The organism is Arcicella rosea, from assembly GCF_040543805.1.
GTDB lineage: Bacteria > Bacteroidota > Bacteroidia > Cytophagales > Spirosomataceae > Arcicella > Arcicella rosea.
In genome coordinates this window covers 173015-217338 of the sequence record NZ_JBEUMS010000013.1, presented here as the reverse complement: position 1 = coordinate 217338, position 44324 = coordinate 173015, and the positions used below count along the sequence as shown (strand labels likewise).

The window sequence follows — 44324 nt, the reverse complement described above, 5'->3', positions numbered from 1 at the left end:
AGGAGGGAGAAGAGTTTTAATGAAGTAAGAATAGCGTAAATACTGAGAGAATATAGTTGGTGGTATGTGTAAACCTTGTAGCTACTAAGCTAGAATAAATGGCTTGCATAATTGTTTTATTAACAGCTAATTTACCTGCTTTATCCCCCCAAATAGAGATGATTATATGATATTTATACGAATTCGGGCAAAAAGATTCATAATGTAAAATTTATGTCAAAATAGTGTAAGATTAGTATAAGACTATTATCAAATTAGTGTAAACAAGGGAGTTAATGTAAAATTTATGAACAATTAGTATAAAATTAGTGTAAGATTAAGGAATTGAGATATGAGTATTGATTTAGTAAAGGGTTAAATATTTTTTCACTACTTGAGTAGTGAAGCAAGATGGAGATTATGTATACATAAACTGACGTGCAAGCACTTTTGCAGAAAAAATAATTTTACACATCAAGCTAAAATCTCAAAACCTATGGAAATAAAGAAGCCAAAATAATCAAGATGATTTAGATTAGAAGACGCCTTATCCCAGCAAGGTTAACCAGATATAATTTGAAGAGATTAAACAAAAGGAGAAGGCTTAAAAATATCAAGAGCAGCCTACATTCGTTCGATGATACTCTAGTGGAAGGTTCAAAGAGTATTTGCCGAAGAAGAGCCAAACGCTAAAAAACAATAGATTGGTATTATCAATAACCTTAATCAACGCTTAAAAACACTCATATTCATGGATAGAAAAAATGATGAGACAAGTAAATCTACAGTTAGGATGTATTGATTAAATCTTAGATAAGTACAATTATTGGGTTCGATTAAAAATTGCCCTGTGCTTCTAAAATTGAAGCACAGGGTATCATATTTATCTTACATTCTGAGTAATCCCACCCAGATTAATCACATTATCAGGGATAGGCCAAGTGTACAGTTTTTCATCATCAGGTGCTAATTCATATTTTTTAGCTCCCAGCGAACGAACAAGGGTATAACCCATTTCTTTTCGCAGTCTTCTCAAATCACTCCATCTTAGCCCTCTGAATACTAAGCTTTTTCTTCTTTGATTCAGGATTTCAGTCAGGATATTCTTGGTATTACCCACCGTCATGGCTTGATAAGTACCTGTTTTGTATCTCTTGATTAAAAGAGAATTGAGGGCATGCAAGGCATCCTCATGATTCCCCAGCCTCTCACTACATTCCGCACGGATAAGCATAAGCTCATCAAGTGCAGGGAAAGGATTAAAGGTATCATAACCATTATAAGAACCTTTAAAAGTATAGTCATTGTTAGCTTTTAAAAAATAGACCGGAAATCTTAAGTCATTAGCCTCGTAAGAAGCCAGCAAGGTTGGGTTCACTTTCAGGTAAGAAAAGAACACCTGAATTTCCAGCATCACATTAAACATAGGCTGTTCCACATTCCCAAAGGAATAAAGAGGGAATGGAAAACTTAACCTGCTGTCCACTTTATTATAATCCATTAATTCGTCAGCAATCGCTAGACACTCATCAGCATACTGCTTAGCAAGAGCATTCTCCTTCATTTGTAAATAGATACGAGCTAAAAGCGCCAGCGTAGCCTGCTTAGAAGGACGAGTCTTTTCTTTGGGCAATACAGGAAGCAAAGTCAACGCCTCATCAAGGTCATGGAGTATTTGTTGGTAAGTAGCTTCTATACTAGCTCTAGCATTAGATTGATTAATATCAGAAGACAGCCTAATGGGAATCCCCATTTTTTGATTAGCAGTTTCTTTTTCATAGTCATCACAGAAAATCTGCGCCAGTTGAAAGAACTGCCATGCCCTCCAGAACAAAGCAGTCCCCCTAATCCTGTTGTACTGTTCTATATTCTTTTCGTTTTGATTTATCTTGCCAAGCCCCTCCAATACTATATTGCTGTACAACACCTTCGTATAAGCATTATTCCAACCCGGACACTGCTGACCTTCATAGATGTCTTTAGCCCATACATAGCCATTTTTTTGATAGGGGTTAGTCAGAGAATTCCATTCTGTCTCATTCAGGTAGTAATCATCCGTGCCAATTTCCCCCATGATGAGCACAGCAGTAGTATTCATGACAGTCATGTTATCCATTAAGGCATCCATATCCTTTAAGGAAGCAGGAACCGCCAGTCTGCTATCGGGTTTAAGCTCCAAAAAATCAGTATGGCAGGAAACCAATACCAAGCATAGCAAGCCAGCGATGATTGTATAAAGTCTTTTCATGTTCGTATGCGTTTTAGTATAGTTAAAGGTCAATTTTAAAGCCCAAAGAATAAGTTCTGATAGGAGGATAATCTGAGGTTGGGAAATCTGGATCTAAGCCTTGTTTATTGGCACGCCATAATATTCCTACATTATTGACATACATGAAAACCGATACATTGCTGAGTCCTAGTTGAGGCGCAGAAAACTTATAACTAAGATTGATGTCTTTCAACCTAAGATGCGCTCCGTTTTCAATAAGTGTTTCATTATTAAGATAGATATTCTCTCTGGTGGTATTAGCTCGCATAGTGAGTGCTGGGACAATTGTATGTAACTCGTCTCCAGGAACCTTCCACCTTAACAGATAATCCTTGTGCCCATTCCCATAGTTAATCAGGTTCGTATAATTGATACTGCTTCTTCTAAAATTGTATCCAGCCTTATAAACAACATTGAAGCTAAGGCTTAGCCCCTTCCACGTCAGCGTATTTCTAAAACTCCCAAAATGCTGAGGTACAGTTACCCCCATGTCTTGAAGACTAGCCGTTTGCAATGACGACCAGTAGGCAGCATAGTTCTCATTCAATTCGTTATTGGAATACACTAGCATTGCCCCAGTAGCAGGATTTAAGCCATACCAAGGCAAGGCATAGATTACATCCGCAGACTTTCCTTCTCTGGCTGGAGCCCTTGCAGCGTTAGACACCGGAAAAAAAGACTGGATAGCAGGGGATTCTGTACCACTATACTTGGTAATCCTGTTTTTAACCCAGCTCGCCAGTAGTACAGCAGACCATTTGAATTTACCAAAACTAATGAGCCCACTGATTTCCAAATCCATTCCCTTGGTAAGCATGTTTGCAGCATTAATCCGACTATCAATATTGGTGATTCCACCCAATCCTATTGAAAAGATTCCAGTAGTCGGATCTACATAATCATAGCCAATCAGGTCACTACCCGCTTTTTGATAGTACTCCAAACTACCCCGAATGCTGCCATTCAGGAAAGAAAAGTCAAAGGCAGTATTCCAGACGCTTACCTTCTCCCACCTCAAAGAAGGATTACCTATGCTTAAGAGCTGGGCAGCGGGTAAGTTGGTCACCGTACCAATACTGTTAGTAATACTTGGCATGGTACTTACCTGCTTATTAACATTACCATTAACCCCGTAAGTCGCTCTAAGCTTTAGCACATCAATCGTATTACTTGAGGCTGAGGACAAATACTCCTGCTTGAGGTTCCATAATCCACCCACAGACCAGAGTGGAACACCTTTTTGATTCGTAGCTACTCCAAATATATTGGAAGCATCCCACCTGCTACTGAGTGTCAGGGTATATTTTTGATCAAAAGTGTAGGCAGCATTGGCAAAATAAGAGATAAATCGGTCAGTGAAATGCTGGACATCAGCAATGGTATTGGGGATTCTGCTGGCAGACCTCGGTCGTAAGGGATAGCTAGTTTCATAATTGAGATAGGGTGAACTAGTTAATGTCTGATTGTCATAGCCATATAATAAATAGCCAGGCCCCGCTGTTGATTGATCCTCCCTGATTTCCGCCCCAGCCAGTGCATCGAGTTGGTGTTGTTGCTGGAGTGATTTATGATAGTTAAGTTGCAGACGACCATAATGACTCTTGCCAGAAGATCTTGAACCCGATAAGATTCCCCCCAGCGGAATGACACTCGTGCCATTAGGCTGAGTGAAGCGGTTAATGAGGTCTCTGACATAGTACGTTTCAGGCGCATAATAATTACGGACTTCCCCAGTAGCACTTCTGAATTGGTATTTAAGGTCAAGGGCTAAATCAGACAACAAGGAATATCGCAAGCCAGTGTTCATTCTTATCTCGTTATTGTTGGAGGTATTATCAGAAAAATTAAGTTCCTCCAAGGGTTTAAAAGCCCAGTTTAACAAGCCAGAAGCTGTTGCCGCATCAATGTAGGTTTGACGGTATTTGTAGGGGATGGCTGCTGACAATCCATTTTCATCTATCAAAGAAGTATAAGATTGCAATGCTCCGCCTTCTCTAGGAATAAGGGCTGATGGCTGGAGTCCATTGTTTTTGTAAGCCTGAAGGACATAGTACAAGCTACTAAATACCTCCAGTTTTCTACCCAGTCTATAGCTTAGTTGATTATTGAGTGTTAGCCTTGAGGAATTAAACCCGACGTTTGCGGAAAGGTTTTTATCAAATCCAACCGATGTGACATATTTCAGGTCATTATTTCCCCCTGAAATATTCAGCACATACTGTTGATTCAGAGAAGGCTGATACAAGTATTTCAGCATGTCTTTTCTGATATCTTTGGTGGCCAAAAGTTTCAGTTGTCGTTCCATCTCCACATTACTAATCTTTCCTTGCTGAGCAGCAATGTGGAGTTCAACAGCAGGAGGGAGCAGAGTCCAGTTATTTTGTTGGAAGCCACCATTCTGAAAACGTAAGCGTTGAAAGTCAATGAGGTCTTGGGCATTCAAAAAGGCAGGATTGTAGAATAGGTCAGGTTTATCAGCCGAGGTAAAGTTAGATTGGAAACTAACCGCTGTTTTTTTATTGTACTTGCCTTGCTTGGTGGTAATGACGATTACTCCATTGCCAGCCCGAACACCCCAGATAGAAGTAGCGGCTGCATCTTTGAGGATGGTGATGTCTTCTACATCATTGGGATTGATGGAATTAATATCACCCTCATAAGGAAAGTTATCGATTACGATTAAAGGAGCACTTGAGGCATGAATGGTGCTAAGCCCCCTGACTCTTAAGTCTGAGGTATTCCCGTGAGGAGATATACTGGTTCTGTAAAATTGCAGACCAGCACTTACTCCCTCTAAACGGCTCAAAATATCGGTACTGACACTTCGGTTGATAAGTTCATTATTAAGATGGGTAAAAGACCCTGTGGCTCTTTCACTGCTGATTTTAGTGTATCCCGTAGAAACGATTACCTCTTGAAGTTCACTGTTTTGTATCTCCATGCTGAGCGTGGCAGGCAATGCTTTTAGGGAAACAGCAACCGGTATTTTGAGGGACTTAAAACCAATACTGCTAATTACAAGCGTATCACTGGGAAGAGTAGCATTGATTTCAAAGAAACCATTCCTATCTGTAAGCGTCCCAGTCCCTTGTTTAATGAGTCTTACGGATGCACCGGGCATCTCGATTCCATCTGTGGCAGTAATCACCCTGCTTTTTAACAGCTGGGCATACAAGGGTGAGCAGTATGCCATTAACATACTTATAAAATAGACTTTTCTCATGTTGTTTAGGGGTTTAGTTTAGGGGTTTGAAGTATTAGCATATTTTACAACGATTACATCCATTTCCTGTGCTGTCAGCGTCAAATCAAAACCGATTTTGTTGAGGGCTCTTTTAATCGTCGGAATAGTAAGATACTTTTTGTCCAGCTGAATGGAGACCTTAGTATCCTCAAGAATCATGTCCAAGACAGGGTAAGGCTGGCTTGATAATACAGCACTAACGTAGCTGGTTAAACGTCTGATGGATTGATTTTTCAATGTGAAGAAATCAGCATTACTAGATTCAGCAGATTCAACGTTAGCCTCATCAACATTCAGGGAAGGCAGGGTAGAGGTAGAGGCATGTTCCAGCCGAACAATACCATAACCGGGAATCTTTCTTTTCTCAACGACTGCTTTCACGCCTTTTTCCAGTGTTAGATAGCGGTTAATATCATCGCTCATAAACTCCCGAAGGGCTTTGCGGGAAATATTCAGCGAGGTATCCAAACTTAACTCATAGCAATACATGTATTGGTTCTGCCATCGTTGGTAGTCCTTGTCTTGCTCGTAAATACCCGTTTCCTTTCTGTAGGTACCCAGCAACTCATGTTTAAGCGAGTCACTTACTTCCCAGACAATGCGGTTGGTTCTCCCGACAAAGGGGATGTAAGCACTGTACATCTCATAGATGAGGGTGATAAAATAAGCATTGTATAGCATGATGCTGTTTTTGCCTAGGCGGATTCCTCCCACATCAACATTAATGCGTTTAGAGAAGACAGACCTCATGCGGGGATGCTCCAAAGTACCTCCGTTACCGTTATAGAACAGCGGAAGATTAAAATCAAAGCTAACGGGAGGAGTGGTATGAGAAAGGACGAAATCATCTCCTTTTAAAGCACGGTTGATATTAGTAACATTGGCATACGCAGAGGAAGCAGACTCCCCAAAAAACAGCCCATTCCTAATCCATACTTGGTGGGGGAGACCGTAGTAAGGAAAGTATTGCCTTACCATGGTATCTTCCAGCACACTGGGTAGCCGCCAGCCTCGCTTGTTGAATAAAGGTAGCACTTTACCAGCATTTTCATTCGTGATAGGGATAACGACTATTTCCGAGCCAAACTTCTGCTGTAGGGTATCCAGCTTACTGAGTGATTTAATACAGGGAGCACACCAAGTAGCCCAGAAGTCTAGGATGATTAGTTTATCCTTATAATCCCTTAGGGTCAGGCTTTGTTTGCCTTGTGGGTGGTTAGCCACTTTTAGGGACAAGTTCCAAAGCTCAGGTGGGATAGAGTCTCCCACCTTAAGCGATTGGGCGGTTAGATAATGTACAGATATGAAAAAGTAAAGACATAGCAATGCCCTTACGCAGGTTTTTGCGTTCATGGGTTTAGTTTTTTAGATGAAGTGAGGTTACTTAGTTAGAAAAATAGAAATAGTATCTGCATGACATTGAGAATATCATGACAGTATCAATATTATATCGGAGGCTTCTTTATATTTTTGTATAATTGGTTTTTTCCTAATTCTGTAGATATACCATATTTCGAAATAGTGCTTTCCTCTTGGCTTCTTGAGCAAAAGTGATAGGAAGTACTGTATGAAATATGTTCTGACATAACCAATTATGTAATTGACTCATTACAAAATTAAATTTAAGTCTCTTTAAAGAGAAAAAATATTGGTTGACCATTACGTTGATTTGATTGACTTTTACTATATTTGGGAAAAATAAACAATTATGGAATCAAAATTTCATCTTAAGCCAAAGAAGGTACATTTGGGAAGGAACATCGCTAGAATTAGGGCATATAGAGGTGTAAAACAAACAACTTTAGCCACTGAGCTAAGTTGGACTCAACAGCAATTGTCAAGCCTTGAAAAGCAAGAGGATATTGCTGATGATATTCTTGAGCAAGTTGCAGATGTATTAGGCGTTACGATTGAAATTATTAAAGAGTTTGATGAAAGAGCTGTTATATATAATATCAATAATTATAATGACATTCACGATAATGTTTATAACGCAGGGGCATCTACGATTACTTACAGTGAGCCAAGCGATAAAATTATCGACCTTTATGAAAGGTTACTTAATTTGTTAGAAATAGAAAAATCAAAAACTAACCAAAAATAGTCTATATTATGGGCACTTTTGAACATCAAAAAAATCATTTGGGAAGGAAGATTGAGCGCATACGTAGTTTACGTGGAATGACACAATCTCAACTTGGAGAAAAATTGGGAGGAATTAGTAAGCAGGCTGTAAGTAAAATAGAACAAAGTGAAAATTTAGACGATGAACGACTTACAGAAATAGCTAACGCTTTAGGTGTTGTTCCCGATGGATTGAAAAAGTATAATGAAGAATCAATTCTTTATTGTACTGCTAACTTTTATGAAGGTAGCCATTCGGTAAACACTAATATAAATACGATTATTAACGAACCTGTGGACAAAATTATCGAGCTTTACGAAAGAAAGTTCCAAACGCTTAAGGATGAAATTATTAAGGCTTTAAAAGAAGGTAAGTGATTTATTCATAGGATACAGAAAATGAATAATTAGAGAGTCATGGTGTGGTATTTAAGCGTTAAAAGAAAGTTCAATACAAAAAGTACGACAAATCTTTCGTAAATACACTTCGCCTAACATGTATTGGCAAAATAAACAGCCATACTAGCTACTTCGCCAATACTAACATTGTATGTAATACTATGACAGACCTCAAATATTTACTGTACATTGACATTTTAGGGTTCGCTGACCTTGTTAAAAGCGACTATGATAAAATCAGAAAGCTATTCAAAAAAATTGACGAATTAAATGTTCATAGACATAACGCTTTCCAAACAATTGTTTTCTCTGACACAATTCTAATAATTAACAAGCAAGCACCAAGAAATACAGACGAACACAAATATCTTGTAATGTATGCTTGTGAGTTTGCACAGGACTTAATGTTTCGCTGTATAGACTTAGAAATTCAGTTTAGAGCAATTTTGACATACGGTGAATTTTATTATGAAAAACTTGAAAATATTGAGGCGTACCACGGTAAGGCACTTGTAAAAGCCTACTATAAGGAGAAAGACATAAATTGTTTGGGCTTGTTTATTGACGAATCCATTTTGCAATACAATATTATTTTTAAAACAACCCAGTTTGACAAGGATTTGCATTTCGTTTTTCTGACACAGAACCTTGAACGTCTTTGTAATTTTTATGACACTTCACATTTGCCTCTTGACCCATTTTTAATTGACCAAGCTGACGAGTTTCCATATTTAAAGGACGAGGTAAAAATTCTTGAAACATTAAAGAAAAACATTAACACTCAAATTGACTCAAAGGTTAGAGGAAAATATTTACAAGCCTATCATTTTTATAATCAGCGTTACAAAACTTTTATCGACCAGCTAGAAAAAAACAACTTTGATTATAAAATTGTTTCACCAACAGCACAGTGGACGACTTAGAAGCACTACATACAATAATTAAGCCTTCGTGGTGGCTGCAAGCCAAACCATGAAGACAAAATGTTGAACTCAAGCTCTGTTAGCGGTTGGCTTCGGTGGTTTATTTTATGGAGTTGTCGTTTTATTTGAAGATTTTGGAAGAGCAGGTTTTTGCCTGCTCTTTTTGTTTTTGGAGGTTTCAGATGTTTCTATTTTGTCATCTAATAGTTTTTTATGCAAAAATAGAACCTTGAGAAATAAAAGCTACCATAGGTTTATATTGTTGCAATGAGGATTGACGGAAGAACCTATCAAATGAGGCAGACCTAAGAAATATGAATAAGAAAAAACATCAATATTCGGGATCGAAAATTAAAATAAATTAGTAAATTTAGCTAATTTTGAAAATTGTTTTGTATAAAAAATGACTAGTTTGAACTATATAGATTTATTTTCAGGTTGTGGTGGGCTTTCTTTAGGATTGCATAATTCTAATTGGAAAGGTGTTTTTGCTATTGAAAAAAATCCTGATGCTTTTAAAACGCTGGAATTCAATTTAATAACCCAAAAAAAACACTTTGAATGGCCTAAATGGCTTCCTCAATCTTCTCATGACATTAATGAAGTTTTAAAAAACCACAAAACTGAACTAAAAAAACTTCGAGGTAAAATAAACCTAATTGCTGGTGGTCCGCCTTGTCAAGGCTTCTCAATGGCTGGAAGAAGGAATGAAGTAGATGAACGTAATTCTTTAATAAAATCATATATTGATTTTGTAGATTTAGTAAGACCTGATTTAATTTTCTTTGAAAATGTAAAAGGCTTTACAATGGAATTCAAGAAAAATAGAGAGAAAGGGATTGCTTATTCAGGAGTCGTACTGAAAAGTCTTAATAAGTTAGGCTATTATGTTCAAGGAAAATTAGTGAATTTTTCAGAGTTTGGTGTGCCCCAAAAAAGAACCAGATTTATTTTAGTTGGGGTAAAGAAAACCTTAAATAAAGCTACCCAGAATGTCGCAGATTCATTCTTTTCTGATTTAGAAAAAAATAAATTTTCATTTCTAAAATCGAATAACCTTAATTTAATAAATACTGTTGGAGATGCAATTTCTGATTTGTTTCAATCGAATGGAATTGTAGAATCTATCGATTCTCCAGGTTTTAAATCTTCAAAATATGGTGAAGCAAAATCCAAATACCAAAAATATATTAGAAAAAATATCAATGATGAAATTCCTGATAGTCATAGATTTGCTAAACATCAAGAAACAACAATAGCTAAATTTAAAAACATATTAGATCTAACTGAAGGTAGAAGAAACTTTGATATTTCTAACGATATTAGATTAAGATACAATATTAAAAAGCATACAATAATACCCTTGTCGGCTAATGATTGTAGTCCTACAATCACAACTCTTCCAGATGATTACATTCATTACAAAGAGCCTAGAATAATGACTGTAAGGGAATATGCTCGATTACAATCTTTTCCTGATTGGTACAAATTTCAAGGGAAGTATACAACTGGAGGGAAACTTAGAAAACAAGAAGTCCCTAGGTATTCTCAGATAGGAAATGCAATTCCGCCTTTATTTGCTGAACAAGTAGGAATAATTTTAAGAAATTTATTACATGGATGAAGAAGAGATAGATAAAGGGTTTTTAAGATTTGATGTAAAAACAGGGATGAAAAATATCATCGGGAGAGATTTAATCACCGATGATTTTATAGCTATATACGAATTAGTAAAAAACTCTTATGATGCTTATGCTTATAGAGTAAAAATTACTTTCAAAAAAGACGAAATTATCATTGCTGACAATGGAAAAGGAATGTCTAAAGTTGATTTATTCGAAAAATGGTTTTCAGTTGCATATTCAGCTAAAAAAGATAATACAGAAGATGATGATTTAAAACGTGATTCACACCTTGACAACCTGAAATCAAGAAGATTTTATGCAGGAGCTAAAGGTGTTGGAAGATTTTCTTGTGATAGATTAGGAAGTAAACTTGAATTAATTACTTCAAAAATTTTGTCTAATCAGGCATATAAAGTTCAAGTCAATTGGGATGAATTTGAAGTTGATGCAAAACAAAGCTTTGGATCAATAGATATTCCATATGAAGAAACTTCGACAAAAAATAGTTTCCCAAATTCATCTTCAAATGGAACTATACTGAAAATTGCAAATCTTAATTCAATTTGGGATAAAGATAAATTGATTAACCTTAGAAGATCATTAGAAAAATTAATTAATCCTTTTTCTAAACAAAATGATTTCTCAATAGAAATAGACGCTAATGAAGTTCTAAACGAAACTTTATTTGAAGATTCTAATTCGAAGATAAATGGGATTATTGATAATACAATTCTAAAAGTCCTTGATTTAAAAACAACTCAAATAGACTTAGTTGTTAAAGACAATTTAGTTACCACTAAAATTACTGACAGAGGAACTTTAATTTATCATATTGAAGAATCAAATAATTATCAGTCTTTAATTGACAACTTAGAAATTAATCTTTATTACTTAAATCGAAGTGCTAAAATTAATTTCGGAAAACTAATGGATATCGAACCTGTAAACTACGGGAATGTTTTTTTATTCAAAAATGGTTTTAGAGTACAACCCTACGGAAATCCTGGAGATGATAGTTGGGAATTAGATATTAGAAAACAACAAGGCTATAATCGTTTTTTAGGAACAAGAGATTTGTTTGGTTCTGTAGAATTAATTACTGAGAATTTCAACGAATTCAAAGAAGTTTCTAGTCGTGATGGTGGTTTGGTTGAAACTGTTGGAAAAAAAATATTATTTGATCTTTTTAAAGAAAAAGCCTTTTTAAGACTTGAAAGATATGTTGCTGGTGTTCTTTGGGGAGAAGCTTTTAAAAGAAAAAACTATTTTCTTAACATTGACACTGCTCAACAACATAGGGATAGTCTTTCAGAAGATAAAAACAAGGATACATTTGAAGACGCATTAAATAATTTAGGGAGCAAGATAGATTTTGTTAATTTAATTAGGAGTCTTAGCGACGACAAGAATGTTAAAATTATCTCATATAACAAAGATTTAGTAAATCTTGTCAATGAAAAACTCGACATAGTTCAGCCTAAATTCATTATTGATTTAGAAAAAATTGCAGAAAAAACGAATGATAAAGATTTATTGAACCAAGTAAAATTAACCGAAGATAATTTCAATAAAATTCTAAAAGAAAAAGAAGATGCTATTCTAAGGGAAGAAGAAGAGCGCAAAAAACGTATTGAAGCTGAAAATAAAGCTAAAGAAGAAGCTAAAAAAAGAGCAGAAGCAGAACGTAAGCAAAAAGAAGAAGAGGAAAAAAGAAAAAAGGCTGAATTTGAAGCAAGAGAAAATGAAATCAAACGACGTGAGGAAGAGGTAAAACGTAAAGAAGCAGAACAAAGAGCTAAAGAAGAAGAAGAGAATAGAAAACAAGTTGAAAAAAAATCAGAGAACCAAAAAAGGCAAATTGATAGATTTCGATCTGCAGAAACAGTAACCTATAAAGATTTAAGAGATTCTAATCATATTATAGGTGTTTATGCTGATGATATTTCTAAGAAAATTCAACTTTTTAAAAGAAAGCTAGATAGAAATAGTAATATGTCAAAAAATGATATAATAGATTTTCTTCAAGGAATTAGTTTAGTAAATGAAAAAATTAATACAATTACAAAGTTTACAACAAAATCTAATTTTTTAGAAGCAACTCTATCTGCTAATGAAGACATCGTTTCTTATGTAGAAAATTATGTGTTAAACATTTACGGGTCACTACATAAAGAATTAAAATATGAGATAATCACCAACAACATAGAATTTAAAAAGAATTTTCAACCTATTGAACTCTCTGTAATTTTAGATAATATTTTAAATAATTCTAAGAAGAAAAATGCATCAAAAATAATTTTTGAATTTGACAAAATAAACAACAGTTTAATTTTATCAATCAAAGATGAAGGTAAAGAACTTGATAAATCTATCGTTCCCGAACTTATTTTTGATGAAGGAGTTACTTCTACAAAAGGAGCTGGTTTAGGTTTGAATCACGTGAAAAGATTACTTGAACAATATTTTAATGCTTCTATTAAATACAATTCTGAGTATAAAAAGGGATTTGAATTAATAATAACTTTTGCTTAATGAAACTAAACTACTATTTACTGTGGGTTGAAGATGACGACTCTTGGTTCGAAACAACTTCAGAATTATTTAAAGAAACTATTCTTGATTATGGTTTTAATCCAATAATTGAAAGAAAAGTAAGCCTTGATGAAGTGGTTGTGGTTGAGGAAATTGTAGCATCTGGTTTAAAAAAATATGACATTTTATTAATTGATTTTAATTTAAAGGATTCTAAATCTGGTGATTCGATTATCGACCTCCTGAGAGATAAAGATATTTATACAGACATTATTTTCTATTCAAGTGATAAGAGTTTAATATTAGAATCTGTTAGCAAACATCAATTTGAAGGAGTTTATCATTCTGACAGAAAAGAGGTAGAAGATAAATTTATAAAAGTGTTTAAAACCACAATTAAAAAAGTTGAAGAAATAAATTCAATGAGGGGATTGATTGTGGGGGAAACTTCAGAATTAGACGCACTTATAGAGGAACATTTATCCGTTTATATTCAATCGCCATATATTGATAGCTTTGATTTTAACAAATACATTGATGAACAATTTTTCCTAAAATTAGAATCAAAATTAACATTTCTTAGAGGATGTTATGAAAAAGAGGGCTTAATAGGTTTAGTCTCACATTTAGAAGCCATAAGAAAATGGGAACTCTTAAGAGGCATTTTAAAGAAAAATAAAAATGTAAAAGATTTTATTACTGAATTTCTATCAATCAATGCATCGTATCAAGACGAAGTCATTGATGTTAGAAACAAATTCGCTCATGCAAAAGTTGAAATATCAGAAGATGGTAGAGAGGTATTAAAAGCTCAATTTAACGGAAATGATTTCGAGTTTGACGAAAATGAATTTAAAAAAATTCGTGAAAAATTGCTGACGCATCGAAATGCATTATTGAAATTAAGAGAATAAAATAGGCTGGACGCCTAGTCCAGGGACTGGCTTCGGTGGTTTCTTTTATGGAGTTATCGTTCAACTTGAAGATATTTGGAAGAGCAGGTTTTTGCCTGCTCTTTGTTTTTGGAGCTTGTTTCTCATTTATATATAGTAGTTTTGAAAATGGTTAGTCCGTTTTACCAATTAAATTTAAAATAGGTGAATTGTTTAGAATTACTATGAAATCAACTACTTTAGGAATTACAAAAACTATCACCAAGAATACAAGAAGTACTACAAAACTTTCGCATATTAGCGAGTTGGCAGAAACTATAAAAATAAACAGAATGGATAATGAGACTCTAAAAAATATACCTTTGACGACAATACTACTAACGTACTTGTTTGTTTGTGGTATTTTATATCTAATTGGGTATTGGTCTACATTTGACATAGATGTTTTTAGCCTAATCTCAATATACGATATTCCAAAAAGTTTTGCGTTCCCACTATTAATTTCACAAGGTTTTTTTGTTTTAAATGTTATCACAGGAAATACAATTAACCTTAATGATGATAGAGAAGATATATCTCATTTTATAACCCTTAAAAAAGAATGGGGGAATTTTAAGAGAATACCGTTGGGAATGCTTACATCAATAAATTTATGGCTTACCGCAATTTTGTGTGGGATGATAGTATACATCCCTAATTACAAAGAAAATGAAATCTTTTGGATTATATCTTCATTTGTGGTTGCTTATTATTTACTTCACCGATTTATAAATCATGGAATAGTAAAAAACAAAATCAAAAATAGAGTAGCCCGATATTTTGTTGGACATTTCCTAATATTTTTCCCAATTAGTTGTCTATCAACAGGCAAACTAACAAGTCTAAAAATACTTCATAATAGGGAAAGTAAATATGTTAGTATTGTTAATATTAAAAGTGCGGTTATAACTTCCGACACAACACGATTAAAACTTTTAGGATTCATAAGCGACAGGATAATTTACAGTACATTGGATAATAAGAAGATATTTATAATTAACAAAGAATCGTGCGACGGCATAATACTGACTAAGTAATAGCTTCTGCCAATAGCTAAGCTTTCGTGGTGGCTGCAAGCCAAACCATGAAGAAATGGTGGACGGCTAGTCTTGAACTTAACCTGGGCGGACGGCAAGTCTAGCGGTTGGCTTCGGTGGTTTCTTTTACGGAGTTATCGTTCGATTTGAAGATTTTGGAAGAGCAGGGTTTTGCCTACTTTTTGTTTTTGATCTTCGGGTGTTCGAATTTTGTCATCTTAAAAATAGTTTGTAATTTATACAAAGATGGAACTTTGAGAAGTAAAAGCTAGACTAGCCGTCCGCCCAGGTTAAGTTCAATACAACCATTAGTGGCTACTCTATAAAAGCCACTTGATAATCAAAAAACAATCCAACCAAAATGAAAAAACACACAGTTATTATCATTCTTTTATTAAGCAATTTCAATCTTTTTGCTCAAAAGTTAATTCCTTATCGTAAAGGAAACTTATGGGGTTACAGTGACGTAAATAAAACGATTATTATAAAGCCTGAATTTGATATGGCTACTTATCTTATTGACAATCAAGCTGGAATGGTAGTAAAAGACAAAAAAGTCGGACTTATATCAGCAAAAGGTGAGATTGTCATACCTATTCAGTATAGATATGTAGGGAAAGATGGAAAAGGATATAAGGCGTTTTCAGATACAGGAAAGGTTTATTTTGATGAAAAATTTAATAAAATAGATGAGCTAATTGAACTAGAACCAGACCTAATGGCACCAAGAGAACCATACGATTATTCAGAAGCAAATGGGAAAAAAGGAGTAAAGGACAAACTTCCAGTTTATGATAGGATGTTTGATTTTGAAGTAAATGGGAGTAGATACTTTACTGCTCTCAAAAATGGAAAATACGGGGTTATTGATGAAAATGAAAATATACTCATTCCTTTTATTTATGACTTTTTGAGTTCTATTTATAATTCAGATATAACATCATCTAATTCGGTGCTTCTTACAGGAATAGGAAAACGTAGTGAAAAAGATGGTAGATTGAAATTTGAAGGCAAATATGGTTTACATTCGCTTTTTAATATAGATAAGGGCAAGCCTCGTGTTTATTTAGAGCCAAAATTTGATTTAGAACTTCTTCCAAATACTAATCAATACATAGACGACGAACAATTTGTTTGTGTTAAAAAAAATGGAAAGGAAATAATTTGGAATATCAAGACAGGGGTTGAGTATTATGAAGACTAATTCTATAATCCAGATGAATTATGACGATAAGTAGAGGTAATTCTTTGTCTAATAAGGCAATTTGTTCAGAGACATCCAGTCATTTTTTACAATGATTAGAAAAGTTTCAAGAAAGTTTTGAGGACATTAATAATAGTGGAAGGCGTACAGATATACATTTTGGAGTTATCGTTCGACTTGAAGATATTTGGAAGAGCAGGTTTTCGCCTGCTTTTTTTGTTTTTAAAGCTTGTTTCTCATTTATAGTTATACCCATGTTTTAAAGTAAGTCTTTTGAAAATTATTAGTCCGTTTTACCAATTAAATTTAATTAAGAGAATTGTTTAGAATTACTAAGAATACACCTACTTTAGGAATTACAAAAACTGGAACAAATAATACAAAAAGTACAACAAAAGTTTCGCATATTAGCGGGTTAGGGCAATGGCAAGACGACCCACACTACCCAAACAATTTGACTACAACAAGTACCAATTCGGCTACTTTTCATAGTGAGACAATTAAGAACTTTGCAGAACAATTAAATCAGATGGAATATGCAAAATCTTAAAGAAAAGGTAGCTGCCGTTACAGGAGCGAGTGCAGGAATTGGGAAAGCCATAGCAATAAAATTGGCTGAGAATGGTGTAAAAGTTATTTTGGCTGCAAGAAATACCGAACAATTGGAAAAGGTTGCGGAAGAAATTAAAAGTAATGGAGGCGAAGCTGTATTTTTAAAAACCGATGTAAGTAATAAAGCTGACTTAGTTCAGTTGGTAAATGTAGCGATTACCCAATTTGGCAAATTAGACGTGATTGTAAATAACGCAGGCGTTGCCCGTATTAGTCGCATTGACGAATTAGATACAGATGGTTGGGACGAAATGATTGACATTAACATCAAAGGAACATTGTATGGTATGGCGGCTGTAATTCCTATTTTTAAGAAACAACAATCAGGACATATTGTCAATATCATTTCGACTTCGGGTATAAAAATAGTGCCAACGCAAGGCGTGTATGCAGGAACAAAAAACGCTGTTCGCACTATTATAGAAGCGTTTCGCCAAGAGTCGGACGGAAGCATAAGAATTACAGGGATTTCGCCTGGGTATATAAAAACAGATTTTGCGGTTAAAAGCGTAAATACAGAAGAAATGAAAACAGTAGCTTCCACAGCTGTTGAAGAATTAGCTATAAGTCCCGAAGCGATTGCAAATGCAGTAATTTACGCTATTAGTCAGCCTAAAGATGTTGAAGTTGGCGATATTGTCATTCGTCCGTCAAAACAAAATTGATACATTGGAACTATGAAAATGCAACGACAACCTAATATCAATCATATTAAAAGTATATCTCAACTTGCACGAGAATTCGGACTTCCTGCACCTTTGCATCCGTTGATTGCATTGGTTGATTACAATAATGCTTTTACTGAAATGTTTCCAAAAGGACAAAAAATAAGTCTTGATTTTTATAAAATTTCTTTTAAGCCCACATTCAAAGGACAAACAAAATACGGACAAGGATATTACGATTTTGAAGAAGGCGGATTAGCATTTTTGAAACCCAAACAAATTGTTTATTCGCCAGAAGATATAGCAGGATACGAAGGTTTTGCTTTATATTTTCATGCTGACTTTATACGACGTTATTCATTAGGTACTATCATAAATCAATACGGGTTTTTCTCCTACAATGTTTCAGAAGCTTTGTTTTTGTCGGTAAAAGAAAAAGAAATTATAAAGAATTTGTTTGCTTCAATAACCATTGAATTAGATAGCAATATTGATCATTTTAGCCAAGACATTTTGGTGTCGCAAATAGAATTGCTACTTAATTACAGCAATCGTTTTTACAATAGACAATTCATCACAAGAAAAACAGTCAATCACGACATCATAACTTCTTTGGACACACTCTTAAACAGATATTTTGAAGACGCAAGCAGTTTGAAAAATGGGTTGGCGTCCGTTAAATATATTAGTAGACAATTAAAAGTATCACAACGCTATTTAAGTGATATGCTTCGTTCATTAACAGGTTTAAACACTCAACAATATATCCAAAACGCAATCATAGAAAAAGCAAAAGAAAAGCTATCCGCAACAGACTCATCGGTTAGCGAAATTGCCTATGAATTAGGTTTTGAGCATCCGCAATCTTTTAGCAAACTTTTCAAAACCAAGACACAACTTTCGCCATTAGAATATAGACAATCGTTTAACTGAAAAACAACGAACAAAGGACATCCGAAAGCCACTTGCCACTAACAAGGTATTGACGTTATCAGGACTGAAGTGCAAAGGCTCAAGTTCAGTTTTCCAATTTAGCTTTGGTACAAAGTTGGGCTCAAACTTATCGTAGGTTGTTCCCTACGACTCAAAATGTTAAAGAGCGTCACGCCATACAATGTATTCAATAAACTCTTCCTTGTTCAGGTCTTAGGATTTCGACTAGTTCTGGGTTGATACTCTATTTTGTGCCATATTCTATTGATTCTTATCTAATTTTGATTTCATAAATTCGGTTAGCTCATACCCAAGTTTAGGACCTCTATTTTCTACTAATTTTTTTATTTTTTGAATGTCTCTTCTTATCGTTACAGCTTCTACTCCAAAGTCTTTCGCTAAATCATTAGAGTTAATACCAGGTGTTACGTAAAGTTTTTTGATAATGGATACCATTCTTATTTTTACAGTATTACTTACTGTATCATTTACTGTATCATTTACTGTATCAATTACTGTATCAATTGTTCCCTCAATTACTCCTTTTAGTATATCATTTGCATCCTCATCGTTATTTTTAACGTCAAGTATTTTTGATTTAAGGGGAATAATTGTTTTAAAAATTTCTCCTTCAATAAACTGCACTTCTCCTCCTTTAGCGTATGATTTGATGAGTCGATTGACGTTGATTACGCCCGAACCTAATTCATCACCACGACCAAGTTGTATGAAAAATTTGGCAATAGTTGGATTTTTGGTAAATGGACTAAAGTTGTTGGGGTCGATAATTCCGTAACCATGTGGATTATTGGCATTGATAACTTCTACTCTGTCAGCATAAATGGTAAAGCTACATGGTTGAGCATTGAGATACTCTCGGTGAACGATAAGGTTGGCAACGATTTCTCTGAAAATCTTATTACGTAAACTTACTCTTTGGTCGCCTTCCATATAAAATTTATCGGGCAAGTGCTTAGCTACAAATGCCATCAATTCCTCATAAGCATCAATCAAATTAGTTTGAATGTAGGCACGGTCGTCGTAGCGATAAAGGTCCTGAATTCTTACCAAAGCGTCTATTTTGTAATGGGGTAAAATCTGCTGAATAACCGTATCTTTCCCAAGCAACAAAGCTGCTGCTAAGGTATAACCCTCTTTTCCACTTTGAAAATCATGTTTCCATAAACCAGCGGTTTCAAGTAGCTGTTTATCACTTAGCGTCAGCCATGGATGACTATAGTTTTGACTACGAATTAAATTCCTGATTTTTGGGAATAAAGCTTCATTAAAATCTTCAAAACGCAAAGCTGAGTAAATAGTCCCCTCGGTAAAATAGGAACTTTTACGGTTGTAAATTTGAGCAATCTGATTTGCTTGTGTCACTTTAAAATCGCCATCGTGACTGCGGTCGAAAACAATATTGACCGTTTTATGTATTTGTGAGCTGGAAGGTACTTGAATATGGATAAGCCAATGTCCATCTATTTCATACGTTTGTGGGAACAAGATAAACGGAGGGTCAAGTTTTTGAGCATTGTTTGATAAATTGACCAAATCTTTTGTCATACCGTCTATTAGGCTTACTTCTATGCCTGTAATAATGCCATTATCATTTGCTCCGAGAATAATATCCCCACCTTCACGGTTGAGCATGGCACAGATAGTTTCAAACAGACTCTTGGGTAATGCTGTTTTTGCCTCCTTAAATTCAAGGCGGATATTTTCTTTATCTTTCAGTAAACGTTTTACTCTTTCGATACTCATGTTGGCAAATTTATATAAACATTACAGCAATTTCCCCTCAAATGTCTTCTTCCAACTTGTCACAAACTGTTAGCTTACTTCCTGGTTTTTCTCCTATACAAACGGCAGGTAATCGGTGATGCCCAATTATGCTAATTACTCTTTCACGATAACCCAAACCCCAGCACTAAGAGTGATACGTCTAATATATTGAATAATCCATCCACAAGAAATTAATTATCTGTCGATGCACGTGCTATTTGTCCTAGATTCTGGTTAGGCATAGTTAAGCGATACTATTATTTGAAGGTAAGTACACTTTATACAAATATATTAACATTAGTTGAGTGGGGCAATTAGACTTGATGATAATTGAGGAAGAAAAAGATTGGGAAGTACAAAGAGAACTATTATTTGAGATAACGTTTTTAAGCCCAAACCATTTGTATTTATTAGGACAAAGCGTTTGTTTTTCGTGGACAATCTAAGTAGATTTTACAAAAAATAAAAATACTTTATTTGTCTCCATATCAAAACTTTTCAAACCAATTAAATTTATCATGAATGATTTTTGTTTTTTCTTCTTGAAGGTAATTTAGAAAAGCCTTTGCTACTGGTGAGAAATTTTTCCCTTTCAACCAAATCAAATGCCAAGTAGTAATAATGGGTAATCCGTTGACAGGAATGATTTGTAAATCTCCGTTGAGTAGCTCATTTTTTATACCAATCAGTGGCATAATTGAATAACCCAATCCCGCAATTACTGCTTGCTTTACTGCTTCGTTGGAAGTCAGTTCCATCTTTTTTCTAACCGAAACTTTATTCTCTTCAACATATTTTTCCATCGTATGCCTTGTTCCAGAGCCTTTTTCTCTATAGATAAGTGGCAGCGTTTCAAAAATATCTTTCTCGTAATTTTTATTGATAAAGGATTCTTGTGTGTTCCCAACCAAAAATAATTTGTTTTGCATCAAAGCAATTTTTTCAATCTGTAAATTGTCGGGCAAGACAGACACTAATGAAAAATCTACTTCATTATTCTCTAAACTTTCTAGCACTTTGGCTTTATTGGTTACATCTAAAATCAATTCTATACCTTCATGTTGTTTCAAAAAATCGGTTAAAAAGTAAGGAATTACATATTTCCCTGTAGAAACTACAGAAAGTTTTAGCCGTCCAGATAGCTGTCCTTTATAAGCCAATGTTTTAAAATTAATGGCATTTACTTCATCCAAAATTCGCTCGGCAGCAATAGCTATTTCTTTTCCAAAATCTGTGATAAATAGCTTTCTTCCAACTACTTCTGTCAATGGAATATCGAATTGGTCTTGAAAGTTTCGGAGTTGAATCGACACCGCAGGCTGTGTTAAGTGCAACTCTTCCGATGCCTTTGTGATACTCTGTGTTTGGGTTACTTTCAAGAATACTTGTAGCTGATGCAAAGTATAGTTCATAAATATATTTAATGATTGTCATTACAAATATAAATAAAAATATATGAATGGCTTTTTAGAATTTTGCCATAATAAAATACCATTCTTAAATCCTTACGATATGAACTTACAATTACTGATTGAAAATTTAACCAACCCAGCATTACTATTTTTTGTGTTGGGAATAATTGCCGTACAACTCAAGAGTGATTTAGAAATTCCGCCAAACTCCTCTAAATTCATTTCGCTTTATCTCTTGTTTTCGATTGGTTTCAAGGGTGGGCAAGAGTTGGCTCATAGCCCATTTAATCTTGAGATTATTTGGGCTTTACTTTTTGGTGTTTTATTGGCTTGTATTATTCCTATTTATAGTTTTTTCATCCTGAAAAAGAAGCTAAGTATCGAAAACGCAGGAGCAATTTGTGCGGCCTACGGCTCGGTAAGTGCAGTAACTTTTGTAACGGCGGTCTCGTTTTTGGAAATGCAAAACCATAGTATGAATGGATACATGGTAGCTGTAATGTCGATGATGGAAGCACCAGCCATCATTGTTGGCGTGGTGTTGATACGGATTTTTGGAAGTAAAAGTGATACTCCACAACGTTTAAAAACAGTGATAAAACATTCTTTGACCAATGGAAGTGTACTTTTGATTATCGGGAGCTTAGTTATCGGCTTGCTAGCAAGTGAGCAACAAGCACAAGGAATCAAACCTTTTACCACTGATATTTTTAAAGGATTTTTAGCGATTTTCCTTTTAGATATGGGCATTATTAGTGGTAAAAAAATCAATAATTTTTATCAATCAGGTTGGTTTACGGTACTTTTTGCTATTTTGATTCCTCTTTTTAATGGTTGTTGGGTAGCTGTTGCTAGTGGTTTTATTACGCACGAAGTTGGCAATAGATTCATCTTTGCAATATTAGCGGCAAGTGCGTCTTACATTGCCGTACCTGCTGCTATGAAAATTGCAGTACCCAAAGCAAACCCCGGTTTATTTTTACCGATGGCTTTGGCGGTAACTTTTCCATTCAATATTACTTTCGGAATGCCCATTTACCTAGCAATTGTTGAGTATTTTTAAATGTATATTTTATTAATGGACGCATTTTCCTATCAGGAGTTATTAAGCTAAGCATTATGTAAACCAAGTACTATTGTAAAATGGAGAAGTTCGAACTTTTAAAGTTATTGATGACTAAAGTTGAAAAGTATTATGCTAACGAAGACACGAGTAAAAACTTAGATACTTTCCTAATTTGGCTTACCATTGAAAATAATAATGATAGCATTGTTTTTGACAAGATATACGATAAGACCGATACTGAAAATAGCATTGAAATGCTTAACAGTTTATTACATCGTTATGTCAAGATGTACTCTAAACAAGTATTAGAATACTCTACGAATCTTAGTTTCGAAGAGTATTCTTTTTTAGCGAAGTTAATAGGTTTAAAAAGCTGTACTAAGTCTGAGTTAATTGACTTAATGGTTCACGAGAAGTCAACAGGGCTTGAAATAATAAAAAGACTTGTTAGGGCTAACCTTATTTCTGAAGAGTTAAATCAATTAGATAAACGGAGTAAACAAATCAAATTAACAGATAAAGGCACACAAATCCTTGCTAAAGTTTTTGGTCAAATGGGAGCGGTTTCAACAGAATTTACAGCTGCTTTGGATATAGCGGAAAAAAATGTACTTCATCATATCTTATTGAAATTAGTAGAGTATCACGGGAGGCATACTAACAGGGATATAGAAAAACTGAGGAAGAAAATTTAAATCATTATACCCATTGTTAACAGTTATACAAATAAATATTTACTACTTAATATTACTTTTTAATATCAAACTGAAAATTGTTATTAAGGACTTGTGATTAAAATTTAAATAGATGAGGAAATTATATTTAGTATTACTTATGCATGCTTTATTAGTGAATTATTCTTTGGCTCAAACATTTGATTTAGGTACTTGGAGTATTCTGAATGTAAAATATAATCTCAATGAAAAATGGAGTGTTTGGGGTGAAGGACAAATTCGTTCATTAAAGTTTTTCACTAATTTTCATTACTATGAATATAAAGGAGGGATTAACTATAAGTCCACTAAAAACCTTGCATTAACCATTGGAACAGGTAGTTATCAAACCTACAGAGAAGGAGGAGATTTTGTTTTACCTAAAAATAATGATGAATTTAGAATTTGGCCACAAGTTATTCTAAATCAATCTATTAATAAATTTAAAATTGAGCAACGATATAGAGTTGAATTAAGATTTACCAATAATGGTTATCGCAATAGATTTAGATATAGGCTCGGATTATCATATCCTTTAGGCAAGCAAAAAGATGAATATAATCCTCTACAAATTAATTTAAGTAATGAAATCTTTTTTACCGATAATGAACCTTATTTTGAAAGAAATAGAATGCTATTTTCTATTAATTATAAACCAACAAAAGTCTCAACAATACAAATTGGTTATTTACACCAATTTGACTACAAAATTGATGATGAAACAGGTCGAGATTTTCTTCAAATAGGTTATTTCATAGACATATTCCCAATAAAATCATCTCACAAAACTTCTAGTAACGCCATAAATGATAATTAGGAGTATATTGAATAAATCAGTGAAATTGTGAGGTTTTTAAATAATATCAATTTATCTAGTGATAATATTTTATTGTGAGCATGAAATTATTGAATCTAGTACTGGAATAGTATTAAAGATAGTACGGAGGGTCTTTACTTAACATAAGTAATTTGTATCAGCAGACCTTCAGGGTTTTGTGTTTCAAATTCCCCACAAGCCCAGCTTATTTTCTAATTTTATTCCATCAGAGAAGAAACATACTGCGATAGTATCTACCTTGTGTAATTCCAGTTAGTCTGGAATTATTCATTTATTTTTAACTTGCTTTTGCTAAAGATACCAGAAGAGGCTCGAACTGTTATATAATATTTTATGAAAATACCTGAAAACTTGAACGAATTTATGCTTTGGTTTAAACACCAAAGCGAAAAATACTTTGAAACAATAGAATTGGAAAAAGATGTAGCAGGACTGCAACACCAAAAGGCAACAAAATGGGAAAAAGGACTAACTGTACAAGAATTAACAGATTTTCAAAATGAATTAGGGTTTGAATTTCCCGAAGAATTACTTGAATTCTATAAAACAATGAATGGTACGGATTTGACAGGTATAAATGTTTTTGCAGAACAAGGATTACCATATTATTATGCACCTATTTATTTTTCATATCCTGAACATTTGACAAAAATAAAAGAATTGATACAAGAAATATTAGAAATAAAAGGATTAACTATTGAACAAATGAAAGAGCAAAAAATTCCTTTAATTTTCCCCATTAATGATTTTTGATAACCAAACAAATCCAATATATTTTCTTACTTCAGCATACAACAGAAACAAAAATCAAAATTACATATATGGCTCATTATGGACAGACACATTAAAAAGTTGGCTTATTAAAGATACTTTTAATCGAACAACACATATCAGTGACCTTGAGGAATTTCCAGACAAAAAACGAGTTCCAAATTATTGGACAACATAAAAACATTAGCGAATAACTATTCCTTCGTGGTAGCTGAAAGCCAAAAAATGATGAAGGCATAGTGGATCGCTAGTCTTGCACTTAACCTTAGCGGTCGCCTTCCGTATTATCTAATGTCTATTTCCTTCTAATTCCAAAGACAACTTGTCAAGATTTCTTCTTAAGATTGTTGGTATATTTACTACAGTAACGTAAACTATTTTATTATTAAAATACCTAATGGTAATTTTACATGATTAATGAATCACTATGCGATTTTATTTTAAACTTATTCTTGTTCTAACTATTACTCAAATTCAGAGTATTTCATACCCCTATGCTCAAAAAATACATTTCAGTTATCTGACTACCAAAGATGGTTTGTCGCAAAATAGAGTGCGCACCATCATAAAAGATAAATATGGTTTTATGTGGTTTGGTACTTGGAATGGGCTTTGTCGTTACGATGGCTACAGTTTTAAGGTATATAAAAATATTCCAAACGATAATCATTCTATTGCTAGCAATCGCATTCATTATCTTTATAAAGACAGTAATGGCGATTTATGGATAGAAACCTTTCGTTCTGTCATTTGTCGGTATCAATATGAAACCGATAATTTTATCCGTTTTAAACCTGCTCAATTGCCCAGAGCGATCCGAGATTCCGTTAATCGTCAACAAAATCTGGCTAAAATCAATAGTCTTGCTACAGAACTCCAACAAAAAATTGGATTATTTGAACTTTCGCAGACAAAAGAAAACATCGTTTTTAAAGTAAATCCTAACAACGAAGGCGGAATCAACGACAACAATGTCAATTGTGTTTATAAAGACAATGAAGGAATTCTTTGGTTAGGAACTACTACAGGAGGAGTAAATAAAGCTGAACTTAATGCAAAGCCTTTTCACACACATACGCTCGAAACTGATTTGCATTCAACTGCTCAAACATCTGTGCGTGCTATTCTGGCAGATTCATCGGGTATTTGGTTGGGTACACAAGACAAAGGTGTGATATTTTTTGATAGAAAAACTTATACAAGGAAAACTGTAACAGGACTAGTTTCTGGTAAAAATGTACGGGCTTTGCTTAAAGATAGTCGTGGTGATTTGTGGATAGGAAGTAGAACCAGATTAGATAAATATAGCCCACGAACAAAGAAAACAACAAGCTATTTTCAGCAAAATGGAGCATCCTTTACAAGATTTTTTGCAATTGCCGAAGACCCATTAGACCAATCCATTTGGTTGGCTACTATCAATGGTATTCTAAGATACGACCCCAAAACTAGTACCTTTCAAAAACAGAAATTAAATCATTCTTTTAGTAGTTCTGGTGCTGGCTGTTTGTTTTTTGATTCCCAAAAAAATTTATGGATTGGTTCTGAGTACGCTGGATTAATTAAAGTAAAAAGGAATTTACGGACTCGTCAAATTGCGGAAATACAGATTTATAATAGTGAAGGGGAAAATCCAAAACTACCCGATAATCGAGTCTATGGCATAACAGAAGATGAAAAAGGAAATATCTGGGCCGGAACAGCCAACGGATTAGCAAAAATTGATAGCAAAAACCACATTACTCTTTTCGGTCAACAACAAGGACTTGCAGATACTTATATTGCCAAAGTACAAGCTGACCAACAAGGTTTTATATGGATTGGACATAAGCTAGGTTTATCTCGCCTCAACATTGCATCGGGAGTTATCCGAAATTATACCATTAAAGAAAATACTCCAAGATTTGAATTTACCGATGCAACTGGTTGTAGAGATAACAAAAATGGTGAGTTATTTTTTGGAAGTACAGAAGGTTTTGTCAGTTTTCTGCCAACAGAAATTTCAGATAATACACAACTCCCTAAAGTCTATTTTACAGGTTTGGAAGTCCAAAACAAAGCGGTGGTGCAAGGAGAAAAAATAAATGAAAGAGTATTATTGACTTCGCCGATTACCCTTACAAAACAACTTAGGTTTATTCATGATGACCATTCATTTTCTATTGAGTTTGCTGCTTTACAATACATTGCCCCAGACCGTTGCCAGTATGCTTACAAATTGGAAGGTATTGATGCTGATTGGGTAGTTTCTGATGCACGTAAACGAGTAGCCAGTTATTCAAATTTGCCCGATGGGAAGTATCGACTTTTGGTAAAAGCTTCTAATAGCGATGGTATTTGGAATCCAGAACCAGCCACACTCGAAATCATTGTTTTACCTCCTTGGTGGCATACTTGGTGGGCTTATGGTATTTACGCTTTACTTTTTATCTTCTTGATTTACGGTATTTACCGAATTGTCCAAACTCGTCAGGCGTATCATCAAAAAATATTTCAAGCCAAAATACAAGCCGAAAAAGCCATTGAAATGGACGAACTAAAATCTCGTTTTTTTACCAATATTTCGCACGAATTTAGAACGCCTTTATCCTTAATCATCGACCCACTAGATTACTTAATGTCGGGAAAAAATCTTGCTGGCAAAGAAAAAACGTATTATCAAATTATACATCGCAATGCAAGTAGGTTGTTACAGTTGATAAATGAATTATTAGCATTTAGAAAACTGGAATCGGGAACACGTCAATTAGCTATCCAACATCAAGATATAGTGTTGTTTATCCGACAACTTTTATCTGCTTTTGAACTTCGTGCAGAAAAACGACAAATAAAGCTACATTTTGAAAGCGAAAACGAATCTCTATTCATGGGCTTCGATGCTGAAGTACTTAGTACGATACTGTATAACCTTGTCTCAAATGCGTTGAAATTTAGCGGTGAAAAAGGAGAAATTTGGATTAGGCTACACGCCCAATCACCTCAAATGAATGACGTAAGTATTTCTGTAAAAGACAATGGTTCGGGTATTCCTGCCAACATGATTGATAGAATTTTTGACCCTTTTGTTCAAGCCGATAATCATGTACAAAAATCATTGGAAGGGACAGGACTTGGTTTAGCTTTGACCAAAGAATTAGTGGAATTACATCAAGGAAATATTAGCGTAAGTAGCGAGCCATTTATAGCAACTTGTTTTACGTTTACACTAAAAGGTTTTGATGAAAATACTGCCCAAGAATTTTCTCAGATAGCCGAATACAGTAATGATAAGATAGAAACGATAGCTTTTGAAGAGACTCAAAACACATCATCAGAAGTTATATTGCTGGTAGAAGACAATGATGATATTCGTACTTATCTGAAAAGTATTTTGCAAAATACCTATCAGGTTTATGAAGCCAGCAATGGAATAGAAGGTTTTGAAAAAGCCAAAGAAATAGTGCCAGATATTATTATTACCGACGTAATGATGCCACAAGAAAGTGGTATCGAACTGTGCGGGAAAATAAAAAATGATGAACGTACCAGTCATATTCCTGTGATTGTTTTGACAGCCAGACAATCGCAAGAAAGTCAAATAGAAAGTTATGACATCGGTGCGGATGCCTTTATCCCTAAACCTTTTAGCTCAGAATTACTCCAAAGTCGTATTCAAAATCTATTGAATTCACGCAAAAAGCTAAGAGAACTGTTTGGATTATCTACGGGTTTTGACCACAAAATAATTGGGACTAATGCTACCGATAAGCTCTTTGTTACCAAAGTTTATCACTTAATAGAAAGTAATTTACTGGATACTAATTTAAACGTTGAATGGTTAGCTGACCAATTGTCGCTGAGTAGAACACAGCTTTATCGAAAAATTAAGGCATTGACCAATCAATCAGTTCATGATTTCATCACTACCATTCGATTAAAAAAGGCTTCAGAATATTTGCAAGAAAATCATACAGTTGCTGAAATCTCCTACATGGTTGGTTACTCCGACCCAACTACTTTTAGCAGAGCCTTTCAAAAGCAATTTGGGCAGACACCTAAAAAGTATAGTCAAAACAGTAAGCAATAGTTTATTAATCGCCTTCACGTATCAAATTGCCAGTTTTTTGGCACAAAACGCCGATTATTTTCATGAGGACTAAATTAATTTCGTTGTCTAAACAATTTAATTTTAGTCCTAATAATGAACAATCTCAAACGATTATTTTTCATTCCAAATTATTGCTCAAAAGCTATTATTAGGAATATTTTATTGTTAATAGTGTGGCTTTGCCCCTACATATTATCCGCTCAGAAAACACTTTCTATTGTTTCTAAAGTCCAAATAGGGGCATTTCCAATTGTAAGCAAAGCTACTGCTACAAGTATATTGGTAGAAGAAAGCAATGCCGAAGTTGTTGGAATCACTGCTGAAGCAGTTTCTTCAGATATTTTTCGAATTACTGGAGTAAAACCAAGTATCATCCATGATTTAAAAACAGCTCCGCAATATCTTATTATTGCTGGTACTTTGGGTGCTTCAGCGGTAATAAATCAATTAGTAACATCGAAGAAAATAGACCTTAGTGCTATTCAAAACAAGTGGGAGTCTTTTAAGATTGTTACCATAAATAATCCTTTCCCAAATATAAAGCAGGCTTTGGTTATTGTTGGAAGCGACCGAAGAGGAACGGCTTATGGACTATTTGAAATCTCTCGCATGGCGGGTGTTTCGCCTTGGACATGGTGGGCAGATGTAAACCCAATGCCAAGAAAAGAACTTTTTGCTTTATCTGGAAATATCACTGTTGGTGAACCTTCTGTAAAATACAGAGGTATTTTTATCAATGATGAAGATTGGGGTTTGAATGCTTGGGCAAAAAGAAAAATGGACACTACCATCAAAGATATTGGACCTAATACTTACAGCCATGTTTTTGAATTGTTGCTACGCCTTCGTGCCAATATGATTTGGCCAGCCATGCACGATAGCACCAAGGCTTTTTGGTATTACAAAGAAAACCCCAAAGTCGCAGATAAATACGGTATCGTGATTGGTTCTACTCACTGCGATATGATGTTGAGAAGTAACACTTTTGAATGGGGAAAAAACTACGAGCAGGAGTACTCAGAAAAACCCAACGAATACCGTTACGATAAAAATAAAGCCCAAATATATCGGTATTGGGAAGACCGTGTAAAAGAAGCCAAAAATTACGAAACCATTTATACAATCGGTATGCGTGGGGTTCGTGATGGTTCGATTGTAGGACCTACAACTAAAGAAGGGAAAATTCAATTACTTGATGTTATTTTTAAGGATGAACGAGAAATTTTTGAACGAAATTTAGGAGGTATTCTGAACGTACCGCAAATTTTTTGTCCTTATAAAGAAGTATTAGACTTATATAGAGCAGGATTAAAAGTACCCGAAGACGCCACATTAATCTGGACAGATGATAATTTTGGCTATATCCGACAACTTTCTAATGCAGAAGAACAAAAACGCAGTGGAGCAAGTGGCGTTTATTATCATTTATCCTATTTAGGTGGTCCGCACGACTACTTGTGGCTCACAACTACTTCGCCCTCCCTTATTTCTTATGAGATGACCAAAGCATATCAGTTTGGAGCAAACAGACTTTGGGTATTGAACGTTGGCGACATTAAGCCATCAGAAATGGAAACACAATTCTTCTTAGATATGGCTTGGGATGTAAAAAAATGGAATCCTGAAAATGCGTGGAAATATGCCGAATACTGGGCAGGTGAAACTTTTGGGAAAGCATTAGCTCCTGAAATCGCCAATATCAAAAACCAATATTTACAATTAGCCCAAAATGGTAAACCAGAGCACCTCGGTATTTTACAATTTGATGATGCTTCCAAACAAGAAAGAATCTTAGCATACGATGCCTTAATCGACCAAGTGGAGAGGCTCAAGAAAAAGATACAACCTTATCAAAAAGATGCTTTTTTTGAATTGATTGAATATCCTGTAAAAGGAGCAGGATTGATGAATCGTAAAATATTTTACGCTGAAATGAGTCGCCAAGTGGCAACAATCGACAAAAAACTTGCCATAGCATATTCTCGAAAAGCAGAAGATGCGTTTAAGCAAATCAAGTCGCTTACTGAATATTATAACACTGGTATTCAACAAGGAAAATGGGATCATATCATTACTTATTTTCCTAGAAATCTATCTGTTTATGGAATGCCAACAGTAGGAGCTCCAGAGGTTTTAGATAGTACTTCTACTATTCAGAAAGTATATGACCGTCGATATTTGGATACTACACCAATTAAAGCTGCTACAAAAGCCAATGCGGCTACAAAATACGCCACCGATTTTCAAACTAAACATGAAATAGTCAACGAACAAATTATTGCTATCAACGGACTTGGATTAGGAGGAAAAAGTATTACTCGTTATCCTTTCAATGGTAATTCTTTCAAAGAAACAGCGATTGACAATGCTCCTTATGTAGAGTATAACCTTTCGCTAAAACAAGGAACATACAATTTATCCATTAAATGTTTGCCTACTCATGCCATTCATGCTGGAAGAAGTTTACTTTTAGGTGTCACCATTAATCAAGAAAAACCAACTTTTATTGACTTTAATCATCCAAAAGAAGACAAAAAGTGGTCTGCCAATGTACTACGTGGTTATACCGAATCAAACATCCCTCTAAAAATAGAACAAGCTGGAAAAACAACCGTACGTATTTATCTTATGGATACAGGTCTGGCACTGAGTAGATTAGATGTTGAACCACTAGAAAATGATAAACCATAACAAGTATGAAACTATTAAATAAAGTGCTAATTATTGCGATTTTGAGCTTGATAAGCCTCTATCTTCAAGCACAATCGACTGCAAAATCAGCAATTCAATACCTTTCTGGTACAGATGTTACTCATCCAAAAACATGGCAATTCCAAGTTAGTGGCGGGCGTAAAGCGGGCATTTGGTCAACCATTCAAGTACCAAGCCATTGGGAACAGCAAGGCTTTGGTACATACAACTATGGTAGAGATGATGTAACCTTCGGAAAATTGTTCAAATATGCCGACGAACAAGGTTTTTATAAAACAGAATTCACCGTTCCTGATTCATGGAAAAATAAAGAAATCTGGATTGTTTTTGAAGGTTCTATGACCGATACTGAAGTGAAAGTCAACGGTACTTTAGCTGGGAAGGTTCATCAAGGAGCATTTTATCGTTTTAAATACAATATTTCAGAGAAATTAAAATACGGCAAAAACAATCTTTTGGAAGTAAAAGTAAGTAAAATGTCTGCCGAAAAAACTATCAATAATGCCGAACGTCTTGCAGATTTTTGGATTTTTGGAGGGATTTTTCGCCCTGTTTATTTAGAAGCCAAACCCAAAGAGAACATTGATTGGATGTCGATTGATGGAAAGGCAAATGGCAATTTTAACCTTAAAGTACACCTTAATAATAAATTAGGTGGAAGAGAAGTTGTGGCTCAAATTCTGGATAAAAAAGGAAATATCATTGGCACAACAAAAGCACAAACAACGGCAGGAGATTCGACAATTTTGTTAAAAACAACTATCCAATCGCTTGCTTTATGGACAGCCGAAACGCCTAATCTTTATCGAGTAAAAGTTCAATTGAAAAAAGGCAATGAGCTTTTTTACGAAACGATAGAATCATTTGGTTTCAGGACTATCGAAGTGAGAAAACACGATGGAATTTACCTCAATGGCGTCAAAATCAAAATGAAAGGTGTAAATCGTCATGTTTTTTGGCCAGAGTACGGGCGTGCAACCTTTCCAGAAGGCGATTTGACCGATGTCAAATTAATCAAAGAAATGAACATGAATGCTGTAAGATGTTCACATTATCCGCCTGATGCAAACTTTCTTCGCCTCTGCGATTCATTGGGGCTTTATGTCATTGATGAACTAACAGGTTGGCAAAAAGCCTATAACACCAAAGCAGGTGAGCCATTAGTCAAAGAAATGGTGATGCGAGATACCAACCATCCATCTATCATTTTTTGGAGTAACGGCAACGAAGGCGGGCATAACAAAGATTTAGACGATGATTTTGGCAATTATGATATATCTCAACGAACCGTTATTCATGCACATCATAAACCAGATAATGCTTTTAACGGAATAGATTGTAATCATTACGAAAACTATTACAGTACCCAAAAGCTTTTGGCAGACACCAATATCTATATGCCAACCGAGTTTTTACACGCCATGCACGATGGTGGTGGAGCAGCGGCCTTGGCAGATTTCTGGGAATTGCATTGGAATGCCAAAAAAGGAGCTGGGGGCTTTATTTGGAATTTAGCCGATGAAGGAATCATGAGAACTGACCACAACAATACAATCGACATCAACGGCATTAATGCCCCTGATGGAGTAGTAGGTCCACATCGAGAAAAAGAAGGAAGTGCATATGCTATTCGTGAGATTTATTCACCTGTAAAAATAACGATGAAAGAATTGTCTAGTGATTTCAACGGTGAAATTCCCGTAGAAAATCGTTATCATTTTACTAACCTTAATCAATGTGTTTTCCGTTGGGAATTGGTTAATTTTAATGCAAGGAGTAATTCTCAAACAGGCTATTCTATTGCTCAAACGGGGGATGTCATCTCTCCTAATATAAAGCCAACTGACAAAGGAGTATTAAAAATAAGCCTTCCAGCCGATTGGAAAGGCTTTGAAGGACTGGTACTTATCGCTTATGATACAGATAAAAAGGAAATATATCGTTGGGTTTTGAAGATAAAATCTAATACAGAACTTATCAAAAACTTATTGAATACACCTTATAATCAGTCTGTTACAGCTACAGAAACAGACACATTGATTACCTTGAAAGCCAATGGAATTGCTGTCAGTTTTAGTAAGAATACAGGGAAGTTAGTTCGTTTGTCGAATGATAACAGTGCAAAATTATCTTTCAATAATGGACCTGTTTTAGTGAGCGGGCAAGCAGATTTCACAAGTATAAAACATTATCAAGAAGATAATAACCAAGTAGTAGAAGTCTCTTATAACGGTTCGCTCAAAAATGTGCGTTGGAAAATGAAACCAAATGGATGGCTTGAAATGGACTACGAATATGCACTAGAGGGTAAATATCCTTTTGCGGGGATAAGTTTTAGTTATCCAGAAGGATTGGTTTTAAGTGCCAAATGGTTGGGAAAAGGACCTTATCGAGCTTGGAAAAACCGTATGCAAGGACTAAACTATAATGTTTTCGAAAACTTATACAACAATACCCAAACAGGTAATGCTCCTTGGATTTACCCTGAGTTCAAAGGATATTATTCTAATATTGTTTGGCTGGAATTAAGTACAATGGAAGGCAAATTTATCGTAGCCTCGCCTGAAGACGATTTGTATGTACGTTTGTTTGATTTTTATGCTATCAATGGTGCAAAGCCACATCCAGTATTACCTACAGGCGACATCTCATTTTTGGATGCCATTCCAGCGGTAGGTTCAAAAATGGGAGTAAGTAATAATGAAGTAAAATCACTTGGTCCCAATAGCGATTTAAACGCAATAAACGGAACAATTAAACGAAAGTTGTTTTTCTATTTTGGATATTTGCTTGAAAAATAACCTATAATTCCTAAAAGTGAAACATCTTCACTTTTAGGAATTTAATCTTGCTGTTGAGGTTATTCACAGATAGCTTTAGCATAATGGAAAAGAAGATATAACCTATACAAATTACCCAGCCATGTTGAAAAGTTTTGATGATATAGGTATCAAATACCAATACAACGAGTACTCTGGCGAATATACTTGACCTATTTGGAGACATGTCATTTTCCAATTTCCACAATTAGTATTTAAGGAAATTTTAAACAATCAATATCCAATAACCCAGAAATAATATTGGATATTGATTGTTTACATGAAGAACTTTTATACTCATACTTAACATAATCATAATTATAATTCAAATCATATGCTACTGAAAAAATGTCTGGAATATTAATAAGTACACACAAGTTAGAAAAGCATAAAAATAACATAGGTTTAACATTACGAGTTTTGTTCTCCTCATATATCATGTAATTAAGCCCTTACTTAAGGGCTTTACTGGCTTCTTCCATCTCTTTTAACATCGCTGGCACTTTACTGAAAGGATCATAAGATTCTCCACGAACCAATAAAGTCTCTACTGGTAAATATCCTTTGTAACCGCCTTCAATGATTATTTTCATGAGTTTTTTGAAATCTGTTCTGATAGGACTGCCAATGCCAAATACACTTTCTTTCACTTGCCAGTTGATAGCAAATGGCACCATTTCAGCGATGTCTTTATAAGGATCAGCAGTTTTGAAATTTCCAGTATCTAAAATTAATCCTACCCATTTAGAATTTACTTTTTCTAAAATATACTTGCATTGGGCTGCTGTTTGAAGCATTTCTCCATGATTTTGAATTCCTACTTTTACGCCATATTGCGCCCCAAATTCGGCACATTCTTTATAACACGCAATCATCCATTGCGCTGGTTCTTCCCATTTATCTTCATATCCTTTTGGAATTGCACCATCGAATACTCTTACCACAGGAGCGCCTATTTTAGCAGCTGCAACAATCCAAGATTTGGTTAGTTTTACGCCTTCTTCTCTAATTTTTGGGTCGGGGGAAGCAAAATTGTTCCGAACACCCGTTCCGCTAATAGCAATTCCAAGTTTTTTTGCGTGATTCTTGAATTTTTCTAAATATTCATCAGAAGGTACTTCTGGATAGGTCGGAAAAAAATAAGCGGTAGCATCTAAAGCCTTGATATTTTGAGTAGCACACCAATCCAGTAAATTAAAATATGAAAATACCTGTTGTTTATCTCTTGGCTCACGGGCAGTCAATAAATCTGCAAAAGAATAAGCGTTAACAGAAAGAATAATGTCTTTCTGTTTTCCTTTGTTTTGTGCTGATGAAAAAGATATACTGAGAATCATCAAAACACTAAAAAATGTTATTTTCATTCGTTTGGTTAATTAGCGTAAAAATTATAGTTATTGATTACTTTAAAATTACTTCGTTTTAAAATCAATAAAATCAAAATTCATGTTACCGTTCTTGACAGTTTTTAAGGTTAAAATATGTTTTCCCTTTTTTAGTTCTTTGGATATGTTAGTGTTTAGTTTATTCCAATGATGCCATTGTCTCCATGCCACCGTTTCGTTGTCATTCCGTGTAGAAGGCATTAATATTTCTGGACTTATTTCTTCACCATCAATGAGTAAAGAAATACTTCCATTTCCACTAGCGGTGTACATCATTTCAATCGTATAAAAACCCGTTTGGTTAATTATTACAGAGTAATTTATCCATTCATCGGGCATTGTCCAACCCACATATAATTCACCAATAATGGGTTCTACTAAATTAAAAGGGCTGTTATCAATATCTTTGTTTTTGGTATAAGAAATATCTACACCTTCCTTCATTCTGAATTCGTTGAGAAATGTACCATTCGCTGGATTGAGTTTTCCACTACCATTATTTAAGCTGTCTTTGTCATGATAGGCTACTCCTTCCCCTCCCAAATCATACCATTCACATTGAATTTTACCCGGAATCTTCTGTGATTGATTATTCCACGGTTTTCCCTGATAATTTTTTATAGCGTTAGTATAAACTTCATCCAAATTCTCCTGCCGATTTTTTATAGCCATCAATACAATCATCAACACGGTACTTACTATGATATTTTTCATGGAATGAAATTTTAGAATTAAGGGTTATCACTGTGCCATCATCGAAGGTACAATATTGTTCACAAAAGATGTTCCTTCTTTGTTGACAAGACCAAACCAACCTCTATCATCCCATGCTGTAAACGACATTTTTTGTGTTTTACACGTAAGATTAAAAACTCTGTAATAACCACGAACAAGATCCGTATTGCGTTCAGCCGTATTTGATTGTCTTCCAACACCAAACTCCCCGTAATTAATAGGAACATCTAGTAAAGTAGCATGAACCCCTACTTTTTTAATCGCATTTTCAATAGAAGTATTCCCTGGGAAAGCCGCATTATTGCCTGTTTGTCCGCAAAATGCCCAAGGGTCATAGGTATGAACTTGTATAGCTAAATAAGTATCTGTACCACCACCTGGCAAACTTGCTTTGGTTGGATATACTTCTTCAATCATTCCTTGATTGCCCTGTCCATTTGGAGAAATCATAACAATACGAGTGGCATTTGCTCCACCAGTTGCTCTAATGGCATTATAAGCAATACTATTTACTTTCCTGGTATAAACTAAAGCCTGTTCAACAGTAGGTAATGGATAGCCCGTTCCACTCCATTGCCCTAAATTTCCTTCTGGCTCGTTCAGTACTTCAAAGAGTAATTGTTTGGGATATTCTTTGAAGAAAGTAGCAATGCCCGTCCATAATTTCGCAAATTTAGTATCGTAAATGGCAGTACCATCGTAATGGTCTTTTAGCCAATGTTCATGATGTGTGTTCAGTACAACATACATTTTTTTGGCAAGAGCATAATCAATGATTTCTTTCAGTTCCAAAAATCTTGGATGCAAAGTATTCAAATTGCCATTGGCATCTGCTAAATTATTACTAAAACCATCCATCCATGTAGTAGGAATCCTTACATGCCTCATTCCTGCATTGTAATACAAATCAATGATTCCTTTGTTGGTTGATGGATTTGTTGGATTGATACCATTTTCAAAAACATTACCTAAATTAAATCCTGCTGCCATGTCTAATACGATTTCTTTAGCGGTTGTAGCATTAGTATTTATCGCAGGAATGGGTGTAGTAATAGGTGGGCTTACTGGTGGTGGCGTTATTGGAACAACTCCACCAGACTGGCTTGCACATGAAAAAATAAATAAGGGTAAGCAGATATAACATACCATGCCGTAAAAAACTCTTTTTAATATCTTTATACTTACATTTTTCATTATTCCAATTGTTTGATTTCGAGTTAATTTTAGACTTACTTGGGGTTAAATACTTGTTCCTAAGGAATCAGTGCATTTTTTATGGGTTCAACCCATGCTTGAGATTTCATATCGTAAAGAATAAAATCAGAATCAAATTGCCAATAACTCCAACTCCAAGAATTCCTTTCGGCTTGGCGTGCAACATAGTTTGTCCACTTTACTCTTGAAGCCATATCTGCCTTTTCATAAGCACCAAATTCTCCTAAAGTTAAAGGCCGATTATATTTTTTAGACCACTCTTGAGCTATCTCAAAATCTAGCTTTACTGCCTGCATTTCGTTATCACTTTGTGTCCATTCAATCCCACTTAAATCTTTGTTTTTAACTGACCAAGGTGCTCCTTGATGTGTAAATTGAATAGGACTATAATAATGAATAGCAACAATGATATTACGGTCGTCTTCAGGCAAGGTTAAATCTTTTAAATGCTTGATTTGATTCCCGTTGATTGTACCGATAATCAATGTTCTTTTAGGATTCGATTGACGTATAATTTTATAAGCTTCGCTATGAATATTGTTCCAAACTTCTGGTTTCATGTTTGGTTCATTGGCTATTTCAAAAAGTACTTCTTTCGGATAGTGTTTACAATGTTCTGCAATTTGTTTCCACATGGCCAATAATTTTGGCTTAGTAGCTATCGGGTCTTTTTGCATGGCATTGTGCTCATGAAAATCTACGATTGCTATCAACTTATTTTTCAATGCAGTTTTTACTGCCCAGTCTAAGCTTATAAAAAAATTGGGATTGATAGTATAAGTAGAGTCATTCATAGAAAATTTGAATGGACTAATAACGATACGAACATTACTAAAACCTGCCTTTTTAATCAGTTCAAAATGTTCATCTTTCATTATTGCTTTGGTACTATCTTTCCATAGAGGGTCATAACCAATGATATTTACCCCACGACCCATTTTTTTATTTTGTTTAAAAGCAAAACCTTTTCCCCATTTGGTTTGAGCAGAAACACTAAATGTGCTAATTAATAAAAAAAGGCAGTGAACAATAATCTTTTTTTTCATATTTCTTAATTCCATGTACAGATTGATTTATCTAAAATATTGGTATGATTCAAGAATTGATAATACATTAATGCGGATGTATTACCATTCTTGAACCTCTTAATATTTAGGTTAGGTAATTAATATCCTATATTTTGAGGAAAAGTACCTCCCATTAAATTTATTTGTCCTTGTGGTATTGGCCATCTTACTTGATAAGGTTGCATTGGTGCAATAACAACATTTGTACTTGCACTACCGTAAGTATGGTATTTATTTACTTGTTCTACCAAAACACCCATTCTTTTCAAGAGAAACCATCTTCCTCCTTCAAAACACAACTCACGAGCAGATTCTTCTAGAATTGTTTTTTGATCAATCGTATCAAAATTTGGCACTCCTGCTCTTGCACGAACTTTATTGATGTACTCTAAGGCTTTAGCGTTTTTAGTATCTCCGCTTTTTCTCCAATGCGCTTCAGCACCCAATAAAAGTGTTTCTGCTAAACGAAAAGCAATTACATCTTTGTAGCTTCCTGCTCTACCAGCTGGTTTATTGAAATCTTGGTATTTCCTTAGGCTAAAAGTGTATTGTCTGAAATTATCTGAATACGATGATGCAGGAAGTGGTTTTCCATAATAAGCCGTGCCAGGTTTATTACCGATTACAATTTCTGGGTAAAAGTAATTCGTAAATCTTTTGTCCACGTTTTTGTCATACAAACCTTTCAAATAAGCATTTGGAGTACTCCACGCAAAGCAGTTCCCTCCCCAAGCATTGTCTTCAATCATATAACCACCCGGCATTTCGTAGTATCTCGCATTAAAATAAGCAGGCATGTGATGGTCACCGCCACCAGCAAGGTTATCGCTACTTCCTAATATTTCATCAAATTGATAGGTATAAATTGCCTCTTTATGGTTTACATCTTGGGCAAAAACTTTGTCAATTGGCTGTAAAAACAAACCACTATTGGCAATAATGTCATCACATTGCGTAGCCATTGTTGTCCAATCACTATTCCAAGAAGCTGTCTGAGCACGTAAATGTCTTGCCAAAGCTTTGCCAATCTGTCCTGGTTTTACATTGTAGCTAAGTTTTGAAATAGCAAAATCTAAGTCGGCATTAATTAGTTTATACACTTCTTCTTTGGAAGCTGGTTTATAAACAACAGGATCAAAAGCATTTTGAGTTGTAGTAGCAACGGTATCAATCAAAATATTATCATACAACTGAATGAGTTTGAAATAAGTCATTGCTCTAATTACTTTTGCTTCCCCAATAATTCTATCTTTAGTGGTAGCGGGCATCGTAATATTTGGCGTTGCTGATATTATTGCACTGGCTCTGTCAATTAGCTGATAACCCGAAGCCCATTTTTCAGCGGGCATAGCTGCGGGAGTCATGTTTGCTTTATAAATGGCGGCATCGTTAAATGTCCTTGTATTTGCTAAATCATCGGCACAATAAAGCCACAGATTTGCTCCGTTAGCATTGAAATTGATTTTTTCGTAAGATCGTTGCATATTATACAAACCTCCAAGACCTACAACGAGTCCTTGTTCACTTGTATAAATATAATCTGAACTGATTTGAGTAAAGTTTTCTTCTTTCAGCCAGTCAGAGCAAGATGTTTGTATAAGCACTAATAGAAGTGCCATTACGTTAATGATATTTCTTTTTTTCATATTATTTCTACAATAAAAATCTCCTTAATTTGCTTAAAAACTCAATTGAAGTCCTCCGATAATTGATCTTGTGGTTGGATAAGCAGATAAATCTTGTTCTGGACTGTAAGACTGATACTTGGTTACTGTTATTAAGTTTTGTCCTGTGCAATAAACTCTCAGTCTGTTTACTTTAGCTTTTGCCAATAATTTCGTAGGAATCGTATAACCAATTGATAGATTCTGTAATCTCCAGTACGAAGCATCCTGTAAACCAAGGTTATACATTCCAACTGGAGAGTTGCCTGCATTGGGTCTTGGATAAGTATTTGATGGATTTTCTGGCGTCCAATAATCAACTTTAATACCATTTCTGTTCCCTCTTAAATCACCTCCATAAGTATAATCATACAAGTAAAGGTTGTTTCTTGTAATACCTTGTACTGTATAAATATCTGCGGATAAATCAAAAGCTTTGTAAGTAGCTGAAATATTGAAAGAACCCATCCAATCATTATATTTTGAGGTAGTATAATTATCTTGAATATCTATCTTCCTATCTCCATTAACATCTTCTAATTTTACATCGCCGGGTACTGCCAACTTACGAGTATTAGGGTCAATTTTGCCATCAGCTTTGTCCGATAATTGCCAAATTCCTAAGAATTTAGGTTGATAAAATACTTCTATCGGCTTTCCAACAAACCATTGGTTTGCAATATCATCATCCTGAACGCCATCGTTATTCAAATCGCCATAAAGGCTAATGATCTTGTTTCTGTTTCTTGAGAATAAAAAGCCCGTTTTCACCGTTAAATCTTGGGTTTGAACAGGAATTAAATCTAGCTGGACTTCTACTCCTGAGTTTTGTACTTCACCGATATTATCTCTCATTGTTGAATAACCGATTGAAGCATTCAGTTGTCTATTCACCAACAAATCTGTTGTACTTGTTTTGTATGCTTCGATTGTTCCGCTGATTCTATTCTTCAAAAAAGCAAAGTCAATCGCACCATTCAACGTGGTTGATGTCTCCCACTTCAAATTCGGATTTGATAAGAAACTACCGGGTGCAAAACCAGAAACTTGTTCTGTTCCATAAAGATAATCTAGTTGATTGGCAAGGCTTAAGCTTCCATAGGGTGCAATGGCTTCATTACCGACACTCCCATAACTTGCTCTTAATTTCAAGTTATTGATAGCAGTAGTATTTTGCAAAAAATTCTCTTGATGAATATTCCATCCTAGAGCTACAGCAGGGAAATATCCCCATTTATTGTTTGCACCAAATACAGAAGACCCATCGGCTCTAGCACTTAATGTTGCATAATATTTAGCATCGAAATCATATTGGATTCTACCAACTCCTGAGACTAATCGACGAGTATTTCCTCCGATACTTGGTGTGTTTTTTAAAGCAAAACCTAAACCATAAATGCCAAGAATATCGTTTGGAACTAAGGTTGAAGCATTGTTAAATTGATAATAATCATTCTGGTTAATACTGCCAACCGCAGTTACATTAAAGTGATTCTTTTTTACGACGAAATCATACGTAAAAATGTTTTCAACTTGCCACTGTGAATTTTCTTGAAAACTGATATTTCCATTCCCAGAACTATTGGCATAACCATTTGAAGAGTTTTTAGTAGCATAATACAATTCCTTATAATTCCACGACCGGCGACTTACATTTAATCGGTAATTAAAGCCTTTTATGGGACTAAAATCCAAGAATACATTAAGAATATCGTTGCGATTATACTTTATAGTACTTACTTCATTCAAATCTAAAAGCGGGTTAAAGCTCTCTTGATTTCCTCCAGGTCTCACATTAAAAGAACCATCAGCATTGTAAATATTACCCAATGGCGATGCCGTAATTACTTGCCTAACTTGAAATGCTACGTTTGGGTCGTTTGAATCTGAGATTTGAAATGAAGTATTCACACCCATTTTCAGCCATTTCGTTAGCGTTTGGTCTAAATTAATGCGCAAAGTTCCCTTTTTGATATTTGTAGTTGGCACAATTCCATTCATATTTTGGAAATTACCCCCTACGTACAATTTTGTTTTTTCATTTCCTGCCGAAAAGCTTAAATTATGATTTTGGATAGAAGCATTTTTAAATATTTCTTTTGTCCAATCAATTGATCTTCCTTCGGCAATGGCAGCTAGTTCATCTGCACTAAAAACTAAATTGTCGGCTCTGAAAACGCCTCCATTTACGGCTCTATCTGCTTCTCTTTTTAGTTGTGCAAACTCGCTTCCGTTATAAACATCAAAATTTCTTTTCGCATTCTGAACACCATAATAGCTATCATAATTAATCTTGATACTTCCAGACTTCCCTCTTTTAGTAGCAATTAAAATCACTCCATTTGATGCCCTTGCACCATAAATTGCTTGTGCGGCGGCATCTTTTAATATTTCAACAGACTCAATATCAGCAGGATTAATATCGTTGATTGAACCAATCGGAATTCCATCTGCAATGATGATTGGGCTACTTCCCGCATTGATAGAACTCTTTCCCCTGATAGTAATATTTGATGAACCACCAGGACCAGCATCAGCAGTTGTAACCATTACTCCAGCGGCTTTTCCTCTTAGCATTTCTCCTGCATCTAAAGTCACCATTTTGGTCATTTTGTCGGCTTTAACTGTTACTACAGAACTAATAATGTCACTTTTTTTCTGAGTACCGTAACCAACGACAACCACTTCGTCTAAAGATTTTACATCCGAAATCAATTGTACATTTACCAAAGTTCTAGTCCCAACATTAATTTCTTGGCTGATAAATCCAATAGAACTGAAAACCAATGTTGTGTTTTCTTTAGGAATAGCAATGGAATATTTCCCATCTGTACTCGTAACGGCACCATTTACTGTACCCTTTACTTTTACACTTACTCCTGCTAAACCTAGCCCATTTTCATCGCTTACTGTTCCTGTTACCACTTGTTCTACAGATGATTTTACCGTAATTGTTTTCCCCCGATTCGAACTACGGGCATAAGAAAACTCACATAGCATTATTATTAGTAATAACGATTGAACAGAAATTTTCATAGTAGTCCACAGGACTTTATGAATCCGTAATTTTTTTTTCATAGTTTATATTATAATTGTTAAAAGATAACTCGATTGTTAAAACTGACATTAAAGGGCATGGAGATTCATTAAACATATTGCTTTTTAACAACATGGTAAATTTGATAGGACACAGTTATTTCACACACTTCATTTTCAATTTGAAGCTTTGTTGATAATGTTTTTCATCATTGGAGAGTGATATGAATGCCTATTTTAATTGACATTCCTTGGGATAAAAAATTGTTTTTGTTCAAACAAAGTTGGAACATTTTTTTAGAAAAGTAAATAGTACTTAGGTACCATTTTAGTACCATATTTCTGCTAATTTTAAAAAAAAACCTTTTAAATTACATTTCAAGGCTAATGAGCAACTTCATCATTGCTGATTTTCCTTTGATGCCAACTTTCCGCATAATGTTTTGGCGGTGGCGTTTGGTGGTATTTTCTTCAATACACAACTTACTTCCTATCTCTTTGTTCGATAGTCCTTCCGAAGCAAGTTTAAGGATATTCAATT

General features: G+C 34.7%; 30 protein-coding genes (1 of these 30 cut by a window edge). 18 read left to right on the top strand and 12 right to left on the bottom strand.

Annotated features, from left to right (window positions below):
- Positions 1–862: 862 nt before the first annotated feature.
- From ABID42_RS17020 to ABID42_RS17010, 3 genes are read right to left on the bottom strand one after another with little or no spacing between them, the layout of a single operon-like run.
- Positions 863–2227, bottom strand: coding sequence for a RagB/SusD family nutrient uptake outer membrane protein (locus tag ABID42_RS17020; RefSeq protein ID WP_367284704.1), 1365 nt, complete (start codon positions 2225–2227; stop codon positions 863–865).
- 22 nt (positions 2228–2249) lie between these two features.
- Complete coding sequence (locus ABID42_RS17015; RefSeq protein ID WP_367284703.1) at positions 2250–5471, bottom strand: SusC/RagA family TonB-linked outer membrane protein; 3222 nt, start codon at positions 5469–5471, stop codon at positions 2250–2252.
- A gap of 18 nt (positions 5472–5489) precedes the next feature.
- The gene (locus ABID42_RS17010) at positions 5490–6845 is read right to left on the bottom strand and encodes a TlpA family protein disulfide reductase (protein WP_367284702.1); all 1356 of its coding nucleotides are present in this window, start codon (positions 6843–6845) and stop codon (positions 5490–5492) included.
- Positions 6846–7200: 355 nt separating this feature from the next.
- Between ABID42_RS17010 and ABID42_RS17005 the strand changes: the two genes are divergently transcribed.
- The 11 genes from ABID42_RS17005 to ABID42_RS16955 all read left to right on the top strand — a co-directional run bounded on the left by ABID42_RS17005 (position 7201) and on the right by ABID42_RS16955 (position 18478).
- Complete coding sequence (locus ABID42_RS17005; RefSeq protein WP_367284701.1) at positions 7201–7596, top strand: helix-turn-helix domain-containing protein; 396 nt, start codon at positions 7201–7203, stop codon at positions 7594–7596.
- Positions 7597–7604: 8 nt separating this feature from the next.
- Positions 7605–7994 (top strand): helix-turn-helix domain-containing protein, encoded by a 390-nt coding sequence (locus ABID42_RS17000; RefSeq protein ID WP_367284700.1) that lies wholly within the window; start codon positions 7605–7607, stop codon positions 7992–7994.
- Between the two features lie 182 nt (positions 7995–8176).
- Entirely contained in the window at positions 8177–8938 is a 762-nt protein-coding gene (locus ABID42_RS16995) for a hypothetical protein (RefSeq protein WP_367284699.1), read from the top strand.
- Positions 8939–9341: 403 nt separating this feature from the next.
- Positions 9342–10562, top strand: a complete 1221-nt coding sequence (locus ABID42_RS16990; protein ID WP_435521480.1) for a DNA cytosine methyltransferase — start codon at positions 9342–9344, stop codon at positions 10560–10562.
- A complete protein-coding gene (locus tag ABID42_RS16985; protein ID WP_367284697.1) occupies positions 10555–13095 on the top strand; it encodes an ATP-binding protein in 2541 nt (846 codons plus the stop codon). Before ABID42_RS16990 ends, ABID42_RS16985 begins: the two co-directional genes overlap by 8 nt.
- Complete coding sequence (locus ABID42_RS16980) at positions 13095–14009, top strand: hypothetical protein (protein ID WP_367284696.1); 915 nt, start codon at positions 13095–13097, stop codon at positions 14007–14009. Before ABID42_RS16985 ends, ABID42_RS16980 begins: the two co-directional genes overlap by 1 nt.
- Positions 14010–14212: 203 nt before the next feature.
- Entirely contained in the window at positions 14213–15064 is an 852-nt protein-coding gene (locus tag ABID42_RS16975) for a hypothetical protein (RefSeq protein ID WP_367284695.1), read from the top strand.
- Positions 15065–15425: 361 nt separating this feature from the next.
- A complete protein-coding gene (locus tag ABID42_RS16970; RefSeq protein ID WP_367284694.1) occupies positions 15426–16268 on the top strand; it encodes a WG repeat-containing protein in 843 nt (280 codons plus the stop codon).
- A gap of 319 nt (positions 16269–16587) precedes the next feature.
- Positions 16588–16818 carry a hypothetical protein gene (locus ABID42_RS16965; protein ID WP_367284693.1) on the top strand — a complete coding sequence of 77 codons (231 nt, stop codon included), beginning with the start codon at positions 16588–16590 and terminating at the stop codon, positions 16816–16818.
- On the top strand, positions 16805–17545 hold the full coding sequence (locus tag ABID42_RS16960; RefSeq protein WP_367284692.1) for an SDR family oxidoreductase: 741 nt from the start codon (positions 16805–16807) through the stop codon (positions 17543–17545). Before ABID42_RS16965 ends, ABID42_RS16960 begins: the two co-directional genes overlap by 14 nt.
- A gap of 18 nt (positions 17546–17563) precedes the next feature.
- Positions 17564–18478, top strand: a complete 915-nt coding sequence (locus ABID42_RS16955) for a helix-turn-helix domain-containing protein (RefSeq protein ID WP_367284691.1) — start codon at positions 17564–17566, stop codon at positions 18476–18478.
- 261 nt (positions 18479–18739) lie between these two features.
- Here the strand turns inward: ABID42_RS16955 and ABID42_RS16950 are convergent, their stop codons facing one another.
- Both ABID42_RS16950 and ABID42_RS16945 read right to left on the bottom strand, forming a co-directional pair.
- Complete coding sequence (locus ABID42_RS16950) at positions 18740–20242, bottom strand: RNA/DNA-binding domain-containing protein (protein WP_367284690.1); 1503 nt, start codon at positions 20240–20242, stop codon at positions 18740–18742.
- 509 nt (positions 20243–20751) lie between these two features.
- Positions 20752–21675, bottom strand: coding sequence for a LysR family transcriptional regulator (locus tag ABID42_RS16945; protein WP_367284689.1), 924 nt, complete (start codon positions 21673–21675; stop codon positions 20752–20754).
- A 100-nt stretch (positions 21676–21775) separates the two neighbouring features.
- Here ABID42_RS16945 and ABID42_RS16940 point away from each other — a divergent pair, with 100 nt between their 5' ends.
- The 7 genes from ABID42_RS16940 (at position 21776) to ABID42_RS16910 (ending at position 34663) form a co-directional block, all read left to right on the top strand.
- Complete coding sequence (locus ABID42_RS16940; RefSeq protein ID WP_367284688.1) at positions 21776–22738, top strand: sodium-dependent bicarbonate transport family permease; 963 nt, start codon at positions 21776–21778, stop codon at positions 22736–22738.
- Positions 22739–22818: 80 nt separating this feature from the next.
- The gene (locus tag ABID42_RS16935; RefSeq protein ID WP_367284687.1) at positions 22819–23436 is read left to right on the top strand and encodes a MarR family winged helix-turn-helix transcriptional regulator; all 618 of its coding nucleotides are present in this window, start codon (positions 22819–22821) and stop codon (positions 23434–23436) included.
- Between the two features lie 112 nt (positions 23437–23548).
- Complete coding sequence (locus tag ABID42_RS16930) at positions 23549–24271, top strand: DUF2490 domain-containing protein (protein WP_367284686.1); 723 nt, start codon at positions 23549–23551, stop codon at positions 24269–24271.
- Between the two features lie 384 nt (positions 24272–24655).
- Positions 24656–25045, top strand: a complete 390-nt coding sequence (locus tag ABID42_RS16925) for an SMI1/KNR4 family protein (RefSeq protein ID WP_367284685.1) — start codon at positions 24656–24658, stop codon at positions 25043–25045.
- Between the two features lie 445 nt (positions 25046–25490).
- Positions 25491–29129, top strand: coding sequence for a hybrid sensor histidine kinase/response regulator transcription factor (locus tag ABID42_RS16920; RefSeq protein WP_367284684.1), 3639 nt, complete (start codon positions 25491–25493; stop codon positions 29127–29129).
- 114 nt (positions 29130–29243) lie between these two features.
- Entirely contained in the window at positions 29244–31841 is a 2598-nt protein-coding gene (locus tag ABID42_RS16915; RefSeq protein WP_367284683.1) for a glycosyl hydrolase 115 family protein, read from the top strand.
- A 5-nt stretch (positions 31842–31846) separates the two neighbouring features.
- Positions 31847–34663, top strand: coding sequence for a glycoside hydrolase family 2 protein (locus ABID42_RS16910; protein WP_367284682.1), 2817 nt, complete (start codon positions 31847–31849; stop codon positions 34661–34663).
- Between the two features lie 470 nt (positions 34664–35133).
- Here the strand turns inward: ABID42_RS16910 and ABID42_RS16905 are convergent, their stop codons facing one another.
- The 7 genes from ABID42_RS16905 to ABID42_RS16875 all read right to left on the bottom strand — a co-directional run.
- On the bottom strand, positions 35134–36045 hold the full coding sequence (locus ABID42_RS16905; protein WP_367284681.1) for a sugar phosphate isomerase/epimerase family protein: 912 nt from the start codon (positions 36043–36045) through the stop codon (positions 35134–35136).
- 48 nt (positions 36046–36093) lie between these two features.
- Complete coding sequence (locus ABID42_RS16900) at positions 36094–36780, bottom strand: carbohydrate-binding protein (protein ID WP_367284680.1); 687 nt, start codon at positions 36778–36780, stop codon at positions 36094–36096.
- Between the two features lie 27 nt (positions 36781–36807).
- Entirely contained in the window at positions 36808–37995 is a 1188-nt protein-coding gene (locus ABID42_RS16895; protein ID WP_367284679.1) for a glycoside hydrolase family 5 protein, read from the bottom strand.
- A gap of 59 nt (positions 37996–38054) precedes the next feature.
- Complete coding sequence (locus tag ABID42_RS16890) at positions 38055–39062, bottom strand: glycoside hydrolase family 5 protein (RefSeq protein ID WP_367284678.1); 1008 nt, start codon at positions 39060–39062, stop codon at positions 38055–38057.
- 119 nt (positions 39063–39181) lie between these two features.
- The gene (locus tag ABID42_RS16885) at positions 39182–40729 is read right to left on the bottom strand and encodes a RagB/SusD family nutrient uptake outer membrane protein (protein ID WP_367284677.1); all 1548 of its coding nucleotides are present in this window, start codon (positions 40727–40729) and stop codon (positions 39182–39184) included.
- Between the two features lie 33 nt (positions 40730–40762).
- On the bottom strand, positions 40763–43825 hold the full coding sequence (locus tag ABID42_RS16880; protein ID WP_367284676.1) for a SusC/RagA family TonB-linked outer membrane protein: 3063 nt from the start codon (positions 43823–43825) through the stop codon (positions 40763–40765).
- A 329-nt stretch (positions 43826–44154) separates the two neighbouring features.
- Positions 44155–44324, bottom strand: the 3' portion of a protein-coding gene (locus ABID42_RS16875) for a helix-turn-helix transcriptional regulator (protein WP_367284675.1). Its footprint extends 55 nt past the window's final position; 170 of the gene's 225 nt are visible here — the last part of the coding sequence; its start codon lies off the right edge, out of view; it ends in the stop codon at positions 44155–44157.

Excerpts from the sequence above, each read along its gene's own strand:
- ABID42_RS17020 (WP_367284704.1), bottom strand. The coding sequence starts at position 2,227 with ATGAAAAGACTTTATACAATCATCGCTGGCTTGCTATGCTTGGTATTG.
- ABID42_RS17015 (WP_367284703.1), bottom strand. The coding sequence starts at position 5,471 with ATGAGAAAAGTCTATTTTATAAGTATGTTAATGGCATACTGCTCACCC.
- ABID42_RS17010 (WP_367284702.1), bottom strand. The coding sequence starts at position 6,845 with ATGAACGCAAAAACCTGCGTAAGGGCATTGCTATGTCTTTACTTTTTC.
- ABID42_RS17005 (WP_367284701.1), top strand. The coding sequence starts at position 7,201 with ATGGAATCAAAATTTCATCTTAAGCCAAAGAAGGTACATTTGGGAAGG.
- ABID42_RS17000 (WP_367284700.1), top strand. The coding sequence starts at position 7,605 with ATGGGCACTTTTGAACATCAAAAAAATCATTTGGGAAGGAAGATTGAG.
- ABID42_RS16995 (WP_367284699.1), top strand. The coding sequence starts at position 8,177 with ATGACAGACCTCAAATATTTACTGTACATTGACATTTTAGGGTTCGCT.
- ABID42_RS16990 (WP_435521480.1), top strand. The coding sequence starts at position 9,342 with ATGACTAGTTTGAACTATATAGATTTATTTTCAGGTTGTGGTGGGCTT.
- ABID42_RS16985 (WP_367284697.1), top strand. The coding sequence starts at position 10,555 with ATGGATGAAGAAGAGATAGATAAAGGGTTTTTAAGATTTGATGTAAAA.
- ABID42_RS16980 (WP_367284696.1), top strand. The coding sequence starts at position 13,095 with ATGAAACTAAACTACTATTTACTGTGGGTTGAAGATGACGACTCTTGG.
- ABID42_RS16975 (WP_367284695.1), top strand. The coding sequence starts at position 14,213 with ATGAAATCAACTACTTTAGGAATTACAAAAACTATCACCAAGAATACA.
- ABID42_RS16970 (WP_367284694.1), top strand. The coding sequence starts at position 15,426 with ATGAAAAAACACACAGTTATTATCATTCTTTTATTAAGCAATTTCAAT.
- ABID42_RS16960 (WP_367284692.1), top strand. The coding sequence starts at position 16,805 with ATGCAAAATCTTAAAGAAAAGGTAGCTGCCGTTACAGGAGCGAGTGCA.
- ABID42_RS16955 (WP_367284691.1), top strand. The coding sequence starts at position 17,564 with ATGCAACGACAACCTAATATCAATCATATTAAAAGTATATCTCAACTT.
- ABID42_RS16950 (WP_367284690.1), bottom strand. The coding sequence starts at position 20,242 with ATGAGTATCGAAAGAGTAAAACGTTTACTGAAAGATAAAGAAAATATC.
- ABID42_RS16945 (WP_367284689.1), bottom strand. The coding sequence starts at position 21,675 with ATGAACTATACTTTGCATCAGCTACAAGTATTCTTGAAAGTAACCCAA.
- ABID42_RS16940 (WP_367284688.1), top strand. The coding sequence starts at position 21,776 with ATGAACTTACAATTACTGATTGAAAATTTAACCAACCCAGCATTACTA.
- ABID42_RS16935 (WP_367284687.1), top strand. The coding sequence starts at position 22,819 with ATGGAGAAGTTCGAACTTTTAAAGTTATTGATGACTAAAGTTGAAAAG.
- ABID42_RS16930 (WP_367284686.1), top strand. The coding sequence starts at position 23,549 with ATGAGGAAATTATATTTAGTATTACTTATGCATGCTTTATTAGTGAAT.
- ABID42_RS16925 (WP_367284685.1), top strand. The coding sequence starts at position 24,656 with ATGCTTTGGTTTAAACACCAAAGCGAAAAATACTTTGAAACAATAGAA.
- ABID42_RS16920 (WP_367284684.1), top strand. The coding sequence starts at position 25,491 with ATGCGATTTTATTTTAAACTTATTCTTGTTCTAACTATTACTCAAATT.
- ABID42_RS16915 (WP_367284683.1), top strand. The coding sequence starts at position 29,244 with ATGAACAATCTCAAACGATTATTTTTCATTCCAAATTATTGCTCAAAA.
- ABID42_RS16910 (WP_367284682.1), top strand. The coding sequence starts at position 31,847 with ATGAAACTATTAAATAAAGTGCTAATTATTGCGATTTTGAGCTTGATA.
- ABID42_RS16905 (WP_367284681.1), bottom strand. The coding sequence starts at position 36,045 with ATGAAAATAACATTTTTTAGTGTTTTGATGATTCTCAGTATATCTTTT.
- ABID42_RS16900 (WP_367284680.1), bottom strand. The coding sequence starts at position 36,780 with ATGAAAAATATCATAGTAAGTACCGTGTTGATGATTGTATTGATGGCT.
- ABID42_RS16895 (WP_367284679.1), bottom strand. The coding sequence starts at position 37,995 with ATGAAAAATGTAAGTATAAAGATATTAAAAAGAGTTTTTTACGGCATG.
- ABID42_RS16890 (WP_367284678.1), bottom strand. The coding sequence starts at position 39,062 with ATGAAAAAAAAGATTATTGTTCACTGCCTTTTTTTATTAATTAGCACA.
- ABID42_RS16885 (WP_367284677.1), bottom strand. The coding sequence starts at position 40,729 with ATGAAAAAAAGAAATATCATTAACGTAATGGCACTTCTATTAGTGCTT.
- ABID42_RS16880 (WP_367284676.1), bottom strand. The coding sequence starts at position 43,825 with ATGAAAAAAAAATTACGGATTCATAAAGTCCTGTGGACTACTATGAAA.